Source organism: Cupriavidus sp. HMR-1 (genome assembly GCF_000319775.1).
Taxonomy (GTDB): Bacteria; Pseudomonadota; Gammaproteobacteria; order Burkholderiales; family Burkholderiaceae; genus Cupriavidus; species Cupriavidus metallidurans.
In genome coordinates this window covers 1-49,253 of record NZ_ANKP01000019.1, presented here as the reverse complement: position 1 = coordinate 49,253, position 49,253 = coordinate 1, and the positions used below count along the sequence as shown (strand labels likewise).

The following is a 49,253-nucleotide window of genomic DNA, read 5'->3' as shown; positions in this document are numbered from 1 at the left end:
GCATGAGCGCGAGACGGCACGCCTGGCGCGTGCGTCGGGTGCGCTGGAGCTGCTGGCGCCCCAACGCACGCTCGAGCGCGGCTATGCGGTGTTGCTTGACAATCGTGGCCGCGCCCTGCGGTCGCCGGTCGAGTTGCGTGCGGGCAGCATTGTGGAGGCCCATTTGGCGGACGGGGTTGCCGACATCGAAATCGCCGGTGTGCAGGCCAAGCTGGCAAGCTTCTGACAACTGCCCCCGGCCCTGTGCCGGGGAAACTAACATGAGGGCAGGGGGCTTTCCGGCGTCGTTTGCGCGGGTCTGGCAAGTCACCTACAATCGGCAGTTCTCCCCACCACAAACCGCAGAGACAGAACAATGGAACACAAGCTCCCTTCTCTCCCGTACGCGCATGATGCCCTCGCTCCGCATATCTCCAAGGAGACCCTGGAGTTCCATCATGACAAGCATCACCAGACCTACGTCACGAACCTGAACAACCTGATCAAGGGCACCGAGTTCGAGAGCGCATCGCTGGAAGAGATCGTCAAGAAGTCGTCGGGCGGCATCTTCAACAACGCTGCCCAAGTGTGGAACCACACGTTCTACTGGGAATCGATGAAGCCGAACGGCGGTGGCCAGCCGACCGGCGCCCTGGCTGACGCGATCAACGCCAAGTGGGGTTCGTTCGACAAGTTCAAGGAAGAATTCACGAAGGTGGCCGTGGGCACGTTCGGTTCGGGCTGGGCCTGGCTGGTCAAGAAGGCCGACGGCTCGCTGGACCTGGTGTCGACCTCCAACGCCGCCACCCCGCTGACCACCGACGCCAAGCCGCTGCTGACCTGCGACGTGTGGGAACACGCCTACTACATCGACTACCGCAATGCCCGTCCGAAGTACGTCGAGGCATTCTGGAACGTCGTGAGCTGGGACTTCGCGTCGAAGAACTTCGCCTGAGCGAATTCGGCGAGTCGAAGCTGAGTAACAAGGCCCTCCTTAGCGAGGGCCTTGTTTTTTGGGGCGCGGGTGATGAACAGAGGCCAGTTCATCGTGCTGAGCACAGGGTGAATTGCCGCATAATCCACACTGTTCCCGAACGGCCTTCACCCACTGTCATGCCCACGCCTACCAAGCCCTCGACCCGGTCCGTTACCGCATCCCGCGCCCGGTCGGCCAAGCGAGGCGCCGAAGAGGTGGTGCGTCCGCCGTTGCAGTCGCGTAGCGAAAAGAGTCTGGAGAAGATGGTGGCGGCCTGCCGCGCCCTAGCCGAGGAGCGCGGCAATCTCGACGACATTTCGCTGAACGAGACCGTTGCCAGGGCGGGCACGTCGATTGGCGCGTTCTATGGGCGTTTCAAGGACAAAGAGGCCTTTCTCGGCTATGTGCTCGAAGTGGCGTTGCGCGAGGCGGAGGACGTCATGCAACGCTCGATCGACGAGGAGCCTGTCTGGCAGGCGGGTCCCGCGCAGGCGATCGTCGAGCGCATCATCAGCGGCTACGTCGGCCAGTTTCGGCTGAATCGTGGCTTGTTCAGGGGATTCCTGCGGCACTACTCGGCGCGTGACGCGCGCGACAACCCGATGCGCGATGCCAACCGGCGGATCTACGGGCTGGTCGTGCCGTCGCTCGCAGCGCAGCTGGGCGATCGGCCCCAGGACACAGCGGAATTTGAAGTCCGCGCCGCGCTGCAGTTCATGGTGGGCACGCTCGCCAACATCCTGCTCAACGATCCGGGGCCGCTGCATCTCGATGACGATGCTCTGGCGCTGCACCTGAATCGCATGATGGTCCGCTACCTCGGATTGCCTGAGGCAGTCGCGCCTGTAGCATCCGCGGCGCCTCGCCGCAGCAAGCGCTAGCCTCCAGTTATCGCGCGTCTCGCGTTAGGCGTTTCCCGAGCGAAACCCTATCAGTATTTGCCCTCTGCTGTCTGAACCGAAAAATAGCACTACCGTTCGTAATCCGGTCGGATGGCACATGCCTTCCGGCACGCCCCCGGTGCGCGCGCGAGCACGCAAGGAGACTACGAATATGGCAGAAGCGTTGACATCGTCACGAGGCAGTGTGTTGCCGCAAGAGGCTGAGGAAAGCGGCCCGGCCAATGTCTATCAGCCACGCAAGGCATGGACCATCGCCATCTGGCTGACTGCCTTCTCCGCCATCAACTTCCTCGACAAGGTCGTGCTGGGCATGCTGGCCGTGCCGATCATGGAGGATTTTCATCTGACGCCCACGAGCTTCGGCGTGATCGCCGGCAGCTTCTTCTGGCTGTTCTCGCTGTCGGCGGTCGTGGTCGGCTTCATCGGTAATCGGGTGGCCTCGCGATGGATCCTGCTGTGCATGGCGTTCATCTGGTCGGTGGTCCAGCTTCCGGTCGCCTTCGCGTCGAAGTCATGGGTGCTGCTGGCCTCGCGGGTAGCGCTGGGCGCGGGCGAGGGACCGAGCTTTCCGGTCTCGGCACATGCCCTGTTCAAGTGGTTCCCGCATGACAAGCGCAATCTGCCGGTGACGCTGATCAACCAGGGCGCGGTCATCGGGCTGCTGCTGGCGGGCCTACTCGTGCCCTATGTCTCGCACAACTGGGGATGGCGCACCAACTTCATCATGCTGGCGATTGCGTCGGCGGTGTGGGGGCTGGGCTGGCTTTGTTTCGGCCGCGAGGGCACGCTGAGTTCGGCCGCCGCCGATGACGGGCCCGCGCGCGCTGATACCTTGCCGCGACGTGTGCCTTACCGCAAGCTGCTGACCGACCCCACGATTCTGTCGGCCTGTTTCGTCGGCTTCACGGCGTACTGGAGTCTTGCGCTGGTGCTGACCTGGATTCCTTCCTATCTGGAGCAGGCGCTCGGCTTCGATCGCATCAGCGCGGGCAAGGTGTTCGCCGTGCAGGTTGCCGCGGGTATCCCCATCAGCATGACGCTGAGCTGGCTCTCGCAGCGCATGTTGCAGCGTGGCGCATCCACGCGTGTGGCCCGCGTGCTGTTCGGCGCCGTTTGCGTCGGCGTGGGCGGGCTGGGCCTGCTGGTGCCTGCATTCGTGCCGATGCCGACGCCTTATCGGCTGGTATTGCTCACCGCTGCGGCCACGCTGCCGAACATGGTGTTCTCGTTCGGCCCGGCGATCCTGGCCGAGATTACGCCCGACGCACAACGCAGCGCCATCGTCGCGCTCAATGTCGCGATATCCACCTGTGCGGGCGCCATCGCGCCGATCACGATGGGATGGTTCGTGCAGGCGCATCCGGGCGACCTTGCCCATGGATACGAACTTGGCTTTGCACTGGGCGGCGCGGTGATGCTGACGGGATTCGTGATGAGCTGGCTGGGTCAGCATCCCGAGCGTTCGCTGCGACGGCTGCAAGGCTAACGAACAGAGGCCGGCTTGCCGGCGAATCTCTGGCACGAAAAAAAACCCGGCAAGTATTTGCCGGGTTTTTTCACTTGCGCGGATTCAGTGCGCGCTGTCGGTGGCCTGCTTGATGGTGTCCATCACATGGCGGCGCGCGTCGAATTCCTCGGCTACCTTGTGATCGTTGGCGAACTGGGCTTCGACGTCAACGTTGGCGAACTCGATCGCGCCCATGGCGGCAAACGCGTCCTGCACGCGCTGGCTCCACAGACCGATGTCCTTGACCGTCGGCACGATCCGGCTGAACAGGCGCTGGCGGAACAGTCGCATGGTTTCCGAATCGCGTACCGCCTGCGCGCATTCGTCCTCGGGCAGGCCCAGCCGGCCCCAGACTTCCTTCTGGTCGAAGCGCTCGCGCATCAACTGGCAGGCTTCGATCACGAAGTCCTCGCGTTCGCGTTGTTCGGCCTCCGTCAGTTGCGGATAGTAGCCGCGCAGCGCGGTGCGGCCGAAGGCGACATGGCGCGACTCGTCCTGCATCACGTAGGCATTGATCGAAGCAGCCAGCGGGTTCTTCGCGAAGTCGCGAATGCGCTGGAAGGCGGCGAGCGCCAGCCCTTCCACCAGCACCTGCATCCCGAGGTAGCAGAAGTCCCAGCGCGAATCGGTCAGCGTGGTTTCCAGCAGCGACTTCAGACCGGGCGTGATGGGATAGAGCAGGCCGACCTTCTCATGCAGCAGACGCGAATAGGCTTCGACGTGGCGGGCTTCGTCCATCGTCTGCGTGGCTGCGTAGAACTTGGCATCCATGCCAGGCACCATCTGCACGATGCGCGCGGAGACCATCAATGCGCCCTGTTCTCCATGCAGGAACTGCGACAGCGAATGCGCCTGCTGGTGGCGGCGTACCTCGATGCGGTCGTGGTGGCCCAGCTTGTCCCACAGCTTGGTGCCGTAGATCGGGATCATGCGGTCATCGAGTTCCTGCGGGTTCTCCGGGTCCAGCTCCTGGGACCAGTCGATCCGGTCGCTCGCGTTCCACTGCTGCTTCTTGCTCGTCTCGTAGAGCTGCAGCAGCTTGGACGACCCATTGTCGTATTCCCAGTTGAACTCTGTCGCTACCTGGCTGCCGACGGACCAGCCGGTCTGGTCCACAGGCAGGGTGTAACGGTGCATCGATGTCATGACGTCTCCTTTGGCTTGCCTTGGGGTTTGGCCGATCATCGTGACCTGCTGCGCCGGAGCCGGGAAGATCGGCCTTGTTCTTGCGGGGGCTTCCGACTATAAACAGAAGAATAATTCTGTTTCTGATTAATGCAAGGAGCCGATACAGGTTCCGCAGAACGAGGAGACGCGGATGCAGTTCCATCGCCTGACCGTTGCCGATGTGGTTGCGGAGACCGAAGACGCACGTTCGTTCGCGCTTGCGATACCCGAGCCGCTGCGCGGCGCGTTTCGATATCGTGCGGGGCAGCATTTGACCTTCCGGGTGGACGTCGGCGGGGAAACCCTGATGCGCAGCTACTCGCTGTCCAGTGCTCCGGAGTCCCTTGGGCTACCGGTAGTGACGGTAAAGCGGGTCGCGCGAGGCAGGGTGTCGAACTGGTTCCACGCGCACGTCGGCCCCGGCAGCGTGCTGGAAGTGAGCGCGCCCACCGGGCGCTTCGTGTGTGACGATGGCGCGGCGCCGCTGGTGTTCTGCGCGGCGGGTAGTGGCATCACGCCCGTCCTGTCGATGATTCGCTCCGCGCTAGCCACGACCACGCGCCACATCACGCTCTTCTATGCGAATCGTGATGCCGCGAGCGTCATCTTCGGGCAGGCCATTGCCAGGCTGGTGGCGGATCATCCGGAGCGGCTCGCGGTCCGGTGGCACTACGATGACGAACACGGCATCCCCGACGCGCAGACCCTCGGACAAATGCTGCGCCGCAATGCGGACTTCCACCTTTATCTTTGCGGTCCCGCGCCGTTCATGGCCATGATTCAGCAGGCCGCGGGCGAAGCCGGCGTGGCAGGTGGGCGTGTGCACCTGGAGCGTTTCGACGCCGCGCCCGTGGTCGCCAGCGCCGCGGTTACCGCCACGGCAGCGATGGCCTCATGCGATGCGCGCGTGACGATCAAGGGCGAACAGCATACGGTGCGGGTGGAGGGCGGCCAGTCGCTCCTGCAGGCCATGCTGGAGGCCGGGCTCGATGTGCCGTACGCGTGCGAGGAAGGCTACTGCGGATCGTGCGCGGCAAAATGCCTCGATGGCGAAGTCGCCCACGCGCACAACGACGTGTTCAGTCCCGACGAACTTGCCGCCGGCTGGATACTGGCGTGCCAGGCGCGTCCGCGTCACGATCGATCATTGATCATCACCTACGACGTATGAATCCGATCATTCCGATGCAGACCGTGGAAGGTTTGCGCACGCCGCGCCAGGAGCGCAGCGAGGCCTCCCTGCGGGCCATGCTTACGGCGGGGCGAGGGTTGATCAACGCATCCGGCAGCCTGACCGGCTTCTCGCTGGCCGAGCTGACCCAGGCGGCCTCCACGTCGGTTGGCGCGTTCTACACACGCTTTCGCGACAAGGAGACCTTTTGCGCGCTGGTGCTCGAGGATATGCTGACCGAACTCCGGGCCGGGCTCGATGCGCAGATGGCGCAAGACCCGGTCTGGCATGACGGACCGGCTGATGCCATCTGCGCACGCATCATCGCGTTCTACGTTGCCACCTTCCGCTCATATGCTGGTGTGTTCGCGGCCTACCTGCGACATGCCGCCAGCGGTGGACCGTTATGGGGGCCCATTCGCGATGCCAACCAGCGCATTCTCGATGTGATGGTGCCCTGCCTGTCCGGCCATCTGCGCGCGGAAGGGCGCGACTGGGCCGAGGACGAGATCCGGATGGCGATCCGGCTGGTGGTCAGTACCCTCACGAGCATCGCGCTGGAAGTGCCGCATGGCATCGGCATGGAGGACGCGGCGCTCGAGCCTCGCCTTGCCGCGATGCTGCAACGCTATCTGGCCGGGCCGCCGCACGTCCCGGCTCCATGAAGCAAGTTGATTCAACCAAGGAGACACAGAAGATGAAAGCCGCAGTGATGGAAAAAGCAGGCGCGCCGCTCGTGATCCATGACGTTGCCATTGCCGAACCGGGTCCGCGCGAGGTGCGGGTGCGAACGGCGGCTGTGGGGTTGTGCCATAGCGATCTTCACATGATGCAGGGCACCTATCCGCTACCGCTGCCTGCCGTGCTTGGGCACGAGGTGTCGGGTGTGGTGGAGGCCGTTGGCTCGCAGGTATCCGGACTGAAGGCGGGCGATCATGTGGTGGGCTGCCTGTCGGTCTATTGCGGCCACTGCTCGGTATGCGCGGCGGGCCGCCAGGTGCTGTGCCAGAACCCGGAGGTGAAGCTTCCGCCGGGCAAGGCCAACCGTCTGCGCCTGGCGGGAAATCCGCTCAGCCAGGTATTCAATCTTTCCGGTTTCGCCGAAGAGATCCTCGTGCACGAGAACGCGCTGGTGAAGATTCGTGACGATATGCCGCTCGATCGCGCGGCGTTGCTCGGCTGCGCGGTCATTACTGGCACGGGTGCGGTTTTCCACAGCGCGAAGGTGCCGCCGGGCAGCACCGTGGTGGTGGTCGGTTGCGGCGGCGTCGGGCTCTCCGTGATCAACGGCGCGGCGATTGCCGGCGCGTCGCGTGTGATCGCCGTGGACATGCTGCCTGCCAAGCTGGAACTGGCTCGCAAGTTCGGGGCGACCGACGTCGTCAATGCGGGCGATGGAGACCCGGTAGCGCAGGTGATGCAACTGACCGGCGGCGGTGCCGAATTCGCCTTCGAATGCATCGGCCTGAAGCAGACCGCCGAGCAGTGCTACGCGATGCTGGCCCCCGGTGGCACGGCGACGGTGATCGGCCTGTTCCGTCCTGATGCGAGGATCGAACTGCCCGCACTCGACTTCCTGAAAGAGAAGCGCATCCAGGGCTCGTTCATGGGTTCGAACCGCCTGAGTCTGGATATCCCTCGACTGGTCGAGTTGTACATGCAGGGCAAGCTGCTGCTCGACGATCTGATTTCGCAGCGGATCTCGCTGGAGGACATCAATGAGGGGTTCATCGCGATGCAGTCGGGAAGTGTGGCGCGAAGCGTGATCACGTTCCCTGGCGTAGGCGGGCTGTAAGAGGCCGCCCATCTGCCGCGCGCCATGCCGGATGCGGCGTGGCGCGCGGTGTCCTAACTGCTACAGCTATTGCGCGGTCCAGCCGCCGTCCATGGCCCAGGCTGCGCCGCGCACCTGATCGCCGAACGGCGAACAGAGCATCAGCACCAGATTGCCCAACTGCTCCGGCGTGACGAACTGCCCCGAGGGTTGCTTGTCCGACAGCAGCCGTGCCTGAGCCGCTTCCAACGAAATGCCGTCTCGCTTCGCGATCGCATCGATTTGCGCCGCTACCAGCGGCGTCAGCACAAAGCCGGGACAGATCGCGTTGCAGGTGATGCCGGTACCGGCCGTTTCCAGCGCGGTGACCTTGGTCAGCCCGACGAGACCATGCTTGGCCGCCACGTAGGCGGACTTGCCGGCTGAGCCGACGAGCCCGTGCACCGACGCGATATTGACGATACGACCCCAGTTACGGGCTCGCATCGCGGGAACCACGTGCCGGGTTGTGTGGAAGCTCGACGTCAGGTTGATGGCAAGGATGTCGTCCCACTTCTGCGCGGGGAAGTCCTCTACCTGCGCCACATGCTGGATGCCGGCGTTGTTGACCAGCACGTCCACGGCGCCAAAGCGATCCCGTGCCATGGCGATCATCGCTTCGATCTCATCGGGCTTGCGCATGTCCGCCGGATGATGGGCCAATTGCGCGCCAGTCGCCGCAATTGTGGCGTGCGCCGCGTCGACATCGCCGAAGCCGTTCAGCACGATGTTCGCGCCAGCGCGGCCCAGCGCTTCGGCGATGCCCAGTCCGATGCCGCTGGTGGAGCCGGTGACCAGCGCGGTCTTGCCTTGCAGATTGACCATTGCCGCTCCTTAGACCAGACCGGTAGCGTAGAACACGAAGATGACGAAGAACACCGCCATCGTCTTGATCATCGTGATTGCGAAGATGTCGCGATACGACTGGCGATGCGTCAGGCCGGTGACCGCCAGCAGCGTGATTACTGCGCCGTTATGCGGCAGCGTGTCCATGCCGCCGCTGGCCATCGACACCACGCGGTGCAGGACTTCCAGCGGAATCTGGGCGGCGTGCGCGCCCTGGATGAAGACGTCCGACATGGCGGCCAGCGCGATGCTCATGCCGCCCGATGCCGACCCCGTGATACCCGCCAGCGTGCTGACCGACACCGCCGCATTGACCAGCGGATTGGGAATGCTGCGCAGCCCATCGCTCACCACCAGGAAGCCCGGCAGCGCGGCGATCACGCCGCCGAAGCCGTATTCCGATGCGGTGTTCATCGAGGCCAGCAGCGCACCGGACACGGCGCTCCTGGTACCTTCGGCAAAGCGCGAGCGCACCGCGCCGAATGCGGTCACGAGCACCACTACGATGCCGAGCAGCAGCGCGGCTTCCACTGCCCAGATCGCGGTCACGCTGGCGATCTTGGTTTCCACCGGCTTGGCCAGGCCGGGCAGCGACACGCTGTTGGCCTCGCCATACCAGAGCGGAATCATGCGCGTGAGCCAGAAGTTGGACACCCCCACCACGATCAGCGGCAGGATGGCCAGCAGCGGCGGCGGCAGCTTGCCGCCTTCCACACGTTGCGGTTCGTTCAGCAGGTTGGTGCCGTAGCCCTCGCCATTGGCGGCGGCCACGCGGCGGCGCCACTCCAGGTACGACAGGCCAACGATGATGATGAACAGCGAGCCCGCCACGCCCAGCACGGGCGCGGCCCACGAGGTGGTCTTGAAGAACGTGGTCGGGATGATGTTCTGGATCTGCGGCGTGCCCGGCAGCGAATCCATCGTGAACGAGAACGCGCCCAGTGCGATGGCGCCCGGCATCAGGCGCTTCGGGATATTGCTCTGGCGATAGAGCTCGGCGGCGAACGGGTAGACCGCGAACACCACCACGAACAGCGACACGCCGCCGTAGGTCAGCAGTGCGCAGACCGCCACGATCACGGCATTGGCGCGCGAGCGGCCGATATAGCGGATCGCCGCGGCGACGATCGACTCGGAGAAGCCCGAAAGCTCGATGACCTTGCCGAACACGGCACCCAGCATGAACACCGGGAAGTAGAGCTTCACGAAGCCGACCATCTTCTCCATGAAGATGCCGGAAAACACAGGCGCGACGGCCGACGGGTCGGTCAGCAGCACTGCGCCTAGCGCGGCGATCGGTGCGAACAGGATGACGCTGTAGCCGCGATAGGCGGCGAACATCAGGAACGCCAGGGCGGCGAGCACGATGACGAAAGACATGAGGTCTCCGAAGACTTGTTATTGGATACCCCCTGGATGTGGCGCAAGGGGCAACTTTTGGGGGCCGCTTGTTCAGCACGTTCCATGCCCACGCTATAAGTTATCTATACGGCATATTCATGACGGTTTGATGGAGAATGTCTCCCGATGGAGATGTCGGGTTCTCCCGGGAGACCTATAAGTCTCCAATATGAGACACTTCGCGTCTCCAAATCGAGAATCGAAAAACGAGAACATGCACAAGATCGCCGAACCGGGCGGCGCGCTGCTGCTCGACTACGACGATGTCGCGCGGCGGGCCATGGAGTCGCTTTTCCGCACCTTCGAGAATTTCAGCGAGGGGACTTTCGTCGTGGACGACCAGGCACGCGTGGTGTGGATCAACAAGCGCTACGCGGCGCGTTTTGGCTTCAGTAATCCGCAGGACGCGATCGGGCTTGATTGCGAGCAGGTGATCCCGCACAGCCTGATGCGCGAGGTCGTAACAACCGGCAAGCCGATCCTGCTGGACATCCTGGAGACAGGGCGCGAGCCGATGATCGTCACGCGGCTGCCGATCAAGGACGACGAGGGTCGGACCATCGGCGGTGTGGGCTTCGCATTGTTCGACGAACTCAAGGCCCTCACGCCGATCTATGCCCATTACGCGCGGGTGCAGGCCGAACTGGCTGCCGCGCGGCGATCGCTGGATCAGGCGCGCCGCGCCAAGTACACCTTCGCGAGCTTCGTCGGCACCAGCCGGGCGGCGCAGGAGGTCAAGCGTCAGGCGCGCCGGGCGGCCCAGGTGGAATCGCCAGTGCTGCTGCTCGGCGAGACCGGCACCGGCAAGGAGCTGCTGGCGCACGGCATTCACGCGGGTTCGGCGCGTGCCGAAAAGCCGCTCGTGACCGTCAATGTCTCGGCGATTCCCGACACGTTGCTCGAAGTGGAGTTCTTTGGCGCCGCGCCGGGTGCCTATACCGGCGTCGACCGCAAAGGCCGCGTCGGCAAGTTCGAACTGGCCGATGGCGGGACGCTGTTTCTCGATGAAATCGGCGACATGCCGCTCGCGCTGCAGAGCAAGTTGCTGCGCGCGCTCCAGGATCGAGAGTTCGAACCACTTGGCTCCAACCGGATCGTGCGATCCGATGTGCGCATCATCGCTGCCACGTCCGCCGACCTGCCGGGGCTGGTGGCGGCAGGCAGGTTCCGCCCGGACCTCTACTACCGGCTCAACGTGCTGACCATCGACCTGCCGCCGCTGCGGGAGCGACTGGGCGATCTGGTGCCGATGGCCTACGCAATGATCGAGGAACTCTGCATCAAGGCGGCCCGGCAGCCGATGGGGCTGGGCGCGGACGCATTGAAGCTGCTCGGCGAGTACGACTGGCCGGGCAACGTGCGCGAACTGCGCAATGTGCTGGAGCGTGTGGTGATGCTGTGCGACGAGGATGCGATCGACGCCGCGACACTGGCGCCGCTGCTTGGGCTGGGGCGCGTGCCGTCCGCCGTCCATGCGGGCCCTCAATCGGCACCGGAATCCGCACGCCGTCCGACGACAGTGATTCCGGAGACACCCGTGCCGCCGGAGGTGGCAGCAGACGTGGCCATCGCCCACGTCCCCGGCGTTCAGACCGCGGCGCCCGCGCAATCCTATGCCGACGCCATGGCGCAGTTCGAAGCGGCCTTCCTGCATCAGGCGCTGGACGCCTGCGGAGGCCGCGTAGCCGAGGCCGCCGCCCGCATCGGGCTCAGCCGCGCGGCGTTCTACAAGAAGCTGGCGGCCGGAAAGGCCAGGTAGTTCCGGGGCGTCACGGCGCCATGCTAACGTCGCGCGTCACACAGTTATTTCGATCCACGGGAGTCTTCATGCAATCGGGCATTGTCGAGTCGGGCTACGGGTCAGATCCGGTCGGTCTGGTCAGCGGTTTCTTGTTCGAACCGGGGCAGCCCTTGCGGGAGATCGACTCGACAGGCGCGGCGGCCTGGCTGCGTCAGAACGGCAATGCCGCGCCGACCACGGCACGCCACGACCAGCCGTTTCTCTGGCTTCACTTCAACCTGTCCCACAGCGCCTGCGAGCGCTGGATGAAAGGCCAGCTCGGCCTGCCAGAAGACTTCTTCGAAGCGCTGCGGCAGGGCTCGCATTCGACACGTATCGAGCGCCAGGACGATGCGCTGCTGGCCGTGGTCAACGATGTGATCTACAACTTCGGCGTGGTCTCCACTGACATTTCCACGCTGTGGGCCCATGCCGATCACCGGCTGCTGGTGACGGCCCGCGCACGGCCACTGCGGTCGGTGGACCGCCTGCGCGCCGCGGTGCGCAGGGGCGAGCCATTCCGCTCGCCGCTGGATCTGGTGGTGCACCTGCTGCGCGATCAGGCCGACGTGCTCGTGCAGATCGTGCGCGAGACCGGTATCAATGTCGACCAGATCGAGGACCAGTTGCTGTCCCAGCGGCTGCACTCGAACCGCGCTGACCTGGGCGCGATGCGTCGTGGCCTGGTGCGACTGCAGCGCCTGCTGGCGCCGGAGCCCGGCGCGCTGTTCCGTCTGCTGAACCGTCCGCCGGCGTGGCTCCTCGAAGGCGATTTGCGCGAGCTGCGCGAGTCGACCGAAGAGTTCTCGCTGGTGCTGAACGACCTTGCCGCGCTGGTGGAGCGGATCAAGCTGCTGCAGGAAGAGATCGCCGCCAAGCTCAACGAACAGACCAACCGCACGCTGTTCACGCTGACGCTGGTTACCGTGCTGGCGCTGCCGATCAACATCGTGGCCGGCTTCTTCGGCATGAACGTGGGCGGGATTCCTCTGGCGGATCATCCGCACGGCTTCTGGGTGCTTGTGGTGCTGGTGGCCAGCTTCACGGTGCTGGCCGGGCGCTGGGCATTCCGCAAGCAGGCCGAGTAGGCTGGCAGTCGATTCATGCAAGTGCCACACTGAAAGCGTACGATTTCCGGCGCACGGCCGTACGTCAGTCCGGCGTACGTGATGGAGGAAAGCCATGGATTACAACGACGAGGCGCTGATCCGCCGCATCCACCAGGAAGTGGCGGATTACTATGACGAAGAGCTCGAACTCGAACTCGAAGATCGTGACCCGGGACTGGTCCAGCGTGTGCTGGATGGCGATATTGGTGGCCCGGGGGACAACAGCAACCTCAACGGCGACGATATCGAGCGCGCCGAACGCCATCGCTATTTCCGTGAACTGTTCCGCCTGCAGGGCGAACTGGTCAAGCTGCAGAGCTGGGTGGTGGAAACCGGCCACAAGGTCGTCATCCTTTTCGAAGGGCGCGATGCGGCGGGCAAGGGTGGTGTGATCAAGCGGATCACGCAACGCCTCAATCCGCGTGTCTGCCGCGTGGCCGCGCTGCCGGCGCCGAACGATCGCGAGCGCACGCAGTGGTACTTCCAGCGTTACGTGTCGCATCTGCCGGCTGCCGGCGAAATGGTGCTGTTCGACCGTAGCTGGTACAACCGCGCGGGCGTCGAGCGCGTCATGGGTTTCTGCACCGACGAGCAGTATGAGGAGTTCTTCCGCTCGGTGCCTGAGTTCGAACGCATGCTCGTGCGCTCTGGTATCCAGGTCATCAAGTACTGGTTCTCGATCACGGACGACGAGCAGCATCTGCGCTTCCTGAGCCGCATCCACGATCCGCTCAAGCAGTGGAAGCTGAGCCCGATGGATCTGGAGTCACGCCGTCGCTGGGAAGAGTACACGCGCGCCAAGGAAGTGATGCTCGAGCGCACGCACATCGACGAGGCGCCGTGGTGGGTGGTGCAGGCGGTCGACAAGAAGCGCGCGCGCCTGAACTGTATCCATCACTTGTTGCAGCAGATGCCGTACGTGGAGCCGCAACAGCAGAGCGTCCTGCTGCCCGAGCGGGAGCGTCATGCCGATTACGTGCGGCATCCCGTGCCGGGCAACATGATCGTGCCGGAAATCTACTGACACCGGACGCCGCGGCCGGACCCCGGCCGCGGCGCTCCCGAGATGACCGATACCCTGCGTTATCGCAAATCTTGCGCTGCACCGGGGTGATTCGGGTCTCAAGCGCAGCCATGGGCGCGTCGATATCCAAGGGTGACCCCGGGGACGACGCGCAAGGGCGCGTCGGCATCACTGGGGACCGTCTACCTTTCCTCGGGAGTCCCCTTGATGCGTCAAAACCTGGCACGCGCGTCCGCGTGCGTACGACCCTTTCCGCGTGTTTCTGGCTGGACTGGGCTGGCAGCGATGAGTGTGCTGGCGCTGGCAGCCTGTGGCGGCGGTGGCGATGGTGGGTCTGGCCCCACCGCCACGCCCTCTGCCACCACGACCACCACTACCACCACGACGACGCCCCCCGCTACGCCTGCGCCGCTGCTGGTCAGCGGCCTTGACCAGTCGTGCAGCGGCTGCGGCGCGGCCTCCGCCAGCAGCTATGCGGGTGCCGGTACCGGTATCTGGGGTCGCGCTCCGGGTAGCAGTGACATGGACGTCCAGTACGCCATCTCCGGCGTGGCCGGACGGTCGATCTCGCTGATGCTGACCAACCTGTCAAGCATGTTGGTCGCCATGCCGGCCTCGGTCTCGTCGAGTGTGGCGGCGGATATGCTGTCGCCCCAGGCATTGAGCGTGGTCTCGGACGCCGAAGCCACGCAGCGCGCCATCGGCGAGTACAACCGCGCGGGCTGGGTGGACACCCTCCAGAACGGGCCGGCGCCACGGCTGAGCACGATGGGCGTGTCCGCGCCGCTGTCCGCGACGGTCGGTCTGGCAGTGGGTGCGCAGAAGAGCTGGTATCACACCGACAAGACTACGCGTCCGGCCACGTTGCGCACGCAGGTGACGGCCCCGGGCAATGTGCGAGTCAACTTCTGGGTCGAGGACGCCGAGTTCACCGCCGGGAACATTACGCAGGCGATGGTCGACGGTCTGGCCGCCGCGTTCGCGAACAGCGGTGGCATCTACGACAAGCTCGTCAATATCGGCGGCCCGGTCTGGGGACCAAACAGCTACGGCGGCACGATGTTGCCCGATGGCCAGCCGCTGGACATCGTCATTCTCAATTTCAACCGCGACGGTCAGCCGTTCGGTACGGTCGGCTACTTCTGGAGCATGCACAACTTCCTGAAGAGCAGCGCACAGAACAGCAACGAGGCGATCTCGCTTTACCTGGACAGCGAGACCCTGTCTCTCGGCGGTGCATCGGGCTTGCAATCGGTCAAGACGGTCATGGCGCACGAAGGCACGCACATGCAGAACTTCTATCGCCGTCAGGTCAGCATGGGGGCTGCGTATGCCTACGACACGTGGCTGGAGGAAATGACGGCGATGCAGATGGAGGACTTCCAGAGTCACGATATCGACCCGACGTACAACCCCATCCGCGATCTGCGCCTGCCGGACTTCTATCGCTATGGCGCCTATAACTGCAACGTGCTGCAGTTCACGGGATTTGGCGCGTCGTGCGAAAGCTATTCGGTGTCCGGCAGTCTTGGCGGCTTCCTCGATCGCCAGCTTGGCCTGGCGTTCTACAAGGATCTGCTGACGCGCGCCACGGCGGATTCGAAGACCGTGCTCGATCAGGCGATTCGCGCGGCACGACCGGGCTGGACGTTCGAGCAGGCCCTGCTGAACTGGAAAGTGACCACGACCGCCGCGTTGCCGGCAGCGTCGGCGCCCACCGGATTTGGCTACCCGGGCCGGACGGATGGCACGTATGTGCTGCCACAGATCGATCCGTCGCTGCCGGCGTATGCGGCGCTGCGAAAACTGCCGGCCATCGCCCCAATTTTCCTGCAGGGCTATGGCACTTACGCGGCTGCGCGTAGCGACAGCAACGGCGTGTACAGCGACAAGGTGCGCGTGCCGGCGGGTGCGGCGCTGTCGGTCGTGGTGTATTGATTCGGGAGTCAGGCGCGTCAGGCGCGTGGATGGGATTTCCCCGCCACGCGCCTACGGCAGCACTCCCGGAAACGCTTCCTCGAATGACTGCACCAGTCCGGTCATCTCGCCATCGTAGCCGGGCAACGCATTGACGCGCTCCCGGAAACTCCCGCTCTTCATCGCGTTCACCGCTCCCGTCAGCGCCGGGTTCTGCAGCGCCTTCGTCTCGATGGCGAAGAAGTAGCGCTCCTTGAGCACCGGCACGAACTCCAGCCCGAAGCGGCGCGCGGCCGTCTCCACGCCGAAGCCCACGTCGGCCATGCCGCTGCCGATATACGCGGCCACCGCGGCGTGGGTGAACTCGCCGTTGTTGAAGCCTTCGATGCGGCTGCTGTCGATGCCGCGCCTTGCGAGCATCAGGTCCAGCAGCAACCGGGTGCCGGAGCCCATCTGGCGATTGACGAACCGCACGTCGGGTCGCACCAGGTCTTCCAGCGTCAACACATTGAGCGGGTTGCCCGGCCGCACGAACAACCCCTGCGCGCGCGTGGCCAGGTGAATCAGGCAGTGGGTTTGCGGATGCAGCAGGCGCGTGAATCGCCGCAGTGTCTCTTCCTCGAACTCGCCGATCGGCACGTGGAAGCCGGCGATGTCGCAGGCGCCTTCGGCCAGCGCGGCGGCGGCTTCCAGGCTGCCGCAGTACTTCAGGTCGTGCCGCACCTTCTGTTCATCGAGAAAATCGCGCAGCGCGGCCACCGCGAATCCGTGGCTGGCATGGATGCGCACGGCCGGGTCGGACTCGGCCATCAGCTTCTTGAGTTCGATATCGAGTTCCGAGGCCAGGCTTTCCAGCGTGGGCGACAGCCGCGCGGCAATGCGCTTGCTGGCCCAGACGAGTTGCTGCGCCAGCGGCGTCAGCACCGATCCGCGCCCGCGTGTCTTGGCGATCAGCGCGCCGCCGAACAGGGTTTCCGCATCGCGCAGGATTCCCCAGGCGTAGCGATATGACAACGACACCGCTTCCGCCGACTGGGCGATATTGCCGGTGGCCTCGATATGGCCGAGCAACGCCACGAGCCGCGATACGTCGAGCGCTGGCGCCGGTGTCCGGGCCGTGTCGTCGCGAATCTGCAGGTGAGGGTGGATCGAAATGCGGAGCATATGCGGAAAATAGCATATTGAACGGGGCAAACCACGATCCTATAGTCGCACAAAGCGGCAAAAAAGCCAGCTTCGGTGCCACCAAATATGTAGAAAAAAGCCGATATCGGTGGGCGCCGCAAAACGGTACGGAGACACAGTTCATGCCAGATACCATCCCCACCGGCGGTGACGCCGCGGGCGTTGCCGACGCCGTCGCACGCATCGTGGCCGCCCGGCGCGACATGCCAGGCGCGCTGCTGCCGATCCTGCACGACATCCAGGTCAGCCAGGGTTTCATTCCGGCCGATGCGGTACCGGTCATCGCGCGCGCGCTCAACCTGTCGCGCGCAGAGGTCCATGGCGTGATCACGTTCTATCACCACTTCCGCGAGCGGCCGGCCGGCCGTACCGTGGTGCAGATCTGCCGCGCCGAGGCTTGCCAGTCCGTCGGCGCCGATGCGCTTGCCGCCCATGCGCGCAAGGCCCTCGGGTGCGACTTCCACGAGACCACCGCAGATGGCCAGTTCACGCTTGAGCCGGTCTATTGCCTCGGCCAGTGCGCCTGCGGCCCGGCGATGACAATCGGCGATCGTTTGCATGGTCGCGTCGACACGCAGCGATTCGACAAGCTGATCGACGCAGTCCGCGAGCGCGAGGAGGCCCAGGCATGAGCACGACGATCTTCGTACCCCGCGACTCCACCGCATTGGCGCTGGGCGCAGATGAAGTGGCGCAGGCCATCGCGCGCGAGGCGGAAAAGCGCGGCGTGGATGTGCGCATCGTGCGCAACGGCTCGCGCGGGCTGTTCTGGCTGGAACCGCTCGTCGAGGTGCAGACCGATGCGGGCCGGGTGGCGTATGGCCCGGTCACCGAGGACGATGTGTCCGTGCTGTTCGACGCGGGATTCCTCCACGGCGGCAGCCATGCGCTGAGCCACGGCGCGACTGCCGAGATTCCGTTCCTGAAGAAGCAGGAGCGGCTGACGTTCATGCGCGTCGGCATTACCGACCCCTTGTCGCTTGACGACTACATCGCGCACGAGGGCTTCGTTGGGCTGACCCGCGCGCTGTCGATGGCGCCCGCGGAGATCGTGCAGGAGGTCGTCGATTCTGGCCTGCGCGGCCGTGGCGGCGCAGCGTTCCCGACCGGCATCAAATGGAAGACCGTGCTCGGCGCCAGGTCCGACGTCAAGTACGTGGTGTGCAATGCCGACGAGGGCGACTCGGGCACATTCTCCGACCGCATGGTGATGGAGGACGATCCGTTCATGCTGATCGAGGGCATGGTGATCGCGGGTCTGGCCGTCGGGGCAGAGCAGGGCTACATCTACACGCGATCCGAGTATCCGCACGCGATTGCCGCGACGGCGGCAGCGATCGAGATCGCCACGCGTGCCGGCTGGCTTGGCGACGACATTCGCGGCAGCGGCCGCCGCTTCCAGCTGGAAGTGCGCAAGGGTGCCGGCGCCTACGTCTGCGGGGAGGAAACCGCGCTGCTCGAAAGCCTGGAAGGCAAGCGCGGCGTGGTGCGCGCCAAGCCTCCACTGCCTGCGCTGGAGGGGCTGTTCGGCAAGCCTACCGTCATCAACAATGTGATCTCCCTGGCCACCGTGCCGGTGATTCTCGCGCGCGGCGCGAAGTTCTATCAGGACTTCGGCATGGGCCGGTCGCGCGGCACGCTGCCGTTCCAGCTGGCCGGCAACATCCGCCAGGGTGGTCTGGTCGAGAAGGCGTTCGGCGTGACGCTGCGCGAGCTGATGCTCGACTATGGCGGCGGCACGCGCAGCGGACGTGCAATCCGCGCGGTGCAGGTGGGCGGGCCGCTCGGCGCCTACCTGCCCGACTCACGCTTCGATACACCGATCGACTACGAGGCGTACGCGGCGTTCGGCGCGGTAGTGGGGCACGGCGGCATCGTGGTGTTCGACGAGACTGTGGACATGGCGAAGATGGCGCGCTACGCAATGGAGTTCTGCGCGATCGAGTCGTGCGGCAAGTGCACGCCATGCCGGATCGGGTCCACGCGCGGCGTCGAGGTGATGGACCGCATCATCGCCGGCGACCAGCCCGTGAAGCACGTGGCGCTGGTGCGCGATCTTTGCGACACGATGGTCAACGGATCGCTTTGCGCGATGGGCAGCATGACGCCGTACCCGGTACTGTCCGCATTGGACGAGTTTCCGGAAGACTTCGGCCTGTCGGGCAAGGCTGCGAAGGCAGCCTGAACGCGGCCTGAGCGCGGCAATCAGAAAAAGCACGACGCGCTCCTCAGGAGCGCGCGACCTCACAGCAGTGAAAGACGGGAGACATCCCTTGAACGCTCGAGACGATTTCGACTACGGTACCCCGGCCAGCGACGCCGAAACGCAGGTTACGCTGGAAATCGACGGGGTATCCGTCACCGTGCCAGCTGGCACCTCCGTGATGCGCGCCGCCGCCGAGGCGGGCGTGGGCGTGCCGAAGCTCTGCGCCACCGATTCGCTGAAGGCATTCGGATCGTGCCGCCTGTGCCTGGTGGAGATCGAAGGCCGGCGCGGTTATCCGGCTTCTTGCACCACGCCCGTCGAAGCAGGAATGAAGGTGCGCACACAAAGCGAGAAGCTCGGCGATCTGCGCCGGGGCGTGATGGAACTCTATATCTCCGATCACCCGCTCGACTGCCTGACCTGCCCGACCAACGGCAACTGCGAGTTGCAGGACATGGCCGGCGTGGTGGGCCTGCGCGAAGTGCGATACAACGATGGCGCCGGCACTGCCCCGCCGATCGCCACGCACACGCATCTGGCCAAGGACGAATCGAATCCGTACTTCACGTATGACACGTCCAAGTGCATCGTCTGCAATCGCTGCGTGCGTGCCTGCGAGGAGACGCAAGGCACGTTCGCGCTGACGATCAGCGGCCGGGGCTTTGATTCGCGTGTGGCGGCCGGCACCAGCCAGCCGTTCATGGAATCGGACTGCGTGTCGTGTGGCGCCTGCGTCCAGGCGTGCCCCACCGCCACACTGACGGAAACGTCGGTGATCCAGCTGGGCCAGGCATCCCACAGCAAGATCACCACGTGCGCGTACTGCGGCGTGGGCTGCTCGTTCAAGGCCGAGATGAAGGGCAACGAGGTCGTGCGGATGGTGCCTTACAAGGACGGCGCCGCCAACGAGGGCCATGCCTGCGTGAAGGGCCGTTTCGCGTGGGGCTATGCCACGCACAAGGACCGCATCCTGAAGCCGATGATTCGCGCCAGGATTACCGACCCGTGGAGGGAAGTGTCGTGGGAAGAGGCGATCGGATACGCGGCCTCGCAGTTCCGGCGCATCCAGGCGGAGCACGGCAAGGATTCGATCGGCGGCATCGTTTCGTCGCGCTGCACCAACGAGGAAGGCTATCTGGTGCAGAAGCTCGTGCGAGCCGCGTTCGGCAACAACAACGTCGACACCTGCGCACGCGTCTGCCATTCGCCCACCGGCTACGGCCTGAAGACGACCATCGGCGAATCGGCTGGCACGCAGACGTTTCGCTCGGTGGCCAAGGCCGACGTGATCATGGTTATCGGCGCCAATCCGACCGATGGGCACCCGGTGTTCGCCTCGCGCATGAAGCGTCGCCTGCGCGCCGGGGCCAGGCTGATCGTGGTGGACCCGCGCCGCATCGACCTGGTGGAATCGCCGCATATCCGCGCCGACTATCACCTGCAGTTGCGTCCCGGTACCAATGTGGCAGTGGTGACGTCGATCGCGCACGTGATCGTCACGGAGGGGCTGCTGGCCGAGCAATTCATCGCCGAGCGTTGCGAGGACCGCGCGTTCCAGCAATGGCGCGATTTCGTCGCATTGTCCGAGAACTCGCCTGAGGCACTCGAAGCGGAGACCGGCGTGCCGGCCGAACAACTGCGCGGCGCGGCCCGCCTCTACGCCACTGGCGGCAACGCCGCGATCTATTACGGCCTGGGTGTGACCGAACATGCGCAGGGCTCGACCACGGTGATGGGCATCGCCAATCTGGCCATGGCCACCGGCAACATCGGTCGCGAAGGCGTGGGCGTCAATCCGCTGCGCGGCCAGAACAACGTGCAGGGGTCGTGCGATATCGGCTCGTTCCCGCATGAACTGCCGGGCTATCGTCATGTGTCGGACTCGACGGTGCGCGGCAGCTTCGAGGCCGCGTGGAATGTCGAGATCAACCCCGAGCCCGGTCTGCGTATTCCGAACATGTTCGAAGCGGCAATCACCGGATCGTTCCGGGGTCTGTACTGCCAGGGCGAGGACATTGTCCAGTCCGACCCGAATACGCAGCACGTGGCCGAAGCGCTGTCGTCGATGGAGTGCATCGTCGTGCAGGATATCTTCCTGAACGAAACCGCCAAGTACGCGCACGTGTTCCTGCCGGGTTCGTCGTTCCTGGAGAAGGATGGCACGTTTACCAACGCGGAGCGCCGGATCTCGCGCGTGCGCAAGGTGATGCCGCCGAAGGCCGGTTACTCGGACTGGGAGGCAACGATCCTGCTGTCGAACGCGCTCGGTTATCCGATGCACTACAACCATCCGTCCGAGATCATGGACGAGATTGCGCGCCTCACGCCCACGTTCGCGGGTGTCAGCTACAAGAAGCTCGAGGAACTTGGCAGCATCCAGTGGCCGTGCAATGCCGAGGCCCCGGAGGGCACGCCGACCATGCACGTGGACACCTTCGTGCGCGGCAAGGGCAAGTTCATCATCACGAAGTACGTGCCGACCAGCGAGAAGGTCAACCGGAAGTACCCGCTGATCCTGACTACGGGCCGCATCCTGTCCCAATACAACGTTGGCGCACAGACACGGCGCACGCACAACGTGCATTGGCACGATGAGGACCGGCTCGAGATCCATCCGCACGATGCGGAGGAACGTGGGATCAAGGATGGCGACTGGGTCGGGATTCAGAGCCGTGCCGGTGAAACCGTGCTGCGAGCGATCGTCAGCGAGCGGATGCAGCCCGGCGTGGTCTACACGACGTTCCACTTCCCCGAGTCCGGCGCCAACGTGATCACGACCGACAACTCGGACTGGGCCACCAATTGCCCGGAGTACAAGGTGACGGCCGTGCAGGTGATGCCGGTGGCGCAGCCCTCCACGTGGCAGCGCAACTACCATGCCTTCAACGAGGAACAGCTGGCACACCTGCGCGCGGCCGGCGAGCCCGCACCGACGCGATGAACCAGGGAGCACGGCGATGAAGCGAGACATGCCTGACGAGAACGGCCTGGGAGAAGCTGGAGTATTGCCAGTGCAGCACACGCGTGCGGTCACGCGCTGGCGGCAGGGCGCCGCCTCCGCCGAGATCGATCATCTGGCCGAGGAAGTGCCGGTGGCGTTCGAGTACAACGGCATCTCCCACGCGGTGATGCTGGCCACGCCGGCGGACCTGGAGGATTTCGCCATCGGCTTCAGCCTGACCGAGGGCGTGGTCGACAGCGCGCGCGACATCTACGGCATCGAGGTGGAAGCCGCCGAGAATGGCGTGACGGTGAAGCTGGAGATCGCCAGCGCCGCGTTCGTCGCGCTCAAGAGCCGGCGCAGGGCGCTGGCGGGACGTACCGGGTGCGGTCTCTGCGGCACGGAATCGCTCGATGAGGTCATGCGCGCGCCGCGGAAGGTGCAAAGCGCCGCGGTGTTCGATCCCGTGGTGTTCGATGATGCCTTCGCCGCGCTGCACAAGCGGCAGGCGCTGCTGCGCGATACCGGGGCCACACACGCGGCAGCGTGGTTGCGGGCAGATGGCGACGTATCACTGGTGCGCGAGGACGTGGGCCGCCACAACGCGCTCGACAAACTGGCCGGCGCGCTGGCGCAGGGCGGCGAGGACGTGAGTCGTGGCGCCGTGATCGTCACCAGCCGTGCCAGCTACGAGATGGTGCTCAAGACGGCCTCGATTGGCGCGGGTATCCTGGCGGCGGTGTCCGGATCAACGGGGCTGGCTGCGCGTCTGGCCGAATCGGCGGGTGTCACGCTGGCCGGTTTCGTGCGCGGCGGCAGCCTGGTCGCCTACTCTCACCCCCAACGACTCAAGCTTGCGTAGGGTCTTTCATGCATATCGACAATCTGGTCAAGATGGCCAATCAGATCGGCACGTTCTTCGAAGCGATGCCAGATCGAGATGAAGCGCTGGGTGATATCGCCAGCCATCTGAAGCGGTTCTGGGAGCCACGCATGCGGCGCGCGCTGCTGGCCCATATCGACACGACGGGCGGGGAAGGGCTCGATCCGATCGTGCAGGCTGCCGTGGCGCGTCATCGCGACAAGGTGGCGGTGGCGCAGGCGGCCGCGTGACGCGCGAGCCTACTTGAGCCGCAGCGGTTCGAGCAGTGCGGCATCGTACTGGGCGCGCGTGATGCGGCCCAGTTCCAGCATCCGCAGCAGGATGTAGGCCTGGCGCTGGCGAGCGCGGCGCGGATTGACCACCGGGTTGTTGGCGGATGGCGCCTTGGGCAGCCCGGCCAGCATCGCGCATTCGGCCAGCGTGAGCCGGTCGACCGGTTTGCCGAAGTAGGTCTCGGCAGCCTCACCGAAGCCATACGCGCCCTGGCCAAGGTAGATCTTGTTCAGGTAGATCTCCAGGATTTCATCCTTGCTCAGTGCGTTTTCGATCCGGTACGCCAGCAGGATTTCGTAGAGCTTGCGCGTGTAGGTCTTCTGGCGCGACAGATAGAAGTTACGCGCCACCTGCATCGTGATCGTCGACGCGCCTTGCGAGAGGTCGTCGGAGAGATTGGCGATGCCGGCGCGCATCGCGCCCACATAGTCCACGCCGTCATGCAGGTAGAAGCGGTCGTCTTCGATGGCGACCACGGCCTCGGGCAAGTTGTGCGGGAAATCCGCGATCTTCACGTAGCCGGGCGAATCGCGAAATGCCGTCAGCGCGTCGAGGGACGGCAACTGCCGATTCGCCATCACGATGACGAAGGCCAGCAGCAGGGCGCCACCGATGGTGGCGAGCAGAACGAATTTGACGAGGGCGGACCAGAGACGTTGCATGGCGCGTATTGTGCCATTGGCGGCCATCGCGTCTGGGAAATCTCTGATGCTCTCCAGTCTCCGGTCCGTGCGAAGCGTGCTTCAACGGCCTACGCCGCCGGCATATCCACCCCCAGATCCCCCGCCAACGCTGCCAGATGGCTCCAGATCTTCGGATTGATCTCCAGATGCGTTGCCGCAGCGGCGCGATGCATGGCCTCGTACTCGCCCGGATACTGCACCTGGTCGAAACCCGGTGCAGGCGGCGTGTCGTGCAGGTAGCGCACGAAGGCCTCTACCTCGTCCCGTTCCCAGTTGATGCCGAGATCGAGTTCGGGATTCAGCAGCACCGCGAACAGGTTGTTCGTGGCCACGCCACCGCGCGGGTTGTCCGGCTGGATCGTGCCGCCGCCGGACAACACCCCGGCCAGCAGTTCCGCCACCACGCCGAGGCCGTAGCCCTTGTGCGCGCCAAACGGCAGCAGCGATCCCGGTTGATCGTCGAACATGACCCCCGCATCGGTAGTCGGGTTGCCTTCGGCGTCGATGATGCTGTTCTCCGGCGCGGGCTCGCCTTTCTCCGCCAGCACGCGTGCCTTGTTGATGGCGATGGCGCTGGTGGCGATATCGACGACCAGCGGCGGTCGCCCGTTCGGCATCGGCCCGGCAAAGCAAAGCGGATTAGTGGTGAGCCGTGGCACGCGGCCGCCGAAGGGCGCGACCACGGGCGGGCGGTTGATCACGTTGGTGAAGCTCAACAGCACGAAGCCCGCATGGGCCACCATCTCGCCATAGTGGCCCATGCGGCCAAGGTGGTGTGATTTGCGCAGTGTCACGATGCAGTGACCATGCTGGCGCACACGTTCGATGGCACGCGTCATCACGGTCTTGCCGACGTGCTGGCCAAAGCCGCCGTTACCGTCGAACACCATCAGCATGTCGCGGTCGAGCACGCACGCGGCGCGGCCGGTGGGATTCACGTTGCCACTCTCGATGGCACGGCGGTAGTTCGGCAGGATCGACAGGCCGTGGCTGACGTAGCCGCTGCGATCGGCTTCCACCAGGTGCTCGGCCACGTCATCGGCGATATCGGCGGGCACACCCTGCGCCGCCAGGATACTGCGCGCGAACTGCCGCGCGCTGTCTAGGGTAATTTTCATCGTTGTTGGGGGCGAAGGTTTGGGGGCGCTTGTGTCAGCGGCTAGGTTGCGTGTTTGCCGATCAGATCCAGCCAAGCCAGCGCCAGTACGTCGACGCAAACAGCAGCATCAGCAGATACCCGATGATCGTGGTCGGGATGCCGATGCGCGCGAACTGTCGTCCGTTGAAGGTATCGGTGCCCAGGCAGACCATGTTCTGCGGCGCGTTGATGGGCAGGATGAAGCCGAAGCTGACCGTGAAGCCGAGCAGCATCGTCATGCCGACCTTGTTCATGTCGCCGGGTATCGTTTGCAATACCGAGATCAGGATCGGCAGCATCGCGGAGGTCAGCGCCGTGGCGCTGGCAAAGCCGAGGTGGATCAGAATCAGGAATGCCGCCAGCACGGCAAAGACTAGCAGCGTGCCGTGATTGGCCAGGCCGGAATGCGTGACGACGAACTTGCCGAGCCATTGGCCGGCCTGCGTGGTCAGCAGTGCGGTGCCCAGGCTGATACCGACGCCGAACACGATCAGCGTGCCCCAGGGCGTGCGTTGCTGCATCGTCTTCCAGTCCATCACGCCGATGCGCGGCAGCATCAGGATCACCAGGCCGACGAACGTGATCGATGCCGTATCGAACTTGTGCAGCTTGCCCTCGGTGGCCCAGAACAGCAGCAGGCCGATGGCGACGGCAGCCAGACGCTTCTGTGGGCCGGTCATCGGACCCAGCGCGGCCAGCTCACGCTGCACGGCTTCCTTGCCGCCCGCAATCGCGTCGGTTTCAGGCGGTAGCAGCCAGCGCACGAGGAAGTACAGCACGATCGACATCGCGATGGCCCAGGGGGCGCCGGCAATCAGCCATTGCAGCCAGGTCACGCGTTCGCCGAGCAGCTTGTCCATGAAGCCCGCGGTCAGCAGGTTCTGTGCGGCGGCGGTCTGGATACCGACGTTCCAGACGCTGGTGGCCTGGGCGACCATGATCATGATGCCGGCTGCGATGTTCGACTTCTTGTCGACGCCGAATGCGGCGATTACGCCCATCATGATCGGCACGGTACATGCGCTGCGCGCGGTGGCGCTCGGCACCACCAGGCTGAGCAGGATCGTGACGGCGATCGTGCCGATCAGGATGCGCCGGGTACTGGTGCCGATGGCCGACAAGGTGACCAGCGCGATGCGCCGGTCCAGTCCGGTCACGGTCATGGCCGCCGAGATGAACAGCGCGGCGGCGACGAGGGCCAGCGCGGTGTTCGAGAAGCCCGCCAGGGCCATGCCGAGTGCGCGCGACGTGCCGTATAGCGTGTTGGGGTCATTGACCATCGGCGAGAAGCCGATCAGGCCTGCCATCAGCGACGTGATCATGATGGCGCTGGTCTCGTAGGTCACCGCTTCGGTAATCCACACCACGACCGCGAATGCCAGGATGGCCAGCATGCGCTGACCGGCCACAGGCAGGTCGGCCGGCATCGGAATCAGGAGCACCGCGATCAGCACGATCACGGCGGCATATAGACCCCAGTGGATGTTGAGCTTGGGCGCGGCCGGGATGGCCGTCGCGGCGGTGGGGGCGCCGGGGGCGGCAGGAGGTACTTGTGATTCAGGCATCGTGGAATCCCCATGTTGGATCAGCCTGTCGGTCGCGTCGTATCGCAGGATCGCCGCGGCCGACATGGGCTCATTATGTGAAGCCAAGGCCGATGTGCCAAGGTGCCGATGACGGCGCAATTGCTGGATATCAACTCACTGCGATGTCAGGCTTCGATGCCGGCAATGGGGCCTTGTGCGGATCGAGTGAGTGTGATTGCGCGTGGATGGGCGTATGAGCGGCACGGAAGCATGAAGCCGTACGTGGCACCTGTCCTTCGATGCGGCGATCTGAAATAATTGAAGTCGATGTTGAACGTTTTTGGAAGGCGTGCATGACGGCACGCGGATGTGAAATGACCAACAATATGAATCACGACGCACGCCCTTCCTTGGGGCTGGAAACGATCCCCAATGCGCGTGACCTTGGCGGACTGGCCGGTTTGTCCGGCCGTCGCGTCAGGTCGGGCAAGCTCTATCGCAGCGCGAATCCCGCGCTGGCCTCGGCCGCCGATCTCGATCGCCTGCATTCGCTCGATCTGGATATCGTCGTCGATTTCCGGTCTCCGGGCGAGAAGTCGCCTGCCGAGGCCGCTTTCGGCGAGCGCTTTCACTGGCTCGCGGTGCCGGTGCTGGAGGGCAGCATGGCGATGGATGTGCTGGTGCCGCGCCTGCGTGCAAGCACGCCCACGCAGATGCGCGACTTCATGCTCGATGTGTACCGCGATTTTCCGGTGCGCTACCGCGAGGCGTTCGGCGCGTTCCTGCGCCATGCCGAGGCCGGCCGCACGCTGTTCTATCACTGCACCGCAGGCAAGGACCGCACAGGCTTTGCGTCGTTGCTGTTGCTATCGGCGCTTGGCGTGTCGCAGGACGAGATCGTCGCCAATTACCTCGAATCCAATCACTGGAATCGTCGCCTCAACGAAGATGTGCTGGCGCGCGTGGCCCCGATCGGGGTCGACGCGGACGTCATCACGCCGTTGCTCGAAGTGCGGCCCGAGTACCTGGAAGCATCGATGGATGCGATTGCGCAGGCCTACGGCAGTGTGGAGCAATTTCTTGCCGATGACCTGCGCATCGATGTGGGGCAACTACGCGGGCACTACCTCGAAGATTAGCCGCCGTTTAGCAGGATCTTCGCGGTCGAGAGAGCGATCATGCCTTCCTCGTCCGTCTGCAGCGCCAGCACCGGCACGCGGCTTGTGTCGCTGCTGATGCGTTGGCAGTTGTCGCCATTGGCCGCGGCATCCAGCGAGATGCCGAAGAGATCGGTGAGGTGCGCGCAGACGCGTGCGCGCACGTCCGGCGAGTTGGCGCCGATACCAGCCGTGAAGACCAGTCCATCCAGGCCACCCAGCGTGACGGCGAGCTTGCCGATTTCCTGTGCGGCGCGATAGGCGTAGAAGTCCACGGCCAGCTTCGCGCGCGGCGTATCGCTGGCCAGCAGCGCGCGCATGTCGCTGCTGACGCCGGAGATACCCTTCAGGCCCGATTGCCCATAGAGCATCGTCTGGATTGCGTCGGGCGTCATCCCTTGCGCCGCCAGCCACAGCACCGCACCGGGGTCGATCGTGCCGCAGCGCGTGCCCATCGGCATGCCGTCCAGCGCCGTGAGGCCCATGGTCGATTCCACGCTCTTGCCGCCGCGCATCGCGCACAGGCTCGCGCCGTTACCGAAGTGGGCAACGATCACGCGGCCCTCGGCCAGGTCGGGCGCCACCTGCTTGAGCCGGCGCGCGATATACGCGTAGGACAGCCCATGAAAGCCGAAACGCCGGATGCCCTGCTCGTAGTACTCGTAGGGTAGCGCCATCAACTGGGCCATCGGATCGTGCCCGGCGTGGAACGCGGTGTCGAAGCACGCTACCTGCAACAGGCCGGGCGCGGCGGCCCGCACCGCGCGGATCGCCGTCAGGTTGTGCGGCTGGTGCAGCGGCGCAAGTGGTACCAGCGCATCGAGCCTGGCGATCACGTTGTCGTCGATACGCACGGCGTCGGCAAAGTCCATGCCGCCATGCACCACGCGATGGCCGATCGCTACCGGCGGCGTGTCGCGCAGGCCTTCCTGCAGCCTGGCCTGGATCAGGCGGAACGCCGCATCGTGATCGGGCACCTGCTCCACGGGAAAGCGCTCGTCGGCGACGACGGTTCCATCGGCCAGGCGCCCCTCGATATGCGGCGCCACGCCGATCCCTTCGATCTGGCCGTGCGCAAGCTGCGCGGGCAGGACTTCGACGTCCTCGTGGGCAGCCTCCGGCACGGAGAAGATGGAAATCTTGACGCTCGATGAGCCGGCGTTGACGACGAGGATGACAGGGTGAGCAGTGGTCACGCGGCGAATCTCCTTAAGTGGCTTCAGACCTTGACGGCTGCCTCGGTGGCAACACGGCGTGCATGGGCGATGAGCACGGCGATCGCGCAACTACCAATGCGCGCGCGCACGCTGTCGGCGCGGCTGGTCAGGATGATCGGCACGCGCGCGCCAAGTACGATGCCAGCCGCTTCCGCACCGGCCAGGAACGTGAGCTGCTTGGCGAGCATGTTGCCGGCTTCGAGATCCGGCACGAGCAGGATATCGGGGTCGCCGGCCACTTCGGAGTGGATGCCCTTGGTTTCGGCCGCGGCCTTGCTGATGGCGTTGTCGAACGCCAGCGGGCCATCGAGCAGGCCGCCTTCGATCTGCCCGCGCAGGCTCATCATGCACAGCGCGGCGGCGTCGATCGTCGACGGGATCTTGTCCGTCACCGTTTCCACGGCCGAGAGAATCGCCACCTTGGGGCGCTCGACGCCGAGAATGCGCACGAGGTCGATCGCGTTGCGCACGATGTCGGCCTTCTCATTCAGCGTGGGGAAGATGTTGACCGCGGCGTCCGTGATGAACAGCGGCTTGTGATAGGTCGGCACGTCCATCGCGAAGACATGCGAAAGGCGCCGTTCCGTGCGCAAACCGCTGGTGCTGCGCGTCACGGCGTGCAGCAACTCATCGGTATGAAGGCTGCCCTTCATTAGCAGTTCGGCGCGGCCCGAGCGCACGGCTTCCACGGCGGCTTCGGCCGAAGCATGGCTGTGAGCTGTATCGATGATCGGCGTATCGCCGAGGGGCAGGCCGTGCTCTTCCGCCACTTGCCGGATGCGCCACTCCGGGCCAACCAGCAGTGGAGTAATCAGGCCAAGCCGTGCCGCTTCCAGTGCGCCATCGAGCGATGACTGGTCGCACGGATGCGCTACGGCGGTGGGGATGGGGGGCAGCCCCTCGCAACGCGCGAGCAGCTGGGCGTACTTGTCGGTGGACGATGTAATCGGCATAGGCAGCGTTCCCTGGAACCAAACGGTTTTGGAGGGCAGGCATCCTGGGGGCCACGGATGCTGCATTGCGCAAACGTCTTGCGGCAAAGTATATGCCAATGTTCCAACCGCCACGATGACACGCATATGTCATGGGTGGCCGATATGTTCGGAGTGGCGCTTCGGCCAATTGCCATGGCGCCGCGACACTGGTAGATTTTCGCTGTTGCATCGCAGCAAGCACACCGGCGCTGATCTATCGATCATCCGGACGACACGTCTTGCCGCGACACCCTGACTCCGCCTATCCAGACTGGGAGAAACGGAATGACCGCACGTCAACCGACCGCTGTCACATCGACAGCGGAGGCACCCTCACCGGCCGCGACCGCGCTCGCCGGGTTTCTTCCACCAGTTCCGCCTACCGCCATTGCGCATGCCGCATGGGAGTACGGCATCGATGCCTGGCAACGCTCGATCCTGTTCCTCGACATCCTTCGGCAGCGCGGCAATGAAACCGCGGAGCACGAGCGCGGTGGCATGCCGCCAGTGCTGGTGTTCGACTACGAGGTACTGATCGACGGCCGCGATTTGCCGACGCCGGTCAACTACGCGCTGGTTCGCATCGTGCCACCTGAAGGACAACCGACGGACCCGGCCAAGCGGCCGTTCGTGGTGATGGACCCCCGCGCGGGGCATGGTCCTGGCATCGGCGGGTTCAAGTCCGACAGCGAAATTGGCAATGCGCTGCGTGGTGGGCATCCGTGTTACTTCATCACGTTCTTTCGCGATCCTTGCCCAGGGCAGACGATCGAGGATGTCGCGCGTACAGAAGGCCTGTTTCTGCAGGCGGTCGCCGAGCGTCACCCCGATGCACCCGGGAAGCCATTCGTCGTCGGCAACTGTCAGGCAGGCTGGGCCCTGCTGATGCTGGCGGCTGCCGCGCCGGAAGTCACCGGCCCGATCCTGCTGGCTGGCGCGCCCGTGGCGTACTGGTCTGGGGTGCGTGGCAAGAATCCGATGCGGTACTCGGGTGGCCTGCTTGGTGGCACCTGGCTGGCATCGCTGGCGGCGGATCTGGGCAATGGCCGCTTCGACGGCGCCTGGCTCGTACAGAACTTCGAGAAGCTCGATCCCGCGAACACGTTCTGGTCGAAGCTCTACAACGTTTATGCCAAGGCCGACACCGAGGGTCCGCGTTTCCTGGAGTTCGAGCGCTGGTGGGGCGGCCACTTCCTGATGAACCGGGAAGAGATCGACTGGATCGTGCAGAACCTGTTCGTCGGCAACCACCTCACAGCGGGCGAAGTGCGCAGCAACGACGGCAAGACGGTCATCGACCTGCGGAACGTGCGCTCGCCGGTGATCGTATTCGCCTCCTGGGGTGACAACATCACGCCGCCGCAGCAGGCGCTGAACTGGATTCCCGATCTCTACGCGAACGTTGACGAGATCGTCGCCAACGACCAGACCATCGTCTATTGCCTGCATCCTTCGATCGGCCACCTCGGCATCTTCGTGTCGGGTAGCGTGGCCAACAAGGAACACTCGGAACTCTTCTGCGCGCTGGACCTGATCGACGTGCTGCCGCCGGGCCTGTACGAAGCGAAGATCGAGGACATCGCGCCGGGCACGTCGCACAAGGATCTGATCGAAGGCCGCTACATGGTGCGCTTCGAACGACGCACGATCGACGACATCCTGTCGCTCGACGACGGCCGGGACGACGAACTGCCGTTCCAGGTGGTGCGCCGCGTGGCCGAGGTCAACCAGCATCTCTACGATACGTTTGCCTCGCCGTTCCTGCGCGCGATGTCGAACGAGTCGATGGCGGAGGTGATTCGGGCGGTGCATCCGACGCGGCTTGAACGATCGCTGGAAGGCGACACCAATCCGTGGATGCAATGGGTGAGCGCGATGGCGCCGGCCGTGCGCGAAGCGCGCCAGCCCGTATCTCCCGACAATCCGTTCCTGGCCATGCAGACCGCGATCTCCGATCAGATCGTGCGCTCGCTCGACCTGTACCGCGATATGCGCGATGCCTGGCAGGAACAGGCGTTCTGGTCGATCTACGCCACGCCGTGGCTGCCGGCCCTATTCGGCATGAAGGTGGATACCGAGCGCGCCGAGTCGCCCGCCGTTACCGCGCTGCGTACGGAGGTGGCGGAACTCCGCCGTCGCGAGGCGCTGTCCCGGATCGACGAGGGCACGCTGGTCGATGGGTTCCTGCGCATCCTGGCCTACGTGACCGGGGGCAAGTCCGCCATCGAGGAACGTCCATTCAACCTGCTACGCAAGCTGGCGGTGGAAAACCCGCCCGACGAGCGTTTCACACTGGCCGAATTCAAGGACGCGGTACGGCGTCAGAGCTATGTCGTCAGTCTTGACCCCGACGGCGCGCTGCGCACGCTGCCGCAACTCGTGCCGGACATGAAGGAGCGTCGCCGGGTGATGGTGCTGGCACATCGCGTGCTGACCGTTGGTGGCCCGCTCGAGGGTGAGTGGATGGAGCGTTACCGCAAGGTCGCCGACGTGATGGGTACCGATCACGGCAAGGCCACGCGCGAGGCGGGCGCCGACGCCCAGACCTGACTCCCGATAACCATTTCGCCCCGCCACCGCGTGCCGGAGGCGGGGCGGTCGTCGCGCATCGCTCATCACGTAGCTTCGCCGGAGAATCCGATGGTGCAAGTACCGAATCCACCCCTTGCAGGGGCGCGCGTGCTCGTCGTGGGCGTGGCGAACGAGGACTCGATTGCCTGGGGCTGCGCCCGGGCGTTCCGGGAAATGGGCGCCGAGATCGCGCTGACCTATCTCAACGACAAGGCACTGCCGTACGTGGAACCACTGGCGCGCCAGGTGGAGGCGCCGATCCTGATGCCGCTCGATGTCGAGGACGATGCGCAGATGGACGCGCTGTTCGCGCGCATCGCGGCGGAGTGGGGGCAACTGGATTCCCTGATCCATTCCGTGGCTTTCGCGCCGAAGGCCGACCTGCAGGGCGGACTGCTCAATTCATCGGCCACCGGGTTCGCGCGGGCGATGGATGTCTCCTGCCATTCCTTCATACGCATGGCGCGCCGCGCGGTGCCGCTGATGCCGCACGGCGGCACGATGTTCGCGATGAGCTATGACGGCGCCAACCGCGTGGTGCCGAACTATGACCTGATGGGGCCGGTAAAGGCTGCGCTGGAGGCCAGTTGCCGCTATCTGGCCTATGAACTCGGTCCGCGCTGCATCCGCGTGCACGCGATCTCGCCCGGGCCGCTGAAGACGCGCGCGGCGTCGGGGCTCAAGGACTTCGACGCTCTGCTGGCCGAGGCGGCGGGGCGCGCGCCGTTGGGCGAACTGGTCGACATCATGGATGTGGGCTTCGCCACCGCCTACCTGGCTACGCCGTACGCGCGACGGCTGTCTGGCAACACCGTGTACGTCGATGGCGGCGTGCACGTGATGGCCTGACAGGATGGGGCAACGTCGTGTGCGATCAGCGCATGAGGCACACGACGTGACGCGGAGCGCGGCCTACAATACACACAATGCCAACGCACCGAGGGAGAGGCCGCCATGCAGGTACTGATCCGCGGGCTGCATCGAGATGTGACGGCGGATATGCTGCGCGAAAAGCTCAAGATCTACGCCCGCGTCATCTCGATCGACATCATGCGCGAGGGTGACGCCGATCATCCATGGGCATGGGTGGATCTGGACGTCGACGCCTTCACGGCCTGGCGGCTGCTGCGGCAGCTCGACAAACAGTACTTCGCCGGCAGCATCATGCGCTGGTATATCCCGGCGCACCAGAACTAGTGGATGCCGCGTGAATGCCGCGCCGATACCGCACTGACACCAGTGCGGTATCGGCGCGGTGTCGGCTGGCGGTACCATACGCTATCTTTCACTTCCCACACCGTTAGCACATGCTCGAACTCCAGGGAGCGATCTGGTTTCGCGCCGGCACGCATGATTGGGGCGGCAAGGACCGCATCGCGCTGCTGGCTGCCATTGGCGAACATGGTTCGATCACGGCCGCGGCGCGCGCCGTCGGCATCAGCTACAAGGCCGCCTGGGATGCCATCGACGCCATGAACAACAGCGCCGGCGAGCCGCTCGTCTCGCGCGCGGCTGGCGGCAAGGGCGGGGGCGGTACCCGACTGACCGAACGCGCCGAGCGCCTGATTCGTACCTACCATGCGATGGAGGCCGAGCACGCCCGCTTCGTCGCCTACCTTGACAAGGTCGGGAGCGCATTGAGCGACGCGGATGCCGACGACCTTCACCTGATGAGGAAATTCATGGTCCAGACCAGTGCGCGCAACAAGCTGTTCGGCCGCGTGGAAGCAATTCGCGGCGGGGCCGTCAACGATGAAGTCACGCTGGCGCTGCCGGGTGGCCAGCACGTCGTTTCCACCATCACGCACGAGAGCGTGGAGACCCTGGGCCTGGCGGCCGGCGCCGAGGCGTTCGCGCTCGTCAAGGCATCGTCGGTGATGATCGGTCTGCCCGACCCCAACGTGCGGCTGTCGGCGCGTAACCAGTTGCCGGGCGTGGTCTCGCGCGTGCAGCCGGGCGCAGTCAATGCCGAGGTGGTGCTCGATCTCGATGGCGGCGGCACGGTCGCGGCCATCATCACCAATGCAGCGGTGACCGAACTCGATCTGAAGGTGGGCACGCGTGCGGTGGCCATTTTCAAGGCTTCGAGCGTGATCCTCGGGACAGTGGGCTAAAGCAGCATGGCACGCAATATCGAAATCAAGGCACGCATCGCCAGCGTCGAGGCGTTGATACCGCGCGCCGCCGCCGTCGCGGATCATGGCCCGGAACTGATCGAGCAGGACGACACGTTCTTCCCGTGCCCGAACGGCAGGCTCAAGCTGCGCGCGTTCAGTGCCGATCAAGGGCAACTGATCTTCTATTCCCGACCTGACCAGACGGGGCCGAAGGAGAGCTTCTACATCCTGTCCCCGACGGCCTCGCCCGACACGTTACGTGCCGCATTGGTCTCGGCCCACGGCGAGCGTGGACGCGTGCGCAAGGTGCGGACACTGTTCCTCGTCGGTCGCACGCGCGTGCATCTCGATCGCGTGGAAGGCTTGGGCGACTTTCTGGAACTGGAAGTGGTGCTGCGCGAAGGCGAGCCAGCGGAAGCTGGCGTGGCCGAGGCGCATGGACTGATGGCGCGGCTGGGCGTGAACCATGACGCTCTGATCGAAGGCGCCTATGTCGATCTGCTGACTGCGGATCAGGCCACGTGCGCGGGCAGGGGCGCGTAGACCGGCGGATGCCGCTTGCCGGTGCCGCTGCCGAAGATGCGGCCCTCGCGAATCTCGAGCACGTGGTCGCCCAGGATCTCGACGTCTTGCGGATCGTGCGAGATCACCACCATTGGCACATCGAGGTTCGCCTGCAGCGACAGCAGTTCTTCGCGCATACGCGTCCGTAGCGCCGGGTCCAGCGCCGAGAACGGTTCGTCGAGCAAAACAATATCCGGCTTGGGCGCCAGCGCGCGGGCCAGCGCCACGCGCTGCTTCTGACCGCCCGAGATCTCGGACGGATACTGATTCACGATCTCGCGCAAGCCGAAGGCATCGACCCAGTGCGCGGCCTCTGGCGGCAACTCGCGCCGCCGGGGATTACGCCAGCCGTGGTTCAGGCCGAACGCGATGTTCTGCGCCACGGTCAGATGCGGAAATAGCGCGTAGTCCTGGAACAGGTACGCCACGCGGCGCTCCTGGGGGGGCAGGTCGATGCCGGATTCGCTGTCGAACAGCGTGCGTCCGTTGAGTACGATGCGCCCGCTGTCCGGCGCCAGCAACCCGGCGATGGCCCGCAGTGTCAGGGTCTTGCCAGAGCCGGAGGGTCCGAACATCGCAATACGGTGACTGTCCGACTCAAATCCGATGTCGAGCGCGAACTGGCGATCTCGCGACACCAGGCGCTTGCGGATGGTGATCTGCATGCTCATGGCGGGCCTCACTTGCCCACGGCTTCGCGCCGGAAAGCGCGTCGCTCGTAGACCTCGCCAACGCCACGCGCGGCGGGCGGCACCAGTCGGCCAGCCACCACCAACAGCACGATGCATGTGACCGACGTCACCAGCACCAGCAGGTTGGCGGTGTTGTCGTCGCCAGCCTGCACGGCTTCATAAATGGCCACAGAGAGCGTCTGGGTGCGGCCCGGCAGGTTGCCGGCCACCATCAGCGTGGCGCCGAATTCGCCCAGTGCCCGCGCAAACGCCAGCACCACGCCGGCGGAGATGCCGCGCAGCGCCATCGGCAGCGTGACGCGAAAGAAGATGCCGGTCTCCGATACACCCAGCACGCGGGCGGCATTCTCGAGCTGGTGATCGACGCCTTCGAACGCAGCGCGCGCGGATTTCAGCACGAGCGGGAATGCGACCACGGTCGACGCCAGCACCGCGCCCTGCCATGTGAATACGAGTTCGATCCCGATCCGGTCCAGCCAAGCGCCAAACACGCCGCGCCGGCCCACCAGCACAAGCAGGTAGTAGCCGAGCACGGTGGGCGGGAGAACCAGCGGCAGGGTCAGGATGGCATCCACCACATCACGCGCGGACGAGCGCCAGCGCGATATCGCATAGGCGGCCGCAACGCCAAGAATGGCGTTCAGCAGCGTGGCCCAGCCCGCTACCTTGAGCGACAGCAGCAGCGGTACCCAGACGGCATCCATGACAGCAATCAGACCTTGTTACGGTTTCTGGAATCCAAATTTGGCCAGCACGGCCTGGCCTTCGGCCGACAGCACGTACTGGACGAAGCTGGTGGCCTGCTGGCCCTGCTTCGTCTGCGTGGTGACGGCGATGGGGTAGGTGACCGGCGTGCGATTCGGCACGCGCACCGCCACCTTGACCTTCTCCGGCATGATCGCGGCATCGGTGGCGAACACGAAGCCGGCGTCGACTTCGCCGCGTGCCACGTAGTCCAGGCTCTGGCGAACGTTCTGGGCCGGCACGCCCTTGGCCGCCACGGCATCCCAAAGACCCTCGGCTTCGAGCGCGCCCTTGGTATAGCGGCCCACCGGCACCGACGACGGATTACCGTACGCCACGCGCTTGACGTCGGCGCGGGTCAGGTCCTTGAGCGACCCGATGCCGAGCTTGCTGTCCTGCGGCACGATCAGCACTACCTGGTTGGCGGCAAAGTCCTTGCGGCTGGCCGGTTGCACGACCTTCTCGGCCTCGGCCTTGTCCATGGCGGTCTGGTCGGCGGAGGCGAACACATCGGCCGGCGCGCCCTTGACGATCTGCTGCATCAGCACGTCCGAAGCGCCGAAATTCAGCACCACCTTGGTATCCGGGTGGGCGTGCTCGTACTGCTCGGCCAGCGTCTTGAACGCGTTGGTCAGGCTGGCGGCGGCGGAGACCACGAGATCGGCGGCAAAGGCCGACGGTGCGGCGACGGTCAGGGCCAGGGCGGCGCCGACGCAGGCGGTGCGGCGCAGGAAGGGCAGGGTGCGGAAGGTCATGGCGTGAAGGGGTGCGGTGTGCGCGATTGTTACCTTGCGCAATATAAGCGGGTATATAGCGCACCGTCAATTGCCCGGATGGATAAGGGTCTTCAGCCATTTGGAATAGTCCGGCGCGCGATTTGTGCATTCCCTGATGACGCTGACATCCGTGGTGCCTGTCACACGAATGACGCGATTTCGCCACTTTCCTGCCATCGCGGCTGCCGACAATTCCGTGGCTGCACCAAAACCAAAATCAAAACAAATCCAATCAGGGAACCCGAAACATGCAACTCCATCGCATCCAGGCCGCGACGCTCGCGGCCTTGCTGGTGGGGGTGACCGCGCTGGCCGCCTGCGGCTCAGACGACACCTCGTCCTCCACCTCCGGCAACAACGGCGGCAATAGCGGAAACAGTGGCAACGGCGGCAACAACGGTGGCAACACCCCGGCGGCGATCGTCGCAGGTACCAAGTCCACGCTGGCGCTGCTCGAGACCACCGACCTCCACACCAACGTCCTGAGCTATGACTACTTCAAGCTGGCCGAAGACAAGTCGCTGGGCTTCGAGCGCGTCTCGACGCTGATCAAGTCCGCGCGGCAGGAGTTTCCGAACAGCCTGTTGCTCGACAACGGCGACACGATCCAGGGCACCGCGCTCTCGGACTATCAGGCACTGGTGAAGCCGGTCTCGTGCACCGAGACCCTGGCGATGTACAAGGTGATGAACGCCGCTCGCTTTGACGGCGGTGGCATCGGCAATCACGAATTCAATTACGGGCTGCAGTACCTGAGCCAGGTCACCGGCAGCAAGTTCAACGTTGACGGTCTGCCCGATCCGACCGCCCAGACCACATGCGCGGGTCCGAAGTTTCCGCAGGTGCTGGCCAACGTCTACAGCGTCAAGACGCGCGCGCCGTTGTTCCAGCCGTACGCGATTCTGAGCAAGACGCTGACGGCTACCGGCCCGGACGGCAAGACGGTAACCGCGCCGATCAAGGTTGGCATCATCGGTTTCGCGCCGCCGGCCATCCTGAGCTGGGACAAGCGCTGGCTCGACGGCAAGGTCTACACCGAAGGTCTGGTAGAAACGGCCCAGAAGTACATTCCCGAGATGCGCGCCAAGGGCGCCGACCTCGTCGTCGTGATCTCGCATGGTGGCCTCGATAACTCGACCTACTCGCCGACGATGGAGAACGGCAGCTATCACCTGTCGAAGGTGGCTGGCGTGGACGCGATGCTGATCGGCCACTCGCACCAGATCTTCCCGGATGCCAACAGCACGGTCGGCCAGTTCAACCTGCCGGGCGTGGACAAGGTCAAGGGCACGGTCAACGGCGTGCCGACCGTGATGGCCAACTACTGGGGCAAGCATCTGGGTGTGATCAACCTGTCGCTGAACCACGACGGCAAGAGCTGGAGCGTCGATCGCACCAAGACCACCGTGGAGGCGCGCTCGACCCAGAACGCCGACAAGACCTATGTGACGGCCGACGCCAGCGTGGCGCCGATGATCGACACCGAGCACCAGGCAACTATCCAGTACGTGAAGACGCCGATCGGCAGCACCAACTACCGCATGTCGAGCTACTTCGCCGACGTGGGTGATCCGGGCGCGATTCAGATCGTCAACATGGCGCAGGCTGCGTACGTGAAGGACTACGTGACCGCGAACCTGCCGGCGCTGGCCTCGCTGCCCGTGCTGTCGGTTTCGGCCCCGTTCAAGAGCGGCTTTGGCGGCGGCAGCGACTACACCGACGTGGCGTCCGGCAACCTGGCCATCAACAATGCGGCCGATCTCTACCTGTACCCGAACACGGTGTATGCGGTGAAGGTCAACGGCGACGAGGTGAAGGCGTGGTTGGAAACCGCCGCCAAGCGCTTCAACCAGATCGACCCGGCCAAGACGACGGACCAGCAGTTGATCAGCACCTTCCCGGGCTACAACTTCGACATGTTCACCGATCCTGACATGCAATATGAGATCGACGTGACTCAGCCGGTTGGCAGCCGTATCAAGAACCTGACGTACAAGGGCACGCCGGTGACCGCGGCGATGAACTTCATCGTGGCGACCAACAACTATCGTGCCAGCGGGGGCGGCAACTTCCCGGGCCTCGATGGCACCAAGACGATCTATGCCTCGCCCGATGCCAACCGCGACGTGCTGATCAGCTACATCAAGAAGGTAACCAATGTCACACGCGTGGCCAACGGCAGCGCGCGTAGCTGGAAGTTCACCAAGGTGACCACGACGGGCAAGGTGGTGTTCAGCTCGGGTATCGGGATGCTGCAGCAGGCAACCGACGCTGGGTTGACCAATATCTCGCTCGACAAGGCTGATGATGGGTCCGGCAAGAACCTGTCGCAGTACAAGCTCGATCTCAGCTTGTGATTGACTGACCATGCACGCCATGCCAACGACTATGGCCGTACCGCGGCGCTTTCCTCGCATTCACCCGCTGTTTGTGGCGGCCACGCTGGCTGTAACCGTTGCGGCGGCTGGGGTAGCTGGCGCCGCCGTGTGGCGACAGCAATCCGATGTGCGTCAAAGCGAGATCGCGCGATGGCAGTTGATGGCGACCTCGGCGAATGATGCCGCCGCACTGTCACGACTACAGCGCGCGGCCGCGGCGGGCGAGGTTGCGGCATGCGCGGCTCTCGGTGAAACACTACTGTCCCGGACAGACACCGAGAGCCGCGCGCAGGCGGAGCACTGGCTTGGCCTGGCGGCAGCGAGCGGACACACCCGCGCGCAGTTCCTGCTCGGCAAGGCCGCGATGCTTGGTGAGTTGGCGTCCGGTCGTACGGACTTGCCTGTCGCATGGCGCGAACTCGGCGCGGCGGCAAGGGTGGGCGATGTTGGTGCAGCGTATTACCTGGGGCTGCTCTATCGCGGTGGCTACGGCCATACAGCGGATCCGGCTGCCGCTGCGCACTGGTTCAGAGTGGCTGCTGACGGCGGTGTTGCGCAGGCCATGTTCTTGCTGGCCAACGCCTACCGTGAGGGCGATGGCGTGCCGCGTGATGATGCGACTGCGGTGTCCTGGTACGAGGCCGCCGCCGAGCGCGAGCATCCGGCCTCGATTCAGGCGCTGGCGATGGCCTATCGCAGCGGAGAACTTGGCCTCTCGCGAGACGAGGGCAACTACCGCCAGCATCTGGCCGAGGCTGCGCATGCGCTGAAGCATCCGGCGATCAATCCGTAAGCCTGCCGCGATCGTTAGCTCGGGGTGAACGATTGCCCGGCGTGGTGGTGTCCGTCAGCGTGGTAATGACAATGGGCCGGAGAGGTTGCCGCGCGCGATAGTTCGAGTTCGAAACGATTGCAGCGTGCCGATAGTGATCGGACCAAGCAGAGTCGCCGCGATGGTTGGCAACATTTGGTACGACCTGATCGCAGTATCGACATTCACGATTCCGCCTTCGTGTTGGGCTGGCATACCGATCGGATCTGCGTGAACGACGTCGCGTTGCGGACCTTCTCCGGCAGCTGATATTCGATCGCGCAACGTTGTGCGGAGTGTGTGCCCCAGGAAACCTGCAAGCGTCCGGTGTCTTCGATGCCACGCACGAAGATGATGCCGCTTTGGCCAACCACGCCGATTTCGGCATTGTCCTTATCCAGCACTGATGCGCCGAAGGGCAATGGCGCCCCATCGGGCTGGCTGGCCGAGATGATGACGGAGCGTCCGCTGAGCGCGGCGAACTTGATTTTTACCGCTGCGTTCGCGCGTGGCGCTACCTGGGTGCTGGTCGCGTCCAGCGATACATCCAGCGGCATCCCGCGTGGATCTATCTCGATCGTGTTCATGTTGTAGGGCTGGAGGTACGGCACGATGGCGTAGCCGAATGCGTCGATCCTGACGCCCGTCGCATTGGCGACGCGCGCGCCGGTGGCGCCCTTTGCTTCGACGATGCCGATGGTGTCGCCAAGGTAGTTGGCGAGTGTGATGCCTCCTGAGTGGGCGACCAGGGCGCCTTGCAGGCCGCCCGAATATTGCGTGTAACTGCCGCCACCGCTGACAGAAGCGGAAACCGTGGTGTAAGGCGTCCGGTACTGTACGTTGCCGCCGCCGGTGGTCGTGTTCGGCGAACGGTCGACGTTCAAGCCATAGGTGATGGCGTTGTCCTCGAGTGCGGTGCCGCTCAGCCGCATCTGTTGCGAGGATTGGCTGTCGCTGTTATGCGTAGCGCCGAATGAAAGCATTGGGGCGTGGATGCTCTTGCCCAGCGGGACGGTGAGGCTGGCGAAGACCTGGGTGGTGAACCGGCCAGTCATCGCCTCGCGTTGGCGCGAGGCCGCGATGTTGTAGGTCATCGGCAACCCCAGCACACGCAGCGAGTTGCTGTAGCCCACCTGAAACATCAGTGCTGTACCGCCCCGATTCCAGTACTCCGCGGAAGTGCCCGTGAGATAGAAGTTGCCCCAGCGATCGCCGAGGCTCTGATTCAGCGTGAGCTGGATCTGGCTGCGCTGGCGGTCCACGGCGCGGGCATTGCCACCGCTGGCGCGGGCGGTGAATGCGTCGCTCATCGTCCAGAAGCCGCGGGTCGCATAGCGATAGGCGGCGAGTGACATACTCGTGCTTGTTGACGGCACGAACTTGCTGTAGCTGAGGCGGACGCTTTGTCCGCTGGTGTTGTCAACCTGGTCGATCGAGGCGCGGGCATGAGTCGCATCCAGCGCGAATGCCCCAATGGGAAGATTCAAGGCCGCGCCGACCATGCCCGCCTGATAACCCTCCGAGAGGACTAGCCCGGCATAGCCTGTTACGAAGTTGTTGAACCCGTGCTGCACCGTGCCCTGGACCAGTTTCTCGCGGCGGGAAGACGTGCGCGAGCCACCGCGGTACTCCCCAACCGTGGCCGAGTACCGCGTGATACCGGGCCGCAGAAGCTGAGCCACGGATGCATAGGGCACGGTAAAGCTGCTCTGGCTGCCGTCGGCTTCTGTCACCGTGACGAGCAGATTGCCGCCATAACCGGTGGCGTAGAGATCCTTGATCTCGAACGGTCCCGGGGCCACGGTCGTTTCATAGAGCTTGTTGCCATTCTGCGTGACCGTGACACGCGCATTGGAGCGGGCGACGCCTCGGACCAGTGGCGCATAGCCGCGCGCGGAGTCGGGAAGCATCCGGTCATCGCTGGCCAGATTCACGCCGCGCACGGAAAAACTGTCGAAGACGGCCCCATCCGTGTAGGCATCGCCAAGGGTAAGTTGACTACGCAGACGTGATATGTCCCGTTGCACATAGGTCGCGATGTTCTGGTAGTCGTAGGTGCTTTGGCCAATGGACTGCTGCCAGCTCATCGAGGAGCGCTGCCGCACGTGCCAGGCACCGATATTCAATCCGGAATCGACGCCAAGGTAGGTAGAGGTGCCAGGCGAACTACCAGTGGTGTGGAACGTATTGAAATTGTAGGCGACCGTCCCGGACGGGACGCCATCATCCAGGAGTTCTGGGCTGACACTGCCACGCGGCGTGCGGCGCAGCAAAGCCTGCGCCACGCCGATGTCGAGACGCAGGTCATTGAGGTGGAACGACCAGGTGAGATCCTCCGAGATGTCAGATGAACGCGTGCATTCCCCGCTGACGGCATGCGCTATCGCATTGCGGTTGGCGGGCGGCAGCGCCTGCTCGTCGAGATTCAACCGGGTAATGAGCGATCGGTCCATGCATGGGCCGACGACCTCGTCCTGGGACCGGAATCGCACTGTCTCTCGACCAACCCAAGATCCGTTCAGGTATATGTCGACCGGATAGTCGCCAGGTGAGATGGGGTTGCCAAATGCAAACCGGTCGACGTCGACGCTGGTGCCATCGGAACGTTTCAGAAATTGTGAATTGAACTTGATGGCTGCGGCGGTGGCTGTCTTGCCCGGCTCATCAGCAAATACCGCAGTAGGCAGCGCGGCGGCCAGGACCCAATGCACAGCGAGAACGCGCGAGGCGCGTGGCTTCCGCCTCCGCATCGTCATTGTCCCTTCGCTTTCTGCATTGGCTTCGCATTGCGGATGCCAGATACACCGGCGCCATAGTCCGAGATAAACGTGTAACTGACCTGGGCTGGTTCACCGGACACTGGCGACGTGTCATCCATGGCAAATTCGACTGTGCCGCCGGGATTCACCATTGCTCCGGCATCATTGCTGTACACATGCCCGCCAGCGGCTGCCTCGACCTTTGTGTAGGTGATGTGGTACGGCGTTGGATTCGTTGCCCTCAGTACATGATGGCCGTCATCCTTGCGTGCGAAGCGCCAAGTGACCTTGGTGGGCGCGCTGTCCGCGTCGCCGGGTAATCCCGTTGGACGGAAGAACAGCTTGATGCGTGACCGAAAGGCGAACTGAAGCGAGTTCTGCTGATCCTTGCTGCTGGATGCGACGGGTGGCACTTCGAGAACGTTGAGCCAGAACAGCGATTCCTGATCGCGGGGCAGCGCTTGCTGGATCTGAATGATGCGTAGCGTCTGGCCCTTCTTCGCATCCAGTCTGAACAGCGGCGGCGTGAGCGTGAATGGCGACTTCGCGTTCTCCGGCGTCGCATTGGGGTCGCCGTCGTCGATCCATGCCTGCACTAGAGCGGGCGCATCTCCTTCATTTGTGAGTTTGAGGCTGACTTCCCGCTCCGACTCGGAATAGATGACGCGGGTCCCGGTCAAAACCACGGACGCAAGGGTTTCAGGCGTGACCATTGCCAGGAGGACGGCAGCAATGGCTGCGCGACAACTTGAAGTCTTGAACATGATGAACGGCGACGGGAAGGAGGTGCCGGCTCGAAGCCGGCTGGCTGGAGGTGCCGGCATGTGTGCGCATGCCGGCAGGTATAGGCCTGACTTACGGGTACACGATGGAATACGTCGCCGAAGTCTGGAGTGTGCCGAGTGTGGCGGCGCCGGTTGCCACGTACTGGGCGTAGTACTGCAGTGTTGCGGCACCACTTGTAATGGCCACACGTTGCGAGTTCTGCGAGGCGAACGCGGCCCCTACGTTGATGTTGGTCATATCGCTGTTCAGCAGACCGATCTGGACGTTCGATGCACCAGTAATTGCTGGGGTGCTGCCAGAAGCGGGACTGTTGACAACCGTGTTTTTCAGGCGACCGGTGCCGAGATCCACTGCCGCACCGGGTTCGAAGTGAACTGCCACGTTACCGGTGTTTGGGTTGCAGTTTGTGAGCCGAATATTGAAAGGCGTGCGACCCGCGATGTTGCCGGCGGTGTTCAGCGTCGAGGCAGTAACGGTGGGCAGCACAATGGTGAAATCGCCAGCCGGTCTACCGTTGCCAGAGATGGTGCAGGTCTGCCCTGTGACTCGGCCAGTAAAGGTGATCGTGCCATCCACGGCAAACGCGGCCGGACTCATCGTGGCAAGCAGCAGGGATGTGGCAAGGATCTTTGTTCGAATATGTTTCACTTTGACCTCATGTATTGATGTGATTAGTGACTGTCAAGGCGAATCGCGGAGATCCGCATAGCGAGCGATGGCAGCTGTATCCGGGATAAGAAGCCGCACATTCCACGCGGATATCCCCGGAATTTCGCGAGTGAAATCGCTATACGTCGCGTCTTCCTGACAGGGTCAAAGACTATTGATTTTTAGGAATTCTTTTAATCGTATTTATCTTGAATTTACGATTTTCTTGGGAATGTTCCGATTGACTGTGTCGGCGATGGCTGCTGTGCAGACTAAATGCGATGAATGGAAGGTAGGAAACTTCCTTGTGCCTTCAAGATCGGCCGATATGGGAATTACAAGTCAACCGCAATTTCACTAAATCTGTTCCGCGCGCGGAACAAAAATGAAAGACGCACACCTCTGCGCTATTCTTTCGTTCGTTCCATATGGAGGAAGTGCCATGAAGATGGTCTATCTCGCTGGCTTTGATGTGTTCCGCGCGGACGCGCGCGACTGGGGTGAACACCTGAAGGCGCTGTGCCTGCGGTATGGCTACGAAGGCTTGTATCCGCTGGACAAGGCGGCGCCGTCCGGGCTGTCGGGGTCAGCCACGGCACAATGGATCTACGAGGCCAACATCGCGTTGATTCGTCGCGCCGATGTCGTGATGGCGAATCTCGACGACTTCCGCGGGCCGGGGGAGCCTGACAGCGGCACTGCGTTCGAAGTTGGATTTGCCGTGGCGCTGGAGAAGCCCGTCTGGGGCTATGCGGCCGATGCTGGCACGTTGCTGGATCGCGTGCGTGTCAGGACCGATGCCGACGGGAACGCGCGCGATGCGCGCGGCTATGTGGTGGAGGACTTCGGCTTGTCGATGAACCTGATGCTGGCTTGCAGCGTGCGGCTGGTGACGGGGGATGCCGAAGTGTGCCTGGCCGCGATGGCCGAAGCGGACCGCCAACTGGCGGCCCGGAGGGATTGACGCCTTAGCGGCGCAGCGATTGCACGCCGGCGGCGATGTCGGCGGCGGTTGTCGCGACGATCTGGCGATAGGCGTTCACCACGCCATCCACCTGACCGGGCGCGGGCAACTCGGCTTCCGTGCGGCCGCCCAGGACCTTGCCATCGGGCAGGCGGCGTACGGTCCAGGCGATCGAAGCGCTGGCGCGCTGGCCAGGGTCCGCATCCAGCCGCACCACTTCCGTGGTCACGCGATAGACCGGCTCCACTTCGGACAGGCCTTGCTGATAAGTATCCACGGCACCGAGTTTCGCCTGAAGCTGCTGTGACAGCGCATCGCGCAACTCGTCCGGCAACGGCGCGGACCAGCGCGACAGGTCCAGCATCTTCACGCCGCCAGCGTTGCCGTCGGCCACCACGAGCTGGGCGCGGTTCAGGCGCTCCGGCACCCGGACCGGCGAGACCTCGATCCAGATGGGCTGCGTGCCGGGTGTCGGGGACGTGGCGGCTGGAGCGGCTGTGGATGCGAGTGTGTAGTAGCGGGGCTCCGGCGACGCGCAGCCGTTGAGCAGCGCGGCGGCCAGCGCCAGAAGCATCAGCGAGCGTTTCATCATTCCTTCTCCGTCTTCCCACGCAACAGCGCCTCGGGATGGCGCTCGAGATAGTCGGTCAGCGCACGCAGGGACACGGCCGTGCGCGTCAGTTCCTGCATCATGCGGCGCGTATCCTGCTGCAGCGGCGCGTCCGATGCCAGCGTGCCATTGGCGGCGTTCAGCGTGCGTCGGGCATCCTGCAGCGCCGCGAGCACCTGGGGCGCCACATCGCCGTGCAGTTGCGTCACGAGCTTGTCGGCGTTGTCGAGCATCTTGTTCATCGACACCACGCTGGTACGCAGATCCTGGCCGATCTGATCGAACGGCACCTTGTCGATCTTGTTGACGATATCGCCAAGCTTGGCCTGCAACTCATCGAAGGCGCCCGGCGTGGTTGGCAATTCCGGCATTGCTGCATTGAGGTCGAGGTCCTTCGGCGGTGGCGCCTTCGGGAAGAAGTCGAGCGCCACGTAGAGCTGACCGGTCAGCAGGTTGCCGGTGCGAAGTTGCGCGCGCATGCCGCGCTTGACCAGGCCCTGCACGATGCTGCGCTTCTTGGCCTCGTCGGACACATCGCGCTCTCGGAATCCCATGCGCGACGGATAGAACTCCACCACCACGGGCATGCGGAATGCCTTCTTGTCGCGCTGGTATTCGATGCCGATCGAGCGTACCTGGCCCACGATCACACCGCGGAAGTCGACCGGCGCGCCAGGCGACAGGCCGCGCACCGACTGGTCGAAGTTCAGCACCGCCAGCGCCGGCGCCAGCTCTTCAGGCTCTTTCATCGCCTCTGACTGGTCCGATGCCAGCAGGAATTGCGTATTCTCGGCCGCCGGCTGCGTTGCGGTGGAGTTGTCCGGTGCCTGGAAGGCCACGCCGCCCAGCAGCACCGTGACCAGCGATTGCGTGGAGAGCTTCAGGCCGTTCGCATCGAGCTTGAGGTCGACGCCGCTGGCGTGCCAGAAGCGGGTGTCGCCATTGACGAGCTTGTCGTACGGCTTGTTGACGAACACGCGCAGCGAGATGTCACGCCCGTTCGGGTCGAGCTGGTACGCCACCACCTGGCCTACCTGCACGCGGCGATAGTAGACCGGCGAGCCGATATCGAGCGAGCCCAAGTCCTGGGCGCGCAGCACGAACTGGCGACCGGACGCGTCGGCGGTGACCACGGGTGGCACTTCGAGACCGATGAAGTTGCGCGTGCTTTCCCGTGACTTGCCGGCATCCACGCCGATGTAGGCGCCCGAGAGCAGCGTTTCCAGGCCGGATACGCCACTGATCGCAAAGCGCGGGCGCACCACCCAGAAACGCGTGTCCTTGACGGCGAAGCTCTCGGCGTCCTTTGTCAGCTCGATCGATGCGATCACGTGCGAGCGATCGGACGCGAGCCGCACCGACTTGACCAGACCGATGTCGACGTCCTTGTAGCGCACGGCGGTCTTGCCCGGTGTCAGCCCATCGGCGGAGCGGAAGGTGACGTTGATCTCCGGCCCGCGTGAGGCGAGCGTGTTGATCAGCAGCGAGACGCCGACCACGGCGGCGACAATCGGGATCAGCCACACCAGCGATGGCAGCCAGCGGGCGCGACGCTTGCGCGCGGGCTGGGGCACGCCACCGGAGGTCGGCGGCGGGGAGGGACTATCGTGATCGGGCATTGTCGGATTCCGGCAATTCGATGGAAGAGGGGTTCGGGGTCTCGAGCGAGTCCCAAAGCAGGCGCGGGTCGAAGCTTAGCGATGCCAGCATGGTCATCACGACCACCGAGGCAAATGCCAGCGCGCCAGCGCCGGGGATGATCGTGGCCAGCGCGCCCGCGCGCACCAGCGAGGCCAGCAGCGCCACCACGAAGATATCAAGCATCGACCAGCGGCCGATGACTTCGACCAGCCCGTACAGCTTGGTCTGCTGGCGGATGCGCCATGTCGATTTCATGTGCACCGAGATCAGCAGCAGCGTCAGGATCATCATCTTCAGCAGCGGCACGACGATACTCGCGATCAGCACCACGCCAGCCAGCATGTGCGATCCGGATAGCCACAGATAGAGCACACCGGACAGGATGGTGTCGCGCTGCACGCCCAGGATCGACTCGGTGACCATCACCGGTAGCAGGTTGGCCGGGATGTAGAGGATGTACGCGGCCAGCAGGAAGGCCCAGGTGCGCGCCAGGCTGGCAGGCTTGCGGCGGTGCAGCGTGGCGCCGCAGCGTGGGCACGGTTCGCCTTCGAGCGTGATGGGGCTCACCAGGTCGCATGCATGGCACGACAGCAACCCGCGCGAGGACGCGGTGGGTACCTCCGCCAGCGGGGTGCGTTCGTCGTCGTCGGTCAGCTCCGCCATCACATCGGCGGCCACGCGCCGTGACCGCGCGATCTGGTCGCGTGCCATGGCCGTGCGCGATGGGCGCGATGGGCGTGATGGCTGGCTCATGGCGTGGGCTCCTGCGCGCCGGGCGGGGTGTCATCCCCATCCGGCGTTTCCAGGTAATGCCACAGGTCGCGGGGATCGAACGACAGCATCGCGGCCAGCACCACCACCAGCGCGCCGAACGACCACAGCGCCACGCCGGGCAGCACTTCCGCCATGGTCGACAGCTTCACCAGCGTGACCAGCACGCCGATCATGAAGACCTCGATCATGCCCCAGGGCCGGGTCTGGCGGATGCCACGCACGATGGCGTCGAACCCGCGCGGCATCTTCCGCTGCGCCATCGGCACCAGCAGGTAGCACATCATCAGCATCTCGGAGAGAGGGAACAGGATCGTCGTGGCGAACACCAGCATGGCCACCAGCGTCATCTGGTCCGAGTAGAGCGCCTGCACCGCGCCCCAGAGCGTGGTCTCGGTGCGTACGCCCTTCAGGTCCATTTCGACGATCGGATACGTGTTCGAGATCACGAACAGGATCAGGGCGGTGAACACGAGCGGCAGCAGGCGGCGATAGGCGCGGGTGCTTTCGCGATAGAGCTCGCTGCCGCAACGCAGGCAGTTGGCGCGTTCGCCGGGCGCGAGCGACGCACGCTCATAGAGCGCGTCGCAGTACTCGCAGGCCACAAGGTGGCGCAGGTCCGGCGCCGGCGCGGACGCCGACGCCG

44 protein-coding genes are annotated in these 49,253 nt (G+C 64.5%); 25 read left to right on the top strand and 19 right to left on the bottom strand.

The annotated features are described in order from the left end of the window. From D769_RS00475 to D769_RS00460, 4 genes are all read left to right on the top strand, one after another. On the top strand, positions 1-226 hold a 226-nt coding region (locus tag D769_RS00475; RefSeq protein WP_008640958.1), incomplete at its 5' end, for an exodeoxyribonuclease VII large subunit. Between the two features lie 129 nt (positions 227-355). Beyond that, positions 356-934 (top strand): superoxide dismutase [Fe], encoded by a 579-nt coding sequence (gene sodB / locus D769_RS00470; RefSeq protein WP_008640957.1) that lies wholly within the window; start codon positions 356-358, stop codon positions 932-934. Between the two features lie 158 nt (positions 935-1,092). Beyond that, positions 1,093-1,836 carry a TetR/AcrR family transcriptional regulator gene (locus D769_RS00465; protein ID WP_152414893.1) on the top strand — a complete coding sequence of 248 codons (744 nt, stop codon included), beginning with the start codon at positions 1,093-1,095 and terminating at the stop codon, positions 1,834-1,836. Between the two features lie 172 nt (positions 1,837-2,008). Next, the gene (locus D769_RS00460) at positions 2,009-3,343 is read left to right on the top strand and encodes an MFS transporter (protein WP_008640955.1); all 1,335 of its coding nucleotides are present in this window, start codon (positions 2,009-2,011) and stop codon (positions 3,341-3,343) included. 84 nt (positions 3,344-3,427) lie between these two features. Here D769_RS00460 and D769_RS00455 read toward each other — a convergent pair whose 3' ends face one another. Further along, a complete protein-coding gene (locus D769_RS00455; RefSeq protein ID WP_008640954.1) occupies positions 3,428-4,510 on the bottom strand; it encodes a ferritin-like domain-containing protein in 1,083 nt (360 codons plus the stop codon). A gap of 172 nt (positions 4,511-4,682) precedes the next feature. Here D769_RS00455 and D769_RS00450 point away from each other — a divergent pair, with 172 nt between their 5' ends. Genes D769_RS00450 through D769_RS00440 form a run of 3 tightly spaced genes read left to right on the top strand, consistent with a single transcriptional unit; the run spans position 4,683 to position 7,497 of the window. Then, positions 4,683-5,702, top strand: coding sequence for a ferredoxin--NADP reductase (locus D769_RS00450; protein WP_008640953.1), 1,020 nt, complete (start codon positions 4,683-4,685; stop codon positions 5,700-5,702). Then, a complete protein-coding gene (locus D769_RS00445) occupies positions 5,699-6,367 on the top strand; it encodes a TetR/AcrR family transcriptional regulator (RefSeq protein WP_008640951.1) in 669 nt (222 codons plus the stop codon). Before D769_RS00450 ends, D769_RS00445 begins: the two co-directional genes overlap by 4 nt. Positions 6,368-6,399: 32 nt before the next feature. Next, entirely contained in the window at positions 6,400-7,497 is a 1,098-nt protein-coding gene (locus tag D769_RS00440; RefSeq protein ID WP_008640950.1) for a Zn-dependent alcohol dehydrogenase, read from the top strand. A 66-nt stretch (positions 7,498-7,563) separates the two neighbouring features. On the opposite strand, the gene D769_RS00435 is transcribed toward D769_RS00440, so the two are convergent. Both D769_RS00435 and D769_RS00430 read right to left on the bottom strand, forming a co-directional pair. Further along, positions 7,564-8,340, bottom strand: a complete 777-nt coding sequence (locus D769_RS00435) for a 3-hydroxybutyrate dehydrogenase (protein ID WP_008640948.1) — start codon at positions 8,338-8,340, stop codon at positions 7,564-7,566. 9 nt (positions 8,341-8,349) lie between these two features. Beyond that, positions 8,350-9,741 (bottom strand): GntP family permease, encoded by a 1,392-nt coding sequence (locus D769_RS00430; RefSeq protein WP_008640947.1) that lies wholly within the window; start codon positions 9,739-9,741, stop codon positions 8,350-8,352. A 235-nt stretch (positions 9,742-9,976) separates the two neighbouring features. On the opposite strand from D769_RS00430, the gene D769_RS00425 reads away from it, so the two are divergent. The 4 genes from D769_RS00425 to D769_RS00410 all read left to right on the top strand — a co-directional run bounded on the left by D769_RS00425 (position 9,977) and on the right by D769_RS00410 (position 15,613). Continuing rightward, positions 9,977-11,521: a sigma-54-dependent Fis family transcriptional regulator gene (locus D769_RS00425; protein ID WP_008640946.1), complete on the top strand. Its 1,545-nt coding sequence runs from the start codon at positions 9,977-9,979 to the stop codon at positions 11,519-11,521. A gap of 68 nt (positions 11,522-11,589) precedes the next feature. Next, positions 11,590-12,630: a transporter gene (locus tag D769_RS00420; RefSeq protein ID WP_008640945.1), complete on the top strand. Its 1,041-nt coding sequence runs from the start codon at positions 11,590-11,592 to the stop codon at positions 12,628-12,630. Between the two features lie 94 nt (positions 12,631-12,724). Next, positions 12,725-13,675 (top strand): polyphosphate kinase 2, encoded by a 951-nt coding sequence (gene ppk2 / locus D769_RS00415; protein ID WP_008640944.1) that lies wholly within the window; start codon positions 12,725-12,727, stop codon positions 13,673-13,675. 207 nt (positions 13,676-13,882) lie between these two features. Continuing rightward, positions 13,883-15,613: a hemagglutinin gene (locus tag D769_RS00410; RefSeq protein ID WP_040010804.1), complete on the top strand. Its 1,731-nt coding sequence runs from the start codon at positions 13,883-13,885 to the stop codon at positions 15,611-15,613. 51 nt (positions 15,614-15,664) lie between these two features. Here D769_RS00410 and D769_RS00405 read toward each other — a convergent pair whose 3' ends face one another. Next, entirely contained in the window at positions 15,665-16,756 is a 1,092-nt protein-coding gene (locus tag D769_RS00405) for a substrate-binding domain-containing protein (protein ID WP_008640941.1), read from the bottom strand. A 143-nt stretch (positions 16,757-16,899) separates the two neighbouring features. Between D769_RS00405 and D769_RS00400 the strand changes: the two genes are divergently transcribed. From D769_RS00400 to D769_RS00380, 5 genes are all read left to right on the top strand, one after another. Then, positions 16,900-17,409, top strand: a complete 510-nt coding sequence (locus D769_RS00400) for a formate dehydrogenase subunit gamma (RefSeq protein WP_008640940.1) — start codon at positions 16,900-16,902, stop codon at positions 17,407-17,409. Next, a complete protein-coding gene (locus tag D769_RS00395; RefSeq protein WP_008640939.1) occupies positions 17,406-18,962 on the top strand; it encodes a formate dehydrogenase beta subunit in 1,557 nt (518 codons plus the stop codon). The genes D769_RS00400 and D769_RS00395 overlap by 4 nt, the downstream gene beginning before the upstream one ends. Before the next feature lie 88 nt (positions 18,963-19,050). Continuing rightward, positions 19,051-21,924 carry a formate dehydrogenase subunit alpha gene (gene fdhF, locus D769_RS00390; protein WP_008640938.1) on the top strand — a complete coding sequence of 958 codons (2,874 nt, stop codon included), beginning with the start codon at positions 19,051-19,053 and terminating at the stop codon, positions 21,922-21,924. A 16-nt stretch (positions 21,925-21,940) separates the two neighbouring features. Beyond that, positions 21,941-22,786 (top strand): formate dehydrogenase accessory sulfurtransferase FdhD, encoded by an 846-nt coding sequence (gene fdhD, locus D769_RS00385; protein WP_008640937.1) that lies wholly within the window; start codon positions 21,941-21,943, stop codon positions 22,784-22,786. A gap of 8 nt (positions 22,787-22,794) precedes the next feature. Next, positions 22,795-23,037: a formate dehydrogenase subunit delta gene (locus tag D769_RS00380; protein ID WP_008640936.1), complete on the top strand. Its 243-nt coding sequence runs from the start codon at positions 22,795-22,797 to the stop codon at positions 23,035-23,037. A 9-nt stretch (positions 23,038-23,046) separates the two neighbouring features. On the opposite strand, the gene D769_RS00375 is transcribed toward D769_RS00380, so the two are convergent. From D769_RS00375 to D769_RS00365, 3 genes are all read right to left on the bottom strand, one after another. After that, entirely contained in the window at positions 23,047-23,742 is a 696-nt protein-coding gene (locus D769_RS00375) for a transglycosylase domain-containing protein (RefSeq protein ID WP_017511621.1), read from the bottom strand. A gap of 89 nt (positions 23,743-23,831) precedes the next feature. Then, complete coding sequence (locus tag D769_RS00370) at positions 23,832-24,881, bottom strand: Ldh family oxidoreductase (protein WP_008640934.1); 1,050 nt, start codon at positions 24,879-24,881, stop codon at positions 23,832-23,834. 61 nt (positions 24,882-24,942) lie between these two features. Then, positions 24,943-26,466 (bottom strand): DASS family sodium-coupled anion symporter, encoded by a 1,524-nt coding sequence (locus tag D769_RS00365; protein WP_035881506.1) that lies wholly within the window; start codon positions 26,464-26,466, stop codon positions 24,943-24,945. A gap of 335 nt (positions 26,467-26,801) precedes the next feature. On the opposite strand from D769_RS00365, the gene D769_RS00360 reads away from it, so the two are divergent. After that, positions 26,802-27,566 carry a tyrosine-protein phosphatase gene (locus D769_RS00360; RefSeq protein ID WP_035881431.1) on the top strand — a complete coding sequence of 255 codons (765 nt, stop codon included), beginning with the start codon at positions 26,802-26,804 and terminating at the stop codon, positions 27,564-27,566. Here D769_RS00360 and D769_RS00355 read toward each other — a convergent pair. Together D769_RS00355 and D769_RS00350 are read right to left on the bottom strand one after the other, a co-directional pair. Next, on the bottom strand, positions 27,563-28,780 hold the full coding sequence (locus D769_RS00355; protein WP_008640931.1) for an acetate/propionate family kinase: 1,218 nt from the start codon (positions 28,778-28,780) through the stop codon (positions 27,563-27,565). The two genes, D769_RS00360 and D769_RS00355, sit on opposite strands and share 4 nt — an antisense overlap. A 23-nt stretch (positions 28,781-28,803) precedes the next feature. Continuing rightward, positions 28,804-29,754 carry a phosphate acetyltransferase gene (locus D769_RS00350; protein WP_008640930.1) on the bottom strand — a complete coding sequence of 317 codons (951 nt, stop codon included), beginning with the start codon at positions 29,752-29,754 and terminating at the stop codon, positions 28,804-28,806. A 306-nt stretch (positions 29,755-30,060) separates the two neighbouring features. On the opposite strand from D769_RS00350, the gene D769_RS00345 reads away from it, so the two are divergent. The 5 genes from D769_RS00345 (at position 30,061) to D769_RS00325 (ending at position 35,006) form a co-directional block, all read left to right on the top strand. Further along, positions 30,061-32,325 (top strand): DUF3141 domain-containing protein, encoded by a 2,265-nt coding sequence (locus D769_RS00345; protein ID WP_008640921.1) that lies wholly within the window; start codon positions 30,061-30,063, stop codon positions 32,323-32,325. Positions 32,326-32,415: 90 nt separating this feature from the next. Then, positions 32,416-33,195 (top strand): enoyl-ACP reductase FabI, encoded by a 780-nt coding sequence (fabI, locus tag D769_RS00340; RefSeq protein WP_008640903.1) that lies wholly within the window; start codon positions 32,416-32,418, stop codon positions 33,193-33,195. 105 nt (positions 33,196-33,300) lie between these two features. After that, positions 33,301-33,543, top strand: coding sequence for an RNA-binding protein (locus D769_RS00335; protein ID WP_008640901.1), 243 nt, complete (start codon positions 33,301-33,303; stop codon positions 33,541-33,543). 110 nt (positions 33,544-33,653) lie between these two features. Then, positions 33,654-34,460, top strand: a complete 807-nt coding sequence (locus D769_RS00330) for a TOBE domain-containing protein (protein ID WP_008640899.1) — start codon at positions 33,654-33,656, stop codon at positions 34,458-34,460. 6 nt (positions 34,461-34,466) lie between these two features. Then, entirely contained in the window at positions 34,467-35,006 is a 540-nt protein-coding gene (locus D769_RS00325) for a class IV adenylate cyclase (protein WP_008640897.1), read from the top strand. Here D769_RS00325 and D769_RS00320 read toward each other — a convergent pair. The 3 genes from D769_RS00320 to modA are packed head-to-tail and all read right to left on the bottom strand — an operon-like array spanning position 34,976 to position 37,218. Next, a complete protein-coding gene (locus D769_RS00320; protein ID WP_008640896.1) occupies positions 34,976-35,698 on the bottom strand; it encodes an ATP-binding cassette domain-containing protein in 723 nt (240 codons plus the stop codon). The two genes, D769_RS00325 and D769_RS00320, sit on opposite strands and share 31 nt — an antisense overlap. An 8-nt stretch (positions 35,699-35,706) precedes the next feature. Further along, positions 35,707-36,423, bottom strand: coding sequence for a molybdate ABC transporter permease subunit (gene modB / locus D769_RS00315; RefSeq protein ID WP_008640894.1), 717 nt, complete (start codon positions 36,421-36,423; stop codon positions 35,707-35,709). An 18-nt stretch (positions 36,424-36,441) separates the two neighbouring features. After that, complete coding sequence (modA, locus tag D769_RS00310; protein WP_008640893.1) at positions 36,442-37,218, bottom strand: molybdate ABC transporter substrate-binding protein; 777 nt, start codon at positions 37,216-37,218, stop codon at positions 36,442-36,444. Between the two features lie 269 nt (positions 37,219-37,487). Here modA and D769_RS00305 point away from each other — a divergent pair, with 269 nt between their 5' ends. Together D769_RS00305 and D769_RS00300 are read left to right on the top strand one after the other, a co-directional pair. Next, on the top strand, positions 37,488-39,596 hold the full coding sequence (locus D769_RS00305) for a bifunctional 2',3'-cyclic-nucleotide 2'-phosphodiesterase/3'-nucleotidase (protein WP_008640891.1): 2,109 nt from the start codon (positions 37,488-37,490) through the stop codon (positions 39,594-39,596). Positions 39,597-39,615: 19 nt separating this feature from the next. Beyond that, on the top strand, positions 39,616-40,410 hold the full coding sequence (locus D769_RS00300; RefSeq protein WP_234819054.1) for a sel1 repeat family protein: 795 nt from the start codon (positions 39,616-39,618) through the stop codon (positions 40,408-40,410). 203 nt (positions 40,411-40,613) lie between these two features. Here D769_RS00300 and D769_RS00295 read toward each other — a convergent pair whose 3' ends face one another. The 3 genes from D769_RS00295 to D769_RS00285 all read right to left on the bottom strand — a co-directional run bounded on the left by D769_RS00295 (position 40,614) and on the right by D769_RS00285 (position 44,621). Beyond that, entirely contained in the window at positions 40,614-43,178 is a 2,565-nt protein-coding gene (locus tag D769_RS00295) for a fimbria/pilus outer membrane usher protein (RefSeq protein WP_040010806.1), read from the bottom strand. A 2-nt stretch (positions 43,179-43,180) separates the two neighbouring features. Beyond that, complete coding sequence (locus tag D769_RS00290; protein WP_040010802.1) at positions 43,181-43,951, bottom strand: fimbria/pilus periplasmic chaperone; 771 nt, start codon at positions 43,949-43,951, stop codon at positions 43,181-43,183. 91 nt (positions 43,952-44,042) lie between these two features. Next, positions 44,043-44,621 carry a fimbrial protein gene (locus tag D769_RS00285; RefSeq protein WP_008640883.1) on the bottom strand — a complete coding sequence of 193 codons (579 nt, stop codon included), beginning with the start codon at positions 44,619-44,621 and terminating at the stop codon, positions 44,043-44,045. 442 nt (positions 44,622-45,063) lie between these two features. Here D769_RS00285 and D769_RS00280 point away from each other — a divergent pair, with 442 nt between their 5' ends. Then, positions 45,064-45,585 carry a nucleoside 2-deoxyribosyltransferase gene (locus D769_RS00280; RefSeq protein ID WP_008640882.1) on the top strand — a complete coding sequence of 174 codons (522 nt, stop codon included), beginning with the start codon at positions 45,064-45,066 and terminating at the stop codon, positions 45,583-45,585. A gap of 4 nt (positions 45,586-45,589) precedes the next feature. Here the strand turns inward: D769_RS00280 and D769_RS00275 are convergent, their stop codons facing one another. The 4 genes from D769_RS00275 to D769_RS00260 are packed head-to-tail and all read right to left on the bottom strand — an operon-like array spanning position 45,590 to position 49,224. Then, complete coding sequence (locus D769_RS00275) at positions 45,590-46,177, bottom strand: PqiC family protein (RefSeq protein ID WP_040010801.1); 588 nt, start codon at positions 46,175-46,177, stop codon at positions 45,590-45,592. Beyond that, positions 46,174-47,814 (bottom strand): MlaD family protein, encoded by a 1,641-nt coding sequence (locus D769_RS00270; RefSeq protein WP_008640880.1) that lies wholly within the window; start codon positions 47,812-47,814, stop codon positions 46,174-46,176. The genes D769_RS00275 and D769_RS00270 overlap by 4 nt, the downstream gene beginning before the upstream one ends. Continuing rightward, positions 47,798-48,589, bottom strand: coding sequence for a paraquat-inducible protein A (locus D769_RS00265; RefSeq protein WP_008640879.1), 792 nt, complete (start codon positions 48,587-48,589; stop codon positions 47,798-47,800). Before D769_RS00265 ends, D769_RS00270 begins: the two co-directional genes overlap by 17 nt. Beyond that, on the bottom strand, positions 48,586-49,224 hold the full coding sequence (locus D769_RS00260) for a paraquat-inducible protein A (protein WP_081596754.1): 639 nt from the start codon (positions 49,222-49,224) through the stop codon (positions 48,586-48,588). Before D769_RS00260 ends, D769_RS00265 begins: the two co-directional genes overlap by 4 nt. Positions 49,225-49,253: the final 29 nt, after the last annotated feature.

Excerpts from the sequence above, each read along its gene's own strand:
- sodB (WP_008640957.1), top strand. The coding sequence starts at position 356 with ATGGAACACAAGCTCCCTTCTCTCCCGTACGCGCATGATGCCCTCGCT.
- D769_RS00465 (WP_152414893.1), top strand. The coding sequence starts at position 1,093 with ATGCCCACGCCTACCAAGCCCTCGACCCGGTCCGTTACCGCATCCCGC.
- D769_RS00460 (WP_008640955.1), top strand. The coding sequence starts at position 2,009 with ATGGCAGAAGCGTTGACATCGTCACGAGGCAGTGTGTTGCCGCAAGAG.
- D769_RS00455 (WP_008640954.1), bottom strand. The coding sequence starts at position 4,510 with ATGACATCGATGCACCGTTACACCCTGCCTGTGGACCAGACCGGCTGG.
- D769_RS00450 (WP_008640953.1), top strand. The coding sequence starts at position 4,683 with ATGCAGTTCCATCGCCTGACCGTTGCCGATGTGGTTGCGGAGACCGAA.
- D769_RS00445 (WP_008640951.1), top strand. The coding sequence starts at position 5,699 with ATGAATCCGATCATTCCGATGCAGACCGTGGAAGGTTTGCGCACGCCG.
- D769_RS00440 (WP_008640950.1), top strand. The coding sequence starts at position 6,400 with ATGAAAGCCGCAGTGATGGAAAAAGCAGGCGCGCCGCTCGTGATCCAT.
- D769_RS00435 (WP_008640948.1), bottom strand. The coding sequence starts at position 8,340 with ATGGTCAATCTGCAAGGCAAGACCGCGCTGGTCACCGGCTCCACCAGC.
- D769_RS00430 (WP_008640947.1), bottom strand. The coding sequence starts at position 9,741 with ATGTCTTTCGTCATCGTGCTCGCCGCCCTGGCGTTCCTGATGTTCGCC.
- D769_RS00425 (WP_008640946.1), top strand. The coding sequence starts at position 9,977 with ATGCACAAGATCGCCGAACCGGGCGGCGCGCTGCTGCTCGACTACGAC.
- D769_RS00420 (WP_008640945.1), top strand. The coding sequence starts at position 11,590 with ATGCAATCGGGCATTGTCGAGTCGGGCTACGGGTCAGATCCGGTCGGT.
- ppk2 (WP_008640944.1), top strand. The coding sequence starts at position 12,725 with ATGGATTACAACGACGAGGCGCTGATCCGCCGCATCCACCAGGAAGTG.
- D769_RS00410 (WP_040010804.1), top strand. The coding sequence starts at position 13,883 with ATGCGTCAAAACCTGGCACGCGCGTCCGCGTGCGTACGACCCTTTCCG.
- D769_RS00405 (WP_008640941.1), bottom strand. The coding sequence starts at position 16,756 with ATGCTCCGCATTTCGATCCACCCTCACCTGCAGATTCGCGACGACACG.
- D769_RS00400 (WP_008640940.1), top strand. The coding sequence starts at position 16,900 with ATGCCAGATACCATCCCCACCGGCGGTGACGCCGCGGGCGTTGCCGAC.
- D769_RS00395 (WP_008640939.1), top strand. The coding sequence starts at position 17,406 with ATGAGCACGACGATCTTCGTACCCCGCGACTCCACCGCATTGGCGCTG.
- fdhD (WP_008640937.1), top strand. The coding sequence starts at position 21,941 with ATGAAGCGAGACATGCCTGACGAGAACGGCCTGGGAGAAGCTGGAGTA.
- D769_RS00380 (WP_008640936.1), top strand. The coding sequence starts at position 22,795 with ATGCATATCGACAATCTGGTCAAGATGGCCAATCAGATCGGCACGTTC.
- D769_RS00375 (WP_017511621.1), bottom strand. The coding sequence starts at position 23,742 with ATGCAACGTCTCTGGTCCGCCCTCGTCAAATTCGTTCTGCTCGCCACC.
- D769_RS00370 (WP_008640934.1), bottom strand. The coding sequence starts at position 24,881 with ATGAAAATTACCCTAGACAGCGCGCGGCAGTTCGCGCGCAGTATCCTG.
- D769_RS00365 (WP_035881506.1), bottom strand. The coding sequence starts at position 26,466 with ATGCCTGAATCACAAGTACCTCCTGCCGCCCCCGGCGCCCCCACCGCC.
- D769_RS00360 (WP_035881431.1), top strand. The coding sequence starts at position 26,802 with ATGACCAACAATATGAATCACGACGCACGCCCTTCCTTGGGGCTGGAA.
- D769_RS00350 (WP_008640930.1), bottom strand. The coding sequence starts at position 29,754 with ATGCCGATTACATCGTCCACCGACAAGTACGCCCAGCTGCTCGCGCGT.
- D769_RS00345 (WP_008640921.1), top strand. The coding sequence starts at position 30,061 with ATGACCGCACGTCAACCGACCGCTGTCACATCGACAGCGGAGGCACCC.
- fabI (WP_008640903.1), top strand. The coding sequence starts at position 32,416 with ATGGTGCAAGTACCGAATCCACCCCTTGCAGGGGCGCGCGTGCTCGTC.
- D769_RS00335 (WP_008640901.1), top strand. The coding sequence starts at position 33,301 with ATGCAGGTACTGATCCGCGGGCTGCATCGAGATGTGACGGCGGATATG.
- D769_RS00330 (WP_008640899.1), top strand. The coding sequence starts at position 33,654 with ATGCTCGAACTCCAGGGAGCGATCTGGTTTCGCGCCGGCACGCATGAT.
- D769_RS00325 (WP_008640897.1), top strand. The coding sequence starts at position 34,467 with ATGGCACGCAATATCGAAATCAAGGCACGCATCGCCAGCGTCGAGGCG.
- D769_RS00320 (WP_008640896.1), bottom strand. The coding sequence starts at position 35,698 with ATGAGCATGCAGATCACCATCCGCAAGCGCCTGGTGTCGCGAGATCGC.
- modB (WP_008640894.1), bottom strand. The coding sequence starts at position 36,423 with ATGGATGCCGTCTGGGTACCGCTGCTGCTGTCGCTCAAGGTAGCGGGC.
- modA (WP_008640893.1), bottom strand. The coding sequence starts at position 37,218 with ATGACCTTCCGCACCCTGCCCTTCCTGCGCCGCACCGCCTGCGTCGGC.
- D769_RS00305 (WP_008640891.1), top strand. The coding sequence starts at position 37,488 with ATGCAACTCCATCGCATCCAGGCCGCGACGCTCGCGGCCTTGCTGGTG.
- D769_RS00300 (WP_234819054.1), top strand. The coding sequence starts at position 39,616 with ATGCCAACGACTATGGCCGTACCGCGGCGCTTTCCTCGCATTCACCCG.
- D769_RS00295 (WP_040010806.1), bottom strand. The coding sequence starts at position 43,178 with ATGCGGAGGCGGAAGCCACGCGCCTCGCGCGTTCTCGCTGTGCATTGG.
- D769_RS00290 (WP_040010802.1), bottom strand. The coding sequence starts at position 43,951 with ATGTTCAAGACTTCAAGTTGTCGCGCAGCCATTGCTGCCGTCCTCCTG.
- D769_RS00280 (WP_008640882.1), top strand. The coding sequence starts at position 45,064 with ATGAAGATGGTCTATCTCGCTGGCTTTGATGTGTTCCGCGCGGACGCG.
- D769_RS00275 (WP_040010801.1), bottom strand. The coding sequence starts at position 46,177 with ATGATGAAACGCTCGCTGATGCTTCTGGCGCTGGCCGCCGCGCTGCTC.
- D769_RS00270 (WP_008640880.1), bottom strand. The coding sequence starts at position 47,814 with ATGCCCGATCACGATAGTCCCTCCCCGCCGCCGACCTCCGGTGGCGTG.
- D769_RS00265 (WP_008640879.1), bottom strand. The coding sequence starts at position 48,589 with ATGAGCCAGCCATCACGCCCATCGCGCCCATCGCGCACGGCCATGGCA.